Annotated in this window: 50 protein-coding genes (1 of these 50 running past the window's edge); 23 read left to right on the top strand and 27 right to left on the bottom strand. The window is 65.0% G+C overall.

Annotation, left to right across the window (positions count from 1 at the left end):
• Positions 1-288: the 5' portion of a hypothetical protein gene (locus PMM47T1_RS16480; RefSeq protein WP_008370904.1), read on the bottom strand. 195 nt of this gene lie to the left of the window's left edge; 288 of the gene's 483 nt are visible here — the first part of the coding sequence; the start codon lies at positions 286-288; the stop codon falls past the left edge of the window.
• 206 nt (positions 289-494) lie between these two features.
• Here PMM47T1_RS16480 and tssB point away from each other — a divergent pair, with 206 nt between their 5' ends.
• The 8 genes from tssB (at position 495) to PMM47T1_RS29880 (ending at position 9,542) form a co-directional block, all read left to right on the top strand.
• Positions 495-1,070, top strand: a complete 576-nt coding sequence (tssB, locus tag PMM47T1_RS16475) for a type VI secretion system contractile sheath small subunit (RefSeq protein ID WP_008370903.1) — start codon at positions 495-497, stop codon at positions 1,068-1,070.
• A 28-nt stretch (positions 1,071-1,098) separates the two neighbouring features.
• Positions 1,099-2,592, top strand: coding sequence for a type VI secretion system contractile sheath large subunit (gene tssC / locus PMM47T1_RS16470; RefSeq protein WP_008370902.1), 1,494 nt, complete (start codon positions 1,099-1,101; stop codon positions 2,590-2,592).
• A gap of 67 nt (positions 2,593-2,659) precedes the next feature.
• On the top strand, positions 2,660-3,160 hold the full coding sequence (locus PMM47T1_RS16465) for an Hcp family type VI secretion system effector (protein WP_008370901.1): 501 nt from the start codon (positions 2,660-2,662) through the stop codon (positions 3,158-3,160).
• 4 nt (positions 3,161-3,164) lie between these two features.
• A complete protein-coding gene (gene tssE, locus PMM47T1_RS16460) occupies positions 3,165-3,626 on the top strand; it encodes a type VI secretion system baseplate subunit TssE (protein WP_008370900.1) in 462 nt (153 codons plus the stop codon).
• Positions 3,619-5,412, top strand: coding sequence for a type VI secretion system baseplate subunit TssF (gene tssF / locus PMM47T1_RS16455; RefSeq protein ID WP_008370899.1), 1,794 nt, complete (start codon positions 3,619-3,621; stop codon positions 5,410-5,412). The genes tssE and tssF overlap by 8 nt, the downstream gene beginning before the upstream one ends.
• Positions 5,376-6,389: a type VI secretion system baseplate subunit TssG gene (gene tssG, locus PMM47T1_RS16450; protein WP_008370898.1), complete on the top strand. Its 1,014-nt coding sequence runs from the start codon at positions 5,376-5,378 to the stop codon at positions 6,387-6,389. Before tssF ends, tssG begins: the two co-directional genes overlap by 37 nt.
• Positions 6,380-8,896, top strand: coding sequence for a type VI secretion system ATPase TssH (tssH, locus tag PMM47T1_RS16445; protein ID WP_008370896.1), 2,517 nt, complete (start codon positions 6,380-6,382; stop codon positions 8,894-8,896). Before tssG ends, tssH begins: the two co-directional genes overlap by 10 nt.
• 55 nt (positions 8,897-8,951) lie before the next feature.
• The gene (locus tag PMM47T1_RS29880) at positions 8,952-9,542 is read left to right on the top strand and encodes a hypothetical protein (protein ID WP_157213030.1); all 591 of its coding nucleotides are present in this window, start codon (positions 8,952-8,954) and stop codon (positions 9,540-9,542) included.
• 141 nt (positions 9,543-9,683) lie between these two features.
• Here the strand turns inward: PMM47T1_RS29880 and PMM47T1_RS29875 are convergent, their stop codons facing one another.
• A complete protein-coding gene (locus PMM47T1_RS29875; RefSeq protein ID WP_157213029.1) occupies positions 9,684-10,166 on the bottom strand; it encodes a hypothetical protein in 483 nt (160 codons plus the stop codon).
• Between the two features lie 32 nt (positions 10,167-10,198).
• Between PMM47T1_RS29875 and tssI the strand changes: the two genes are divergently transcribed.
• Both tssI and PMM47T1_RS16425 read left to right on the top strand, forming a co-directional pair.
• On the top strand, positions 10,199-12,208 hold the full coding sequence (gene tssI / locus PMM47T1_RS16430) for a type VI secretion system Vgr family protein (RefSeq protein ID WP_008370894.1): 2,010 nt from the start codon (positions 10,199-10,201) through the stop codon (positions 12,206-12,208).
• 8 nt (positions 12,209-12,216) lie between these two features.
• On the top strand, positions 12,217-12,765 hold the full coding sequence (locus PMM47T1_RS16425; RefSeq protein ID WP_008370892.1) for a toxin-antitoxin system YwqK family antitoxin: 549 nt from the start codon (positions 12,217-12,219) through the stop codon (positions 12,763-12,765).
• Positions 12,766-12,769: 4 nt separating this feature from the next.
• Here PMM47T1_RS16425 and PMM47T1_RS16420 read toward each other — a convergent pair whose 3' ends face one another.
• From PMM47T1_RS16420 to PMM47T1_RS16410, 3 genes are all read right to left on the bottom strand, one after another.
• Positions 12,770-13,165, bottom strand: coding sequence for a DUF4280 domain-containing protein (locus PMM47T1_RS16420; protein WP_008370891.1), 396 nt, complete (start codon positions 13,163-13,165; stop codon positions 12,770-12,772).
• 124 nt (positions 13,166-13,289) lie between these two features.
• Complete coding sequence (locus PMM47T1_RS16415) at positions 13,290-14,165, bottom strand: NAD(P)-dependent oxidoreductase (RefSeq protein ID WP_008370889.1); 876 nt, start codon at positions 14,163-14,165, stop codon at positions 13,290-13,292.
• Positions 14,162-15,463, bottom strand: coding sequence for a C4-dicarboxylate transporter DctA (locus PMM47T1_RS16410; protein WP_008370886.1), 1,302 nt, complete (start codon positions 15,461-15,463; stop codon positions 14,162-14,164). The genes PMM47T1_RS16415 and PMM47T1_RS16410 overlap by 4 nt, the downstream gene beginning before the upstream one ends.
• Before the next feature lie 172 nt (positions 15,464-15,635).
• On the opposite strand from PMM47T1_RS16410, the gene PMM47T1_RS16405 reads away from it, so the two are divergent.
• Together PMM47T1_RS16405 and PMM47T1_RS16400 are read left to right on the top strand one after the other, a co-directional pair.
• Positions 15,636-16,748: an HlyD family secretion protein gene (locus PMM47T1_RS16405; RefSeq protein WP_008370884.1), complete on the top strand. Its 1,113-nt coding sequence runs from the start codon at positions 15,636-15,638 to the stop codon at positions 16,746-16,748.
• Positions 16,745-18,313, top strand: coding sequence for a DHA2 family efflux MFS transporter permease subunit (locus tag PMM47T1_RS16400; protein WP_008370882.1), 1,569 nt, complete (start codon positions 16,745-16,747; stop codon positions 18,311-18,313). Before PMM47T1_RS16405 ends, PMM47T1_RS16400 begins: the two co-directional genes overlap by 4 nt.
• Before the next feature lie 39 nt (positions 18,314-18,352).
• Here the strand turns inward: PMM47T1_RS16400 and PMM47T1_RS16395 are convergent, their stop codons facing one another.
• Positions 18,353-19,291 (bottom strand): site-specific integrase, encoded by a 939-nt coding sequence (locus tag PMM47T1_RS16395; RefSeq protein WP_008370880.1) that lies wholly within the window; start codon positions 19,289-19,291, stop codon positions 18,353-18,355.
• Between the two features lie 167 nt (positions 19,292-19,458).
• Here PMM47T1_RS16395 and PMM47T1_RS16390 point away from each other — a divergent pair, with 167 nt between their 5' ends.
• Entirely contained in the window at positions 19,459-21,081 is a 1,623-nt protein-coding gene (locus PMM47T1_RS16390) for an NADP-dependent glyceraldehyde-3-phosphate dehydrogenase (RefSeq protein ID WP_008370877.1), read from the top strand.
• A gap of 139 nt (positions 21,082-21,220) precedes the next feature.
• Complete coding sequence (locus PMM47T1_RS16385) at positions 21,221-22,285, top strand: MFS transporter (protein WP_443216101.1); 1,065 nt, start codon at positions 21,221-21,223, stop codon at positions 22,283-22,285.
• 51 nt (positions 22,286-22,336) lie between these two features.
• Here the strand turns inward: PMM47T1_RS16385 and PMM47T1_RS16380 are convergent, their stop codons facing one another.
• From PMM47T1_RS16380 to PMM47T1_RS16365, 4 genes are all read right to left on the bottom strand, one after another.
• A complete protein-coding gene (locus PMM47T1_RS16380) occupies positions 22,337-23,518 on the bottom strand; it encodes an acetyl-CoA C-acetyltransferase (RefSeq protein ID WP_008370874.1) in 1,182 nt (393 codons plus the stop codon).
• 87 nt (positions 23,519-23,605) lie between these two features.
• A complete protein-coding gene (locus PMM47T1_RS16375) occupies positions 23,606-25,204 on the bottom strand; it encodes a GMC family oxidoreductase (RefSeq protein ID WP_008370872.1) in 1,599 nt (532 codons plus the stop codon).
• 3 nt (positions 25,205-25,207) lie between these two features.
• A complete protein-coding gene (locus tag PMM47T1_RS16370) occupies positions 25,208-25,693 on the bottom strand; it encodes a sugar dehydrogenase complex small subunit (RefSeq protein ID WP_008370870.1) in 486 nt (161 codons plus the stop codon).
• Positions 25,694-25,821: 128 nt separating this feature from the next.
• Entirely contained in the window at positions 25,822-28,146 is a 2,325-nt protein-coding gene (locus PMM47T1_RS16365) for an FdhF/YdeP family oxidoreductase (protein ID WP_008370868.1), read from the bottom strand.
• Between the two features lie 238 nt (positions 28,147-28,384).
• On the opposite strand from PMM47T1_RS16365, the gene moaA reads away from it, so the two are divergent.
• The 6 genes from moaA (at position 28,385) to PMM47T1_RS16335 (ending at position 35,614) form a co-directional block, all read left to right on the top strand.
• Positions 28,385-29,383, top strand: a complete 999-nt coding sequence (gene moaA / locus PMM47T1_RS16360; RefSeq protein WP_008370866.1) for a GTP 3',8-cyclase MoaA — start codon at positions 28,385-28,387, stop codon at positions 29,381-29,383.
• Between the two features lie 88 nt (positions 29,384-29,471).
• Positions 29,472-30,359: a LysR family transcriptional regulator gene (locus PMM47T1_RS16355; protein WP_008370864.1), complete on the top strand. Its 888-nt coding sequence runs from the start codon at positions 29,472-29,474 to the stop codon at positions 30,357-30,359.
• 354 nt (positions 30,360-30,713) lie between these two features.
• A complete protein-coding gene (locus PMM47T1_RS16350) occupies positions 30,714-31,733 on the top strand; it encodes a FecCD family ABC transporter permease (protein WP_008370862.1) in 1,020 nt (339 codons plus the stop codon).
• Positions 31,730-32,500 (top strand): ABC transporter ATP-binding protein, encoded by a 771-nt coding sequence (locus tag PMM47T1_RS16345; RefSeq protein WP_008370860.1) that lies wholly within the window; start codon positions 31,730-31,732, stop codon positions 32,498-32,500. The genes PMM47T1_RS16350 and PMM47T1_RS16345 overlap by 4 nt, the downstream gene beginning before the upstream one ends.
• Positions 32,501-32,510: 10 nt before the next feature.
• On the top strand, positions 32,511-34,631 hold the full coding sequence (locus tag PMM47T1_RS16340) for a TonB-dependent receptor (protein ID WP_043301172.1): 2,121 nt from the start codon (positions 32,511-32,513) through the stop codon (positions 34,629-34,631).
• Positions 34,631-35,614, top strand: coding sequence for an ABC transporter substrate-binding protein (locus tag PMM47T1_RS16335; protein WP_008370856.1), 984 nt, complete (start codon positions 34,631-34,633; stop codon positions 35,612-35,614). Before PMM47T1_RS16340 ends, PMM47T1_RS16335 begins: the two co-directional genes overlap by 1 nt.
• Before the next feature lie 13 nt (positions 35,615-35,627).
• Here PMM47T1_RS16335 and PMM47T1_RS16330 read toward each other — a convergent pair whose 3' ends face one another.
• Genes PMM47T1_RS16330 through lexA form a run of 4 tightly spaced genes read right to left on the bottom strand, consistent with a single transcriptional unit; the run spans position 35,628 to position 41,368 of the window.
• Positions 35,628-38,738 carry an error-prone DNA polymerase gene (locus PMM47T1_RS16330; RefSeq protein WP_202947826.1) on the bottom strand — a complete coding sequence of 1,037 codons (3,111 nt, stop codon included), beginning with the start codon at positions 38,736-38,738 and terminating at the stop codon, positions 35,628-35,630.
• On the bottom strand, positions 38,714-40,129 hold the full coding sequence (locus PMM47T1_RS16325; protein WP_008370852.1) for a Y-family DNA polymerase: 1,416 nt from the start codon (positions 40,127-40,129) through the stop codon (positions 38,714-38,716). The genes PMM47T1_RS16330 and PMM47T1_RS16325 overlap by 25 nt, the downstream gene beginning before the upstream one ends.
• A 7-nt stretch (positions 40,130-40,136) precedes the next feature.
• On the bottom strand, positions 40,137-40,754 hold the full coding sequence (imuA, locus tag PMM47T1_RS16320; RefSeq protein WP_008370850.1) for a translesion DNA synthesis-associated protein ImuA: 618 nt from the start codon (positions 40,752-40,754) through the stop codon (positions 40,137-40,139).
• Positions 40,754-41,368, bottom strand: coding sequence for a transcriptional repressor LexA (gene lexA, locus PMM47T1_RS16315; protein ID WP_043301171.1), 615 nt, complete (start codon positions 41,366-41,368; stop codon positions 40,754-40,756). Before lexA ends, imuA begins: the two co-directional genes overlap by 1 nt.
• 302 nt (positions 41,369-41,670) lie before the next feature.
• On the opposite strand from lexA, the gene PMM47T1_RS16310 reads away from it, so the two are divergent.
• Positions 41,671-44,931, top strand: coding sequence for a carboxyl transferase domain-containing protein (locus PMM47T1_RS16310; protein WP_043301192.1), 3,261 nt, complete (start codon positions 41,671-41,673; stop codon positions 44,929-44,931).
• A 22-nt stretch (positions 44,932-44,953) separates the two neighbouring features.
• On the opposite strand, the gene PMM47T1_RS16305 is transcribed toward PMM47T1_RS16310, so the two are convergent.
• A complete protein-coding gene (locus PMM47T1_RS16305) occupies positions 44,954-46,129 on the bottom strand; it encodes a GGDEF domain-containing protein (protein ID WP_008370845.1) in 1,176 nt (391 codons plus the stop codon).
• 183 nt (positions 46,130-46,312) lie between these two features.
• On the opposite strand from PMM47T1_RS16305, the gene PMM47T1_RS30600 reads away from it, so the two are divergent.
• The gene (locus PMM47T1_RS30600; protein ID WP_274379861.1) at positions 46,313-46,444 is read left to right on the top strand and encodes a hypothetical protein; all 132 of its coding nucleotides are present in this window, start codon (positions 46,313-46,315) and stop codon (positions 46,442-46,444) included.
• A gap of 52 nt (positions 46,445-46,496) precedes the next feature.
• Here PMM47T1_RS30600 and PMM47T1_RS16300 read toward each other — a convergent pair whose 3' ends face one another.
• The 6 genes from PMM47T1_RS16300 to PMM47T1_RS16275 all read right to left on the bottom strand — a co-directional run bounded on the left by PMM47T1_RS16300 (position 46,497) and on the right by PMM47T1_RS16275 (position 52,031).
• Positions 46,497-46,757 carry a hypothetical protein gene (locus tag PMM47T1_RS16300; protein WP_008370842.1) on the bottom strand — a complete coding sequence of 87 codons (261 nt, stop codon included), beginning with the start codon at positions 46,755-46,757 and terminating at the stop codon, positions 46,497-46,499.
• Between the two features lie 121 nt (positions 46,758-46,878).
• Positions 46,879-47,829 carry a GlxA family transcriptional regulator gene (locus PMM47T1_RS16295; protein WP_008370840.1) on the bottom strand — a complete coding sequence of 317 codons (951 nt, stop codon included), beginning with the start codon at positions 47,827-47,829 and terminating at the stop codon, positions 46,879-46,881.
• 180 nt (positions 47,830-48,009) lie between these two features.
• Positions 48,010-48,642, bottom strand: a complete 633-nt coding sequence (ycaC, locus tag PMM47T1_RS16290; RefSeq protein WP_008370838.1) for an isochorismate family cysteine hydrolase YcaC — start codon at positions 48,640-48,642, stop codon at positions 48,010-48,012.
• Between the two features lie 31 nt (positions 48,643-48,673).
• Positions 48,674-50,512 (bottom strand): amidohydrolase, encoded by a 1,839-nt coding sequence (locus tag PMM47T1_RS16285; protein ID WP_008370837.1) that lies wholly within the window; start codon positions 50,510-50,512, stop codon positions 48,674-48,676.
• Positions 50,513-50,536: 24 nt separating this feature from the next.
• Positions 50,537-50,947 carry a DoxX family protein gene (locus PMM47T1_RS16280; RefSeq protein ID WP_008370834.1) on the bottom strand — a complete coding sequence of 137 codons (411 nt, stop codon included), beginning with the start codon at positions 50,945-50,947 and terminating at the stop codon, positions 50,537-50,539.
• Between the two features lie 169 nt (positions 50,948-51,116).
• Entirely contained in the window at positions 51,117-52,031 is a 915-nt protein-coding gene (locus PMM47T1_RS16275; RefSeq protein WP_008370833.1) for a LysR family transcriptional regulator, read from the bottom strand.
• Positions 52,032-52,236: 205 nt separating this feature from the next.
• On the opposite strand from PMM47T1_RS16275, the gene PMM47T1_RS16270 reads away from it, so the two are divergent.
• Positions 52,237-53,115 (top strand): NAD(P)-dependent oxidoreductase, encoded by an 879-nt coding sequence (locus PMM47T1_RS16270; protein ID WP_008370831.1) that lies wholly within the window; start codon positions 52,237-52,239, stop codon positions 53,113-53,115.
• Positions 53,116-53,263: 148 nt separating this feature from the next.
• Here the strand turns inward: PMM47T1_RS16270 and PMM47T1_RS16265 are convergent, their stop codons facing one another.
• The 6 genes from PMM47T1_RS16265 to PMM47T1_RS16240 form a co-directional block, all read right to left on the bottom strand.
• On the bottom strand, positions 53,264-53,998 hold the full coding sequence (locus PMM47T1_RS16265; protein WP_008370829.1) for a glutathione S-transferase family protein: 735 nt from the start codon (positions 53,996-53,998) through the stop codon (positions 53,264-53,266).
• A gap of 9 nt (positions 53,999-54,007) precedes the next feature.
• Positions 54,008-54,790, bottom strand: coding sequence for a cyclase family protein (locus PMM47T1_RS16260; protein ID WP_008370827.1), 783 nt, complete (start codon positions 54,788-54,790; stop codon positions 54,008-54,010).
• The gene (locus tag PMM47T1_RS16255) at positions 54,780-55,769 is read right to left on the bottom strand and encodes an NAD-dependent epimerase/dehydratase family protein (protein ID WP_043301190.1); all 990 of its coding nucleotides are present in this window, start codon (positions 55,767-55,769) and stop codon (positions 54,780-54,782) included. Before PMM47T1_RS16255 ends, PMM47T1_RS16260 begins: the two co-directional genes overlap by 11 nt.
• A gap of 10 nt (positions 55,770-55,779) precedes the next feature.
• Positions 55,780-56,763 (bottom strand): fumarylacetoacetate hydrolase family protein, encoded by a 984-nt coding sequence (locus tag PMM47T1_RS16250; protein ID WP_008370822.1) that lies wholly within the window; start codon positions 56,761-56,763, stop codon positions 55,780-55,782.
• Entirely contained in the window at positions 56,760-57,323 is a 564-nt protein-coding gene (locus PMM47T1_RS16245; RefSeq protein ID WP_008370819.1) for a cupin domain-containing protein, read from the bottom strand. The genes PMM47T1_RS16250 and PMM47T1_RS16245 overlap by 4 nt, the downstream gene beginning before the upstream one ends.
• Before the next feature lie 14 nt (positions 57,324-57,337).
• On the bottom strand, positions 57,338-57,671 hold a 334-nt coding region (locus PMM47T1_RS16240; RefSeq protein ID WP_008370816.1), incomplete at its 5' end, for an SDR family NAD(P)-dependent oxidoreductase.

Here is a 57,671-nt window from a genome sequence, read left to right as displayed (position 1 = left end):
CCACACCACCAACTGCTCGCGGTAGTCGCGCTGCAACTGTTCGCGCTGCTCGAACCACTGGCGCGCGCTCATGCCGCTCAGTTGCTTGAGCAGGCCGAGGTCTTTGACGGCCACGAAGTCCACGGCAATGGGAGCGTCGTTGTTAGCCTTGGGGGCTACGTCCAGGGTGATGCGGTCAACGCCCACCCGCGGGCCGAACCAGGAACAGCCGGCCAACCACACAGGCAGGCAGGCGAGCAGCAGCAAACTGACGATTTTCTTCCTGAAAATGAAATCTTTGCGCTTCATGGCGGTCCAAAATAAGTTTGCCCTTGCGTTTTTATAGACCTGTTCTAGCGTAATTGGTAGTTCGTCAAGCATTCGAATGGAAATATCGTTTCTAGACATGACCGCCCTGCGTGTACGAGCTGTCATGCCTGTTTTTCAGCAAAGGATTGCGATGAACGGGCCCCCTCCGGTGCATTGCGTCCGCCTACCCGCCGGAGACCTACAGCATGGCCCAAAGTACCCAGCACAAACTCGACCGGGTGCGACCGCCCCGCGTCCAGATTACCTACGATGTTGAAATCGGCAACGCCATCGAGAAAAAGGAACTGCCCCTTGTGGTCGGCATCCTCGCCGACCTGGCAGGCAAATCCCTGAAAGACCAAGGCAAGCTGGGTGAGCGCCGCTTCGTCGAGATCGACCGCGACAACTTCAACGACGTCATGGCCTCCATCGCCCCGCGCGCCACGTTGCTGGTCAAGAACACCCTGGCCAAGCAGCCCGATGACAAGGAACAGATCAACGTCGCCCTCGATTTCAAGCACATCGACAGCTTTTCGCCGCTGGAAATCGTCAAGCAAGTGGCCCCGCTCAACCGCCTGCTGGTAGCGCGCCAACGCCTGCGCGACCTGCTGACCAAGCTGGACGGCAACGACACCCTCGACTCGCTGTTGCACGACATCGTGGCCAACACCGAAGAGCTGCAACAGCTCAAGGCGGCCCACGCTGGCAACGACTCGCAGATCGCCCTGGACGCGCCGGCCAGCGAGCCGGGCGCTGCTCCCGATGCCGAGCCCACCGCCTGATTCCTGACCCTTTCAAGGAGGATTTGCCGTGCCCAACTCATCAACTGCCACTGCCACTCAGGTTACCGAGAATCCCGCCACCGAGGTACTGTCCTTGCTGGACAAGATCGTTGCCGACGGGCGCATGGCCCATGACGCCAGCCAACAGGTCTATGCCCGCGACATGCTCGCCGAGTTCGCCACCCAGGTGCTGGACGAGGAGCTCAAGGTCGACAAAGGCACCGTGGCCATGATCAACGACCGCATCGCCCAGATCGACGCATTGATCAGCGAACAGCTCGACGAGATCCTGCACCACCCCGACCTGCAGAAACTCGAAGCGTCCTGGCGCGGCCTGCACCTGCTGGTGCAGAACACCGAAACCAGTTCGCGGCTCAAGTTGCGCCTGCTCAACGTTACCCAGACAGAACTGAAGAACGACCTGGAGAAAGCGGTCGAATTCGATCAGAGCGCATTGTTCAAGAAGGTCTACGAGGAAGAATACGGCACCTTCGGCGGCCACCCATTCAGCGTGCTGGTAGGCGACTACAGCTTTGGCCGCAACCCGGAAGACATTGGCCTGCTGGAAAAACTGTCCAACGTCGCCGCCGCGGCCCATGCGCCCTTCATCGCCGCCGCCGACCCGCGCCTGTTCGACATGAGCAGCTTCACCGACCTTGCCGTGCCACGGGACCTGTCCAAGGTGTTCGAAAGCGCCGAACTGATCAAATGGCGCTCGTTCCGTGAAAGCGAAGACTCGCGCTATGTGTCGCTGGTGCTGCCGCACTTCCTCCTGCGCCTGCCCTACGGCCCCGACACCTCGCCAGTGGACGGCATGGATTACCGCGAAGACGTCAACGGCAGCGACCACGGCAAATACCTGTGGGGCAACGCTGCCTGGGCACTGAGCCAGCGCATCACCGAGGCGTTTGCCCAGTATGGCTGGTGCGCGGCCATTCGTGGCGCCGAAGGCGGTGGCGCGGTGGAAGGCCTGCCCACCCATACCTTCCGCACCAGCTCGGGCGACATCTCGCTCAAGTGCCCCACCGAAGTGGCCATTACCGACCGCCGCGAGAAAGAGCTCAACGACCTGGGCTTCATCGCCCTGTGCCACAAGAAGAACACCGACCTGGCGGTGTTCTTCGGCGGCCAGACCACCAACAAGGCCAAGGTCTACAACACCAACGAGGCCAACGCCAACGCCCGCGTGTCGGCGATGCTGCCGTATGTGCTGGCCGCCTCGCGCTTTGCCCACTACCTGAAGGTGATCATGCGCGACAAAGTGGGCAGCTTCATGACCCGCGACAACGTGCAGACTTACCTCAACAACTGGATCGCCGACTACGTGCTGATCAACGACAACGCGCCCCAGGAAATCAAGGCCCAGTACCCGCTGCGCGAAGCCCGCGTGGACGTCACCGAGGTGGCGGGCAAGCCGGGCGCCTACCGTGCCACGGTGTTCCTGCGCCCGCACTTCCAGCTGGAAGAACTGACTGCATCGATCCGCCTGGTGGCTACCCTGCCGCCACCGGTCGCCGCCTGACCCACGCCTGCCCCGCCGACCCCGTCGGCGGGTTTCTTCTGCCTGATACTTTTCGGAGCCACACGCAATGGATGCAATCATTCTCGACCTGGGCGGCGACATCAAGGGCGACAGCCTGCTGGAAGGCTACACGGACAAGATCGAAATCATGTCCTACAGCCACAACGTGGCCATGCAGGTCACCAACGACGTCAGCAACTCGGAACGCACCTCGGGCAAACCCCATGTGGGTGAGTTCACCCTGACCAAGTTCGTTGACTCCTCTACCCCTTCGCTCAATGAATACTGCTGCGCCGGCAAGCCGCTGCCCGAAGCCAAGATCACCATCGGCCGCAACGCCGCCGAAGGCGACGGCAAGCTGCTGCCGTTCATCATCTACACCCTCAACAACGTGGTGCTGTCCAACGTCAGCGTCAGCGGCGGTACCGGCGGCAAACCGGTGGAGACGATTTCGTTGAATTTCACCAAGATCAAATGGGAACTCACCGCACAGAAAGACGACGGCACCAAGGAAGGCACGGCCGCGTCCACCTGGGACATGGCCGCCAACAAACTGATCAAGGCCTGACGCCGTGCCAGCCCTGCCCGGCCAAACCTTCGAGGCGCTGCGCGCGCCGCTGTTCGAACGCCTGGCCTCAAGCCCGGAAGAACGCCTGGGCGCCCTGCGCCCGGCGTTCGACCACGCGGCCCTGGTGGACTCGATTTGCCAGGAGCTATCCAACCTGCTAAACACGCGCCGCAGTGAGCGCGGCAGCATTTCGCTCAGCGTGGTGGACTACGGCATTCTTGACTGGGCCCACTTGCAGGCCCAGCGCAGCACCGACCGCAACCAACTGTCGCGGGAAATACGCCGCGCCATCCAGCATTTCGAACCGCGGCTGCAGGTAGCCGAGGTGGAACTGGTACCCCATACCGAGCACCCGCAGCAACTGGCCGTGCGCTTGCGTGGCTGCTTGCGCAGTGGCCAGCAGCACTGGCCGCTGGTGTTGGTGATCGAACAGACCGGCCATGGCCTGGAGGTGCGCCATGAGTGACTCCATCGACAGCCAGTTGCTGGAATACTACCAGCGGGAACTGACCTGGTTGCGCCATGCCGGTGCCAACTTTGCCGCCCAGTACCCCAAGGTGGCGCGGCGCCTGGAACTGTCCCCCGGTGAATGCCCCGACCCGCACGTGGAGCGCCTGCTGGAAGGCTTCGCGCTGCTGGCGGCACGGTTGCAACGGCGCCTGGACGACGACTACGCAGAATTCAGCGACGCCCTGCTCGAACAGCTATACCCCTTGGCCCTGCGGCCCCTGCCCTCATGCGCCATTGCCCAGTTCGAGCCCGACCCCGGCAAGGGCGACCTCACCGCTGGCTACCGCCTGCCCCGAGACACACCGCTGTTCGTGACCACCGATAAGGGCGACAGCCTTCACTGGCGCACCACCGCCGAGGTGCAACTGTGGCCCGTGCGCATCGACCAGTTGCTGATGCTCGACGCCGATGAGACGCGTCGTCTGACGGGCATCGCCCAGGCACGCTCGGCCTTGCGCGTCAGCCTGCGCTGCCTGGGCGAGGTGCGCTGGGCCGACCTGTCGCTGCAGCAGTTGCGCCTGCACCTGTGCGCCTCACCGGTGATCACCGCTCAACTGTACGACCTGCTCGCCGCCCATTCGGTGCAGGTGTTCAGCGCCGCGCCCGATGGGCCGTTGCACGCCCATGCCGGCCTACCCGGTATTGTCGGTTTTGCCGATGACCAGGCACTGCTGCCCGAAGAAGACGGCGTGCACCCCGCGTTGCGCCTGCTGGCGGAGTACTTCAGTTTTCCCGACAAATTTCATTTCTTTGACCTGCCCATGCAGGCCGTGAGCGAAGACACCCAGCACCTGGACCTGTACATCGTCTTCGACCAGGCCCCACCCAGCCGCCTGCGCTTGCAGGCCAGCGACCTGCAATTGGGCTGCGCGCCGGTGATCAACCTGTTCCCGCGCACCTCGGAGCCAGTGCGAATCGACGGCACCCGCAGCGAGTACCGCCTGGTTGCCGACAGCCACCGCGAGAACAGCGTGGAAATCCATAGCATCCGCGCCCTGCGAGCCAGCGGTGCGCAGCGCGCCGAGTTGATCGCGCCCTACTACGGCAGCCAGCACAGCCAACAGCCCGGCAAACGCTATTGGCATGCGCGGCGGGTCAGCGGCGTCACCCCGCTGCGGCTGGGCAGCGACCTGCTGGTCAGCCTGGTGGACGCCGGCTTCAAACCTCTGGCCGAAAGCGGCGAATACAGCGTCACCGGCGAGCTGTGGTGTACCAATCGCCACCTGGCCCAGCAACTGGCCGCCGGCACCGTGCTGGGCTTCGAGCGCCCGGGGCCGGTGGCCTGGGCACGCCTGCGCAACCCGCCCACGCCGCAAAGTCAACCGGCCCTGGGTGGTGCGTCGCGCTGGCGGCTGGTGTCGCAATTGACGCTCAATCACCTGTCCCTGGTGGAGGGCCCCGACGCGCTGCAGGCCTTGCAGGAAATGCTCACCCTGCACGACCTGCGCGGCGAAGCCAGCGCCCGGCGGCAGATCGATGGCATCGTGCGCATGGTCTGCGAGCGGGTGCTGGCGCAAGTGGGCGTGGACGCCTGGCGTGGCTGGCGCAATGGCCTGCAAGTGAACCTGACCCTGGACCCGCAGCACTTTGTCGGCAGCAGCGCGGTGTTGTTCTCTGCGGTGCTGGCGCAGTTCTTTTCCCTTTATGCCAGTGCCAACCGCTTCGTGCGCACGGTGCTGGTCACGTCTGACAAGGAGATCAAGGCATGGCAACCGGAAGCCGGGAGGCCGCTGACGCTGTAAGCCTGCGTTTGCGCCAGACACCGCAGGCCTTCGAGTTTCTCCAGGCGCTGCTGATACTCGAACAGGAACGGCCCAACGCCGAGGCCCTGGGCACCGGCACCGCGCCCCATGCCGAGGCATTGCGCCTGCGCGGGCCGCTGACGCCGGTGTTTGCGCCCAGTGAAGTTCAGCGCCTGGAGCAGACAGACGACCAGCCGCCCGTAATGACGTCGCCGATCTTCGGCCTGGGGGGGCCGGACGGCCCCCTGCCCTATGCCTATCAGGAATGGCTGCAACAACGTGCGCGCCTCAAGGACGACGCCCCGGCGGCGTTTCTGGACCTGTTTCAGCACCGGTTGCTCAGCCTGTTGTACCGGGTGATGCGCAAGCACCGCGTGGCCATTGGTTTCACCCCGCCCGATGCCAGCCCCGTGCAACGACAACTGCGCGCCCTGACCGGGCTGTTGCCGCACACCCTGCAAGAACGCCAGGCGCTGCCCGATGCCGCCGTACTGGCGCGCAGTGCGCTGTTTGCCGGCGGGCGGCGGTCGCTGGCCGGTTTCGCCGCCATCGTCCGCCAGCACTTCGGCCTTTGCGCCGCCGCCCATGCCTACGAAGGCGCCTGGCGGCAGGTCCCGGTCGCCAGCCGCAGCGTACTCAAGGTGGGCGCGCGCAACCTGACCCTGGGCCGCACCGCCGTGGCCGGCACCTGGGTCTGGGACGAGCATGCCGGCGTCCGCCTGGAACTGGGGCCGCTGAGCCGCGAGCAGTCGCGGCGTTTCCTGCCCGGCGCGCCGTCGCACCTGGAGTTGGCCGACCTGCACGCCCTGTATTTCGGCCCGGACCTGGACTGCACCCTGGTGCTGCGAGTGCGGGGCCGCGTGCCTCTGATTCTCGGCCTGGCGCACCTGCGCTGGGGCGGCGGGCTGCTGCGCGAAGCCGACGGCGAAGAAGAACAACTGACCCTGACCCTGCACGGAACGCCCACATGGAACTGAGTGGCCTGATCGGCCGCCTCAACCCCGCCTGCCGCGCCGCCCTGGAGCGCGCCGCCCAACGCTGCCTGCTGCGCACCCACCACTTCGTGGAAATCGAACACCTGCTGCTGGAAATGCTCGAGATCGAAGGCGGCGACCTGGCCTGCTTGCTGCCGCGCTTGGGCCTGGAGCGCGATGCCGTGGCCAGCGAAATCAACCGGTCGCTGGAGATGTTCAAGGCCGGCAGCACCCGCACGCCGGCCTTGTCACCCCACACCATCGGCCTGCTGGAAGACGCCGTGGTGCAGGCCAGCGTGCTCAATCTGCCGGCCATTCGCTCCGGCCTGCTGTTGCTGGCCCTGTTCGAACGCGACGAGCGCCGGGCGTTGCTGCTCAACAGCGCCTCGTCGCTGCTGCGTATACCACGCGAAACCCTGCGCAATCAGTGGCTGGAATGGACCGAGGTGTCCCGCGAGTCCACCGGTAGGAAAAACATTGTTGCTGCCGTGGTCTCGCAACTGGACCAATACACCCAGGACCTCACCGCCGACGCGCGCAACGGCCGCATCGACCCCATCGTCGGGCGCGACGGCGAGATTCGCCAGTGCATCGACATCCTCCTGCGCCGCCGCCAAAACAACCCCATCCTGGTGGGCGCGCCCGGTGTGGGCAAGACCGCGGTGGTCGAAGGCCTGGCCCTGCGCATCGCCGCCGGTGACGTACCGCCGTCCTTGCAGCAAGTGACCTTGCGGGTACTGGACTTGGGCCTGTTGCAGGCCGGCGCCGGGGTCAAGGGCGAGTTCGAACAGCGCCTCAAGGGCGTGATCGACGCGGTGGCCAGCGCCGAGAAGCCGATCATCCTGTTCATCGACGAGGCCCACACCCTAATCGGTGCCGGCGGTGCCGAGGGCGGCAGCGACGCGGCCAACCTCCTCAAACCGGCCCTGGCCCGTGGCGAACTGCGCACCCTGGCCGCCACCACCTGGCTGGAATACAAGAAGTACTTCGAGAAAGACCCGGCCCTGGCTCGCCGTTTTCAATGGGTGCACGTGGAAGAGCCCGACGAAATCACCGCCGTGGAAATGCTCCGTGGCGTGGCCACCAAACTGGAGCAGCACCATGGTGTGCAGGTGATGGACGCGGCCATCCATGAAGCGGTGAAATTGTCCCACCGCTACATCTCCGGCCGGCAACTGCCAGACAAGGCCATCAGCGTGCTCGACACCGCCTGCGCCCGGGTGGCTCTGGCCCAGCACGATGTGCCACCGGCGCTGGAAAGCCTGCGCCACCGCGAGCAAAGCCTGGGCGAAGAAGTCGAGCGCTTGCGTCGAGAGCAGGCCACCGGGCTGGATCACCGCGAGCGCATTACCCTGCTGGAAAGTGAATCGCTGCACAACCAGCGCGCCATGCGCGAACTGGAAAGCCGCTGGGGTGAAGAGCGCGAAGCCGTGCGCCTGCTGCTGGCTGCTCGCCGCGAACTGCTGGCCCTGACCGAACAGGCCGACGGCACGCCGGACACCGACGACCGCCTCGACGACCTGGCGGCCGAACTGCTGCGCCTTGAAGCCGGACTGGACGCCATTCGCCAGGACGACCCGCTGGTGCCCGAACAGGTCGACGCCAAGACCGTGGCCGCCGTCATCGCCGGCTGGACCGGCATCCCCGTGGGCAAGATGCTCGCCGACGAAGCTCACGCCGTGCGCACCGTGGGCCAGCGCATGGGGCAACGGGTGATGGGCCAGACCACCGCGCTCAATACCATCGCCCAGCGCTTGCAGGCCTACCGCGCCGGGCTCACCGACCCGCAGAAACCGGTGGGTGTGTTCCTGCTGGTGGGGCCCACCGGCGTGGGCAAGACCGAGACCGCCTATGCCCTGGCCGATGCCCTGTATGGCGGCGAACGCAACCTGATCAGCATCAACCTTTCCGAATACCAGGAGGCGCATACCGTCAGCCAGCTCAAAGGCGCACCACCCGGCTATGTGGGCTATGGCAGTGGTGGCGTGTTGACTGAAGCCGTAAGACGCAAACCCTACTCGGTGGTACTGCTGGACGAAATCGAAAAGGCCCACCCGGACGTACTGGAAGCCTTCTACAACGTGTTCGACAAAGGCGTGATGGAAGATGGCACCGGGCTGGTGGTGGACTTCAAGAATACCGTGATGCTGGCCACCAGCAATGTCGGGGCCGAGTTGCTGCTGGATACGCCCGCCGCTCAACTGGGCTCTGATGGGTTCAACGAAACCCTTCGCCATGTCCTGCTTAAAGCCTTTCGCCCGGCGTTTCTGGCACGCATGACGGTGGTGGCCTATCGGCCGCTGGACCAAGGCACGCTGGAAGGGATTGTGCTGGCCAAGCTTGAAAAGCTGCGCGCGCGGTATAGAGCGGCGACGGGCAAGCAGTTTGAGTTTGATGACCGGATAGTGAAAGCGGTGCTCGCCAAGTGCAGTGGCGCTGGGGCCAGGGATATTGAGAATGTGTTGATGACGCAGGTGACGGGGAAGTTGGCGGAGTGGGTGTTGGAGTAATGAAAATACTTTTAAGGATATCTATATGTGCATAATCCCAGGATCACGGTTATTTTTGAGAGCAGACCACGACCCATTTATAAAAGGAAAATTACCCGATATCAAAACACCACCCTCCGGCCACATGAATTATGACGGAAATCTTAATTATGATCAATCAGGGTATTTGAGCCTGTTCGAATACAAGCGCGACCAAGTCACTTTCCCCGATGGGCAAAATAGCCGGCAGAGCGCATGGTACGCGATAACGCAGCTATACAAGACATACGTGCATCTTGTGTTTATTCCACCAGACGTTCCAGAGGTACGACTCAGTGAGGACAACGTAAAAGTAATCCCCGACAGCGGGCGAGCGCCTTGCCTGTACAACACTGATAATTGTTCTCCGCCGGGAAAAATCAATGAGTATGGCGATGTCATTTCCCACGCGAATCGTTACATCAATGAATTTCTCTACAGTGGGCAATGGGCACAAGGCATGCGAGTCATTACCGTAAAACAGGATTCTGCTATTTTTGGCCTCCTCCAGGAAAGAATCCCGCTCAATGAGTTTATAAAAACAATTGACGCTCATTGGCCGTGCAACAATCGAGATGATTCCAACCCCGACGCTGGCGGACCGGGCTCTGCAATGGCAGTTAAATAGGACAGTTACCCGGTCACCAAGCAGGTCGAATCCTCCAAACTAAAGCCAGACAGGGAGATCACCCAATATGCCTCTTGACTCTACCACCAGGGCATTACTTAAACCCAAGTACGGGAAATTTCCGGGACCTAACTCGGCAACCTATGACAAGGGCGTAAAAACGTCAAATCTACTCACGTTGAACGGCGTGAACACCCCCGGCGCCATCGCTATCGGACTCTCGACATCAGGATGGCTGTACATCGGATTTTCCCCGTCACTCCAAAAAAAATTGCTCGATAAAAAAACAAAATCAACTTTATCCCGTGGCTGGCGCAGGCATCGAAAGCCGGACTGAAAGCCAAAAAAGTTTGGATCTGCACCGACGTAGAAAAGCAAATCGCTAAATCGTCTGTAAACCCGGGCTGCGCTGAAAAAAAAGTAATCACCTCCATTCGGAAATTTGGGGATTCGCTTGCTGACATTTCCATCGTCCAACATCCCGTGGATGGGGATAACCAGATTCTGTCCGCGTATGAGGCGGTAGGCGATCGATTCGGCATGTACATTGTTCCTTGCGACTGCTGTTTGAAAATAGCAACAACCTACCTTTAAATTTAAGGAGCGAGGAACCACGTATTGCACGTGCAACGACTCTCAGCCTCCGAGGCCCATCGATGCCCCGCACCACCGACACAAGTACATCTTTGTCCCTCACCGCCTCCTCCCTCTCAGCCCTCTACCCCGAGGCGCTGTCCGGCGAGGAGGCGTTGAACGCGTTCGGCACCCACATACTTTACGGCCTCAACGACGGCACCGCCCTGACCTTGCCCGACGCCATCGCCACCCACGTCACCGCCACCTTCCACAACGACGCCCTCACCCGCCCCTTCGACGCCCTGGTGGCTGAGATCCGTCAGCTTCCGGCCGACGCCACCGCCGAGCGCTACCAATTGCTGCTGCGCCCCTGGCTGTGGTGGCTGACGCTTGCCAGCAATAACCGAGTGTTCCAGAACTTGAGCACTTCAGACATTGTCACCACGATTTTCAAGGCCCACGGCTTCACCGATTTCAAGCTGTCCCTGACCGGCAGCTACACACCCCGCGAGTACTGCGTGCAATACGGCGAGACCGACTTCGCCTTTGTTTCGCGGTTGCTGGAAGATGAAGGCATTTTCTGGTTTTTCACCCACCAGGCCGGCACACACACCCTGGTGCTGGGCGACAGCAATGACGCCTTCGTGCCGATGCCCAACGGGCCGACAGTGAACTACGTGGGCCAGCAGGTTGGTGTACGCGAGATGCACGGCATTCGGTCCGGGCAGGTGTGCGTGCAAGCGGTGGCTGGGGTGTGCCGGGCCACGGACTATGAGTTCACCACGCCGACCACCTCGCTGTATGGCCAGGCCGAGGCCGTGGCCGGCCCGCGCTCGATTTACGAGCACCCCGGCGGCTACAGCGTCAAGGCCCGCGGCGATGCGCTGACCAAGCAGCGGGTGGACGCCCTGCGCAGCCAGCAAAAACGCTTTGTGGGTGACAGCGATTGCCGCTGGCTGATACCCGGCCACTGGTTCACCCTGGCCGGCCATGAAGACGCGGCGCTGAACATTGATTGGGTGGTGACCTCGGTCAACCACGAGGTGGATCACGAGCAGTACCGCAACCGCTTCGAGGCCATCCCCAAGGCCACAGCGTACCGCCCTGCCCGTGTTACACCTAAGCCGCGCATGCACACGCAGACCGCGCTGGTGGTGGGCAAGGCCGGTGAGGAAATATGGACCGACCAGTATGGCCGCATCAAGATTCAGTTTCCCTGGGACCGCGACGGCAAGAACGATGAGGCGTCGTCGTGCTGGGTGCGCGTGGTGCTGCCCTGGAGCGGCAAGGGCTTTGGCATGCAGTTCGTGCCGCGCATTGGCCAGGAGGTGATCGTCACCTTTATCGATGGCGATCCTGACCGGCCGCTGGTGACCGGCTGCGTGTACAACGGTGACAACACCCTGCCCTATGCGCTGCCGGCCAACCAGACGCAATCGGGCATCAAGACCCAGTCGTCCAAGGGCGGCGGCGGGTTCAACGAGTTGCGCTTCGAAGACAAGAAAGACGCCGAAGAACTGTTTTTGCAAGCGCAGAAAGACCTGAAGATCAACGTGCTCAACGACACCACCGCCACTGTCGGCCACGACGAGACCCTGACGGTGCAGAACGCGCGGACCCGCACGGTGAAGGACGGCGACGAGACCGTGACCCTGGAGAAAGGCAAGCGCAGCGTGACTATCCAGGCCGGCAGCGACACGCTGGACGTGAAGGACACCCGTACCGTTAAGGTGGGCAGCAACCAGGTGCACAGCACCGGCGGCAACTACGAACACAAGGTGGCGGGCAATTACAGCCTGACCGTGGATGGCAACCTGAGCATCAAGGTTACCGGCACCCTCACCCTGCAGAGCGACGGCAGCCTGCTGATCAAGACCAGCGACAGCCTCACCGCCCAGGCGGCCATGGATCTGACCCACAAGTCCGGCACGGCCTTGACCAACCAGGCCGGCACGGCGTTATTGAACAAGGCCGCCACTACGCTGACCAATGATGCCGGCATCAGCCTGGTCAACAAGGGCGGCGCCGAACAGACGGTGGACGGCGGCGGCATGTTGACCATCAAGGGCGGTATCGTCAAAGTCAATTGAGGCGCCACATGGCAACCCGAACGCACGTCGATATACAGCGCGGTGACAGCACCCTGGCAGGCCAGCAGGTGGATGGGCAATTGCAGGGCCCGGCGCAGGTCGACGAAGCCAGCCGGCCGCTGGCGCGCCTGAGCTACGACCAGGGCGAACTGAACGGCCCGGTGACGATGTATCACCCCAACGGCAAACCCAGTGCGCAGATGCCCTTTGCCCACGGCAAGGTGCATGGGCTGGCGACGTTTTATTCGCCCGAAGGCGCCTTGCAGCGCAAGGCCCGGTACCAGCGCGGACTGCTGCATGGCGAGGCCTGCACTTATTTCCCCCACGGCCAGTTGGCTGAGCGCGAGGTGTATCGCGAGGGCGTACGCGATGGGCTATGCGAACGATTTCACGGCAACGGCCGGCTGGCCTTCAGCGCCCATTACCGCCATGGCCAATGCGTGGGCGAAGCGCAGCCGTACGGCGAAGATGGCCGGCCATTGGACGCACAAGGCAAGCCCATGCCGTGGTGGCGCTGGTGGTGGGTGAAGCATGCGCAAGACCGGTGTAGCGGCTAGCCGATCAGGGGATCAACATCTGCACTTGCCCCGGCACCACTACCTTGATGGCTCCCGCCCAGTTGCACATCAACGTGCTGTTGGCGTCGATGGCCGGCATGTTGCCGATCAGCAGGGTCGGTGCGCCGCCGGGGATCCATGGCGCGGCGGTGGCCGGGATGCACGGCATGGGCGTCAACACCCCAAGGGCTGCGGCGGTAGCAGCGGCAACCATGGGGTTGGCCAGGCTCTGGCACACACCGAAGGTGGGAATGTTGACCAGGGGGATGTGGTCCATGATGGTGGCCGCCGGCATGCCGCTGGTGAGCGTGCGGTTGACCGGCAATACGTTCAGCGCACAGGGCGCTGCGCCGAACGAGCATTGCAGGGTGGCACCGGAGCAGACTTGCGGGCAGGACATGGGGTTAACCTCCGTGTTTGCCCATAGCGTAGCAGCGGCTTTGCACCATGACGCGATAAGCGCATTCACCCCGTCTACGGTCTGGCGGCAGCGCCTACAGAGAACTGGGGGCGGGGTGACTGTGTCAATCGCCCAGGGTATCGACCAAGGTCGTCCAGTTGAACGGCAGGGTATCGGCATAGGTCATGCCCTGCTGCGCCATGCGCTCCACCAGGCCGCGCTGGGTGGCAACGATGGCGTGACTCATGTGCGGGGTGACGCCCACGTCGGCGGCGGTCTTGGCCACTTCTTCCATTTCCTCGGCGCGCCGACGGCCATGCTCGGCCACGCGGCTGATCAGGTAGTGCGGCAGGTCGGCGTCCCAGCCCATGCTGGGGAAGCTTTTGTGCAGTGAGGCCAACACCGCGTCTTCGGCGCCATACTGGCGGGCCGTGGACAGGCATTCGGTGGTCAGCGCCTCCAAGCCCTTGATCATCACGCTGCGGCACATCTTGATGGCCGAGGCCACGCCGATGTCATCAGCCACCACACGCACATTGAAGCCCAGCGGCGTCAACCAGGCCGCGACCTGCCCGGCACGCTCGCCGCCCAGCAGAATCGGGGTTTTCAGGCGTTGCGGCGGCACCGGGGCCATGACGGCTGCGTCCACGTAGCGGGCGCCCGCGGCATTCACCGCCGCGCAGGCGGCCCGCTTGGTGTTGGGCGCCACCGAGTTAATGTCCATGAACACTTGCGCCGGGGTCATCAGGTCGGCCGCCTGCCGCGCCACGTCCAGGGCAGAACCGGCGGTGACAGCGCTAATGATCAGGTCGGCACCGGCCACCGCTTCGGCGGCGCTGGCACACAGCACCACCCCGGCGGCGTCGGCACGGGCGCGCAGCGACTCGCCGAGACGGTCGTAAGTGCTGACGTACAGGCCCTGGGCAGCCAGGTCCTGGCCAAGAATACCCCCGGCTTCACCGAAACCGATCAGGGCAATACGAAGACTGTGGTCTGTCATTTGGAGTTCTCTGGCAAGGTGGAAAGAGGCGCCGCCGGGGCGCGATCAGGGAAAGCGAGGTAGGCGTCGAACTGCTGGCGATCGAACAGCTTTTCCCAACGGCAGATCACAAACACCGCCACGCTGTTGCCGATGACGTTGGTGGTGGACGTGGCGATGGCCAGCACCCGGTCGATACCGAACAGCAGCCCCACCGCGCCCATGGGCAGCACACGTACGGTTTGCAAGGTGGCCGCCAGCTTGATCACCGCACCGCCGGCCGAACCGGCGCCGCCCTTGGACGTCAGCAGCATCACCGCCAACAGGCTCAATTGCTGCCCCAAGGACAGCGCGGTGTCAGTGGCCTGGGCCAGGAAACCCAGGCCGCAGGCCATGTACAAGCACGCGCCATCAATGTTGAAGCTGTAGCCGGCTGGCAGCACGAAGCCCACCACCGCCTCGTCGCAGCCAGCCTGCTTGAGCTTGTCGACCAGGCGCGGGAACGCTGCCTCGCTGGAGGCCGTGCCCATGGCGATGATCGCCTCTTCCTTGATCACCCGCAGTATCTTCAGCAGCGAAAACCCGGCCAGCGCTGCCACGCTGCCCAGAATCAGGAAAATGAAGATCAGCACGCTGGCGTAGTAGGTGAAGATGTAGCGCAGCAGGTACAACAGGGTCGAATGCCCATAACTGCCCACGGCCGCCGCCATGGCCCCGAACGCCCCCAGCGGTGACAGGCGCATGATGTAGCCCAGTAGCTTGAAAATGACCGTCTGCCCTTCATTGAGCAAACGCAGGCCCACCCAGTCAGGCTTGGCGCACTGTGCCAGGGACACGCCTACCAGCACCGAGACGAACAGCACGGGCAAAATCTCGCCATCGACAAACGCCGCACCCAGGGTGCGCGGAATGATCGACAGCAGGAAATGGCTCAGGCTGAAACTGTCCGCCGCCAGCGCCGCGCTCTGCCCCGCTGCTTCGCCAGTGAGGGTGTCGGCCATGTGCAGGTGCAGGCCGTCGCCGGGGCGCACCAGGGATACCACCACGAAGCCGGTAAGCATGGCCAGGGTGCTGACCACCTCGAAATACACCAGGGTCTTGATGCCGATGCGGCCCAGGCGGCGGAAGTCACCGATGTGGGCGATGCCGTGGACCACGGTGAAAAAGATGATCGGCCCCAACAGCATCTTCAACAGCGCGATGAACGCCGTGCCCAGCGGTTTCATCTGCACTGCGACGTCGGGAGCCAGAAGCCCCAGGGCGATGGCCAGGGCCATGGCGATCAACACCTGGATGTACAGTTTGCCAAGCCATTTCATGGCGTACCTCATTGTTGTTTTTATGTGCCTTGAGGCTCGCATGGATGGCTGCGGCGGAAAAATGCATTCGTTTGTGAGGGGTATGCGTTTTGTTTATGGAAAACAATACTGGACGGCTTGATATTACGGTCATAATATTATGACCATCAGCCCATCCCGATGGACCCTCGCCATGACCAGCCTCACCGCCGCCGACGCCCCTGTCACCACCGCACCCAGCAAGACCCGCAAACGCCTGCTGCTGACCCTGGGCGCCCTGCTCGCCCTGATTCTGCTGGCCATGTATGGACTGCACTGGTGGACCACGGGGCGTTTCATGCAGAGCACCGACGACGCCTACATCGGAGCCGACGTGACCGTGGTGGGCCCCAAGGTGTCCGGCTACATTGCCCAGGTGCTGGTCACCGACAACCAACGGGTCAAGGCCGGCGACCTGCTGGTCAAGATTGACGACCGCGATTACCGCGCGGCCCTTGCCAAGGCACAAGGCGCGGTAGCGGCGCAACAGGCCCTGCTGGCTAATCTGGACGCCACCGAGCGCCTGCAACAGGCGGTGATCGACCAGGCCAACGCCGGCATCACCGTGGCCAGCGCCGAGCAGGTACGTTCGCGCAATGACAACCTGCGTTACCAGACCCTGCAGAAGACCTCGGCCGTCTCCCTGCAGGACGCCCAGCAGGTGGACGCCACCTTCAAGACCGCCCAGGCCAACAGCGCCCGCGCCCAGGCGCAGCTGCTGGCAGCCCAGCGCCAGATACAGGTGATAGACACGCAGAAACTGCAGGCCCGCGCCGCCCTGCAGCAGGCGGACGCCGACCTGGACATGGCCAACCTCAACCTGGGCTACACCGAACTGCGTGCGCCGGTGGACGGTGTGATCGGCAACCGCCGCGCGCGGGTGGGCGCCTATGCCGCCGCCGGCACTCAGCTGCTGTCCGTGGTACCGGCCAGTGGCCTGTGGGTGGACGCCAACTTCAAGGAAGACCAACTGGCCGCCATGCAGGCCGGCCAGCGCGTGGAGGTGAGCGCCGACGTACTGCCCGGCAAGGTCTTCCATGGCCGCCTGGACAGCCTGGCGCCGGCCACAGGCGCGCAGTTCAGCGTGCTGCCGCCGGAAAACGCCACCGGCAACTTCACCAAGATCGTCCAGCGCGTGCCGGTGCGCGTGCTGCTGGACCCGGTGGATGGCCAGCTCGGTCAACTGCGCCCCGGGCTGTCGGTGACCGCCGAAGTAGATACCCGTGGCGAACTGGACGCCCATCAAGCCCAGTCCAGCGCACCATGAGCGGCGCGGTGCCGTTCGACGCCGCGTCCATGCCCACCGCGCAAAAGGTGTTCGCCTTCGCCGCCATGTGCGTGGGCATGTTCATTGCGCTGCTGGACATTCAGATCGTCTCCGCTTCCCTGCGCGACATTGGTGGCGGGCTGTCGGCCGGCGCCGATGAAACCGCCTGGGTGCAGACCAGCTACTTGATCGCCGAAATTGTCGTCATTCCCCTGTCGGGCTGGTTGTCCCGGGTGTTCTCCACGCGCTGGCTGTTCTGCGCCTCGGCGGTCGGCTTTACCCTGGCCAGCCTACTGTGCGGCGCGGCCTGGAACATTCAGAGCATGATTGCCTTCCGTGCCCTGCAAGGGTTTCTGGGCGGCTCGATGATTCCGTTGGTGTTCACCACGGCGTTCTTCTTTTTCACTGGCAAACAGAAGGTCATCGCCGCGGCCACCATTGGCGCCATTGCGTCCCTGGCGCCGACCCTGGGGCCGACCATCGGTGGCTGGATCACCGACCATTATTCCTGGCACTGGCTGTTCTACATCAACCTGGTGCCCGGTATATTCGTGGCCGTGGCGGTGCCGATGCTGGTGCGCATCAATGAACCGGACCTGAGCCTGCTCAAGGGCGCCGATTACCTGAGCATGGTGTTCATGGCGCTGTTCCTCGGTTGCCTGGAATACACCCTGGAAGAAGGCCCGCGCTGGAACTGGTTCAGCGACAGCACCATCCTCACCACGGCGTGGGTCTCGGGGCTGGCGGCTTTGGCCTTTATCGGCCGTACCCTGTCGGTGAGCAACCCGGTGGTGGACCTGCGCGCCCTGGGCGAGCGCAATTTTGCCCTGGGCTGTTTCTTTTCGTTCGTGACCGGCATCGGCCTGTTTGCCACGATCTACTTGACACCGCTGTTCCTGGGGCGCATTCGCGGCTACAGCGCACTGGACATTGGCCTGGCGGTATTTTCCACGGGGGTGTTCCAGATACTGTCGATTCCGCTGTATGCCTTCCTGGCCAACCGCGTGGATCTGCGCTGGATCATGATGGCCGGCCTGGGCCTGTTCGCCTTGTCCATGTGGGACTTCTCGCCCATCACCCATGACTGGGGTGCCAAGGAGCTGCTATTGCCCCAGGCGCTGCGCGGCATGGCCCAGCAACTGGCGGTGCCGCCCACGGTGACCCTGACCCTGGGCGCCTTGGCGCAGTCACGGCTCAAGCAGGCCTCGGGGCTGTTCAACCTGATGCGCAACCTGGGCGGCGCCATCGGCATTGCCGCCTGCGCGACCCTTCTCAACGACCGCACCAACCTGCATTTCACCCGGCTGGCCGAGCACCTGAACAGCACCAACGAAAACCTCAACCACTGGCTTGGGGACGTGGCGGCCAACCTTGGCCAGATGGGCCTGGACGGCAACGCTGCGGCGTTGCGGCAACTGTGGAACCTGACCTACCGCGAGGCGCAGACGCAAACCTATTCGGACGCGTTCCTGGCGATCATGGTGTGCTTCGTGATTGCCACGGCCATGGTGCCGCTGATGCGCAAAGTGGTGCCGCCGGCCACGCCGTCTGCCGATGCGCACTGACACAGCGTTTGGCGGCCTTACGCTGCTAAAGGAGGGGCATTACAGGTCGTAGCGGTCCACTGCGCGGCGGCGTTCGTTGTCGTCGCGCACGTCGTAGTTGGCGGTGGTCTGGATGTTGGTGTGGTGTGCCAGCTTCTGCGCAATCGACAGGTCGTGTTCCTCGATCACCCGGGTAATGAACGAACGACGGAAGTCGTGCGGCATGATTTTCACCCCCACCTGGGCACCGCGCTGGCGGGCGATATAATAGATGGCGTGCTTGGTGATGCGCTCGCGGGTGATGTGGCTGCCACGGCGGATACGGTTGAACAGGAAAGTGTCGTCCTGCTCGCCCTCACCCAGGTGCTCGCGGCGGTAGTCCAGCCAGGCATTGAGCTTGTCGAAGGCCCAGGCCGGGGCGTACTTGACCAGTTGCTTGTTGCCCTTGCCCGTCACCTGCAGGCTGCGCTCGTGGAAATCGATCTGCGTCAGCTCCAGGTTCACCGACTCGGATTTACGCATGCCCGAGCCATACAGAATCGCGATCACCGCCGCATCGCGCAGGCCTTGCGGGCGTGGGTCGGCGGCGCAGACGTCCATCAACTCGCGAATCAGCGTGCGCTTGAGGTTACGCCCCTGGCTCAGGCGCGTGCCGGCGGCGGGCTTGACCGAGCGCATTTTCAGCAGGTGGTCCTGGTCGATCAGGCTCAACCGCCAGGCCTCGTTCATCACCCCGCGAATGGCGTTGACGTACAGCGACGAGGTATTGGGCGCATAACCGTCTTCGCGCAACGCCGCCACCAGGCCGGTGATGTGCCCCGGTTGCAGCACGTGCCACGGCACGTCACGAATGTCAGTGTCGGCAAACCCCAGGCGATCGGCAGCATCCTGCAGCACGTACTTCATGGTCAACTGGCTGGACGGTACCAGGCGGGCCAGGTACTGCACCAAAGGGTTCTGCACATCGGGCAGCGGTTCGAAAGCGGGAGTATCAGGCAAAACGCGGGGTTCCTCGTGGGGTTCAGAGCGCGGTTATCTTAACAGCCCTCGCCCTGCTGAAGTGCACACGCAAAAAACCCGACCTATTTTAGGGCTGACACGTTTCAGCCGATCGGCAATAGCGCTATGCTGAAATCTTTGTCCCGGTCATCCATGGAGGTAGCGTCATGAGCCAAGATCCACTGAGCAGTCTGTACCCCACAGCAGCGGATATCCCTGAGCAGTACCGTCTGAGCGGGCAGGTAGAGCAACGCGACTATCTGGTCGACGGCGAACTGCGTCGCTGGGACGGCCCCTTGGCCACCGTGCGCAGCCCGATTTTCCTGAACACCCCGGAAGGTGATCAGCAGGTCATCCTGGGCAGCACGCCGCTGCTCGATGCCGACACCGCCCTCACCGCCCTGGACGCCGCCGTGCGCGCCTACGACAAGGGCCGCGGCGCCTGGCCGAACCTGCGCGTGGCCGAGCGTATTCGCCACGTGGAAGGTTTCCTGGCGCGCATGCGCGAGCAGCGCGACGCCGTGGTCAACCTGCTGATGTGGGAAATCGGCAAGAACCTCAAGGACTCGCAGAAAGAGTTCGACCGCACCTGCGACTACATCGTCGACACCATCAACGCCCTCAAGGACGTTGACCGCAAGTCCAGCCGCTTCGAACTGGAACAGGACACCCTGGGCCAGATCCGCCGCGTGCCACTGGGCGTGGCCCTGTGCATGGGCCCCTACAACTACCCGCTGAACGAGACCTTCACCACCCTGATACCGGCGCTGATCATGGGCAACACCGTGGTGTTCAAACCGGCCAAGTTTGGCGTGCTGTTGATTCGCCCGCTGCTGGAGGCTTTCCGCGACAGCTTCCCGGCTGGCGTCATCAACGTCATCTACGGCAGTGGCCGCGAGACCGTCAGCGCCCTGATGGCCAGCGGCAAGATAGACATCTTCGCCTTCATCGGCACCCACAAGGCCGCCAGCGACCTGAAGAAGCTGCACCCCAAGCCGCACCGCCTGCGCTCGGCCCTGGGCCTGGACGCCAAGAACCCGGGCATCATCCTGCCGGAAGTGGACCTGGACAACGCCGTCAACGAAGCCATCACCGGCTCGCTGTCGTTCAACGGCCAGCGCTGCACCGCGCTGAAGATTCTGTTCGTGCACGAGAACGTGGTGGGCAGCTTCATCGAAAAATTCAACCAGAAGCTGGCGGCGCTGAAATCCGGCATGCCGTGGGATGCGGGCGTGTCACTGACGCCACTGCCTGAGTCGGGCAAGACCGAGTACCTGTCGGGCCTGGTCAGCGATGCCGAGTCCAAGGGCGCCAAGGTAGTGAACCCCGGTGGCGGTGCCATTCGCGGCAACTTCTTCTACCCGGCCGTGCTGTTCCCGGTGACCCCGCAGATGCGTGTGTACGAGGAAGAGCAGTTTGGCCCGGTGGTGCCAATCGTGCCGTTCCGTGACCTGGAAACCGTGATCGACTACGTGCTGGAGTCGGACTTCGGCCAACAGGCGAGTATCTTCGGCACCGACGCCACCCAGGTGGGCAAGCTGGTGGATATTTTCGCCAACCAGGTAGGCCGCATCAACATCAACGCCCAGTGCCAGCGCGGCCCGGACACCTACCCGTTCAACGGCCGCAAGAACTCGGCCGAAGGCACCCTGTCGGTGTTCGACGCCCTGCGCACGTTCTCGATCCGTACCTTGGTGGCCACCAAGTTCCAGGACGCGAACAAGACGTTGATCAGCGACATCATCCACGACCGCAAGTCGAACTTCCTGACCACTGACTACATCTTTTGATGCAGTGCCGGGCAAGCCGTCAAGGCTTGCCCGGATCCACTTTCTCACGGCATGATGCTCCCCCGTTCCCTGGGTGGAGAGTGCAGTGCCCAGCGTTTCGCAAACCGCCGATCGACAATCCCGCTACGCCGCTCTGGTCATGGCCCTGTGCCTGCCAAGCGACGTCCTGCTGTACTTGCTGCTGCCCATGCAGCCCCAGGCCTTCGGCATCACCCTCGCCCAGGCCGGTGTGCTGCTGGCGGCGAATCGGCTGGTGCGCATCGTGGGTTACAGCCAGGTCGTGCGGTTCTACGCCCGCAACGGCGACCGCCTGACCAGCATGATCGCGGCGGCTGCGGCGGCCGTGTGCGCGCTGGGCAATGCCACGTTTTCGGGGTTCGCCTGGTTGCTGGGGCTGCGGCTGGTGTGGGGCCTGTGCTTTGCCGCCTTCAACCTGTCCACCCAGGTGATGGCCACCCATGAACCCGGCGGCGCCGCGCGGCGCTCTGGACGGGCACGGGCGCTGGCGGCCATCGGGCCGATGCTGGCGCTGCCGGCGGGTGCCGCGTTGAGCCTGTGGCTGGGCCCGCGGGCGATCTTTTTCATTCTGGCCGGCACTTGCACCCTGGGCTTCTTCGTGGCCCGGCGGTTGCCCGCCCTGCCCCACGCCATGAACAGCGGCGGCAAGCGCTTCAAGGCGCCGGACAGCGTGGCAGTGTGGTCCTTCATCGAAGGCGTGGCGCTGGACGGGCTGTTCATCTTCGGCCTGTCGTTGCAGGCGCAAAAGGTGCTGGGCGGCGACGCGATGATGATCGCCGGCGTGCTGATGGGGCTGCGCTATTTCTCCGAACTGGTCCTCAGCCCCCTGGGCGGCTGGGCCGCGCAACGCTTTGGTGCCACCGCCATGCTGCTGGTGTTCTCCATCAGCAGTGCGCTGGCACTGACGGTGTTCGGCAACCACTGGGTGATTGTCGGTGGCGCCGCAGTACTGGTGCTGCGCGCCCTGCAACTGCCGCTGGTGGCCACCCTGGTGGCCGAGCGCAACCCCGGCCCCGGCCGCGTGCAGGCACTGGCCTCCAACGCCGTGTGGCGCGACGTGGGCGCCGGCCTCGGGCCGCTGTTGGCGGGCATCCTGCTGCCGGTAGCCTCCGCCCCCTGGGTATTCGGCCTGGCCGGCCTGGCGATTGCACTCAGCGCCCTGGCGTGCCAGCGTCGGCGCGTGTAAAGCCTCCAGGGCCGCGGCGCCCGGTTCGCGGCCACGGGCCGCCACAGGGGATCAAACGCGTTCGAGCGCCAACGCCACACCCTGCCCACCACCAATGCACAACGTCGCCAAGCCCTTGTGCACGTCACGCTTGATCATTTCATGCAGCAAGGTCACCAGCACGCGGCAACCCGATGCACCAATAGGGTGGCCCAGGGCAATGGCGCCGCCGTTGACGTTGACCTTGGCGCTGTCCCAACCCAGTTCCTTGCCCACCGACAGCGCCTGGGCGGCGAAGGCTTCGTTGGCTTCGATCAGGTCCAGTTGCTCCAGGGTCCAGCCGGCCTTGTCCAGGCAGCGGCGCGTGGCGCTGACCGGGCCGATGCCCATGATGGCTGGGTCGACGCCGGCATTGGCGTAGGCGGCGATGCGCGCCAACACCGGCAGGCGCAGTTGCTGGGCCTTGGCGGCGCTCATCAGCATCACGGCGGCAGCGCCGTCGTTCAGCGACGAGGCATTGCCGGCGGTGACGCTACCGTCTTTCTTGAAGGCCGGCTTGAGCTTGGCCAGGCTGTCGGCGGTGGTGCCGGCACGCGGTTGTTCGTCGGTAGCGAAAGCGAGGGGGTCGCCCTTGCGCTGGGGAATCAGGATGGGGGTGATTTCCTCGACGAAGCGCCCGCCCTCGATGGCAGCGGCGGCCTTGGCTTGCGAGGCCGCGGCGAAGGCATCCTGGGCTTCACGGCTGATGCCGTATTTTTCCACCAGATTCTCGGCGGTAATGCCCATGTGGTAGTCATTGAAGGCATCCCACAGGCCATCGCTGATCATGCTGTCGATCATGTTGGCGTGGCCCATGCGCAGGCCGGTGCGGGCACCGGGCAGCACGTAGTTGGCCAGGCTCATGTTTTCCTGGCCACCGGCGATGATCACCTCGGCGTCGCCGCAGCGAATGGCCTGGGCGCCCAGGTGCAAGGCCTTGAGGCCCGAGCCGCAGACCTTGTTCAAGGTCATGGCAGGCACGGCCACCGGCAGCCCGGCCTTGATGGCCGCCTGGCGGGCGGGATTCTGGCCACAGCCGGCGGTCAGCACTTGGCCGAGGATGACTTCGTCCACGTGGCTGCCGTCCAGACCGGTCTGGGCCAGCAACTGGCGGATGACCGCGGCGCCCAGGTCAACGGCGGGGATAGCGGCCAGCGAGCCCTGGAAGCTGCCGACCGCAGTACGGGTGGCGGCGACGATGACGACGTCTTGCATGGTGGAAACCTCATTGTTATTGGACGTATGGAACCCATTGTCGAGGATGCAGATTATTTTGATAAGTTTGTTTTTTAAAGCAGTTATTCAGCTTTGCTTATCAATGATGGCCCCGGCACTGCGCAAGGCCAATGCCACCGCCGTCAACGTCGAGTTGACGGTGGCCGAGGTGGGCATCACCCCGGTGCCGCACAAGAATAGATTGTCATGCTGATGGCAGCGGCCCTCACCATCGCACACTGACGTGGCCGGTTCATTGCCCATGCCCAGCGTGCCGGTGATGTGCTGGTTGTTGGAAAACGCTCCCGGCTTGCTATGCCGCAGGTTGGTGCCGCCCATCAACTGCGCAATACGCAGGAAATCCTGACGCGAGGCCTCGGCGCCGCGCCGGGTGTAGTCGTCGATAGCGTAATGCAGCCGCGGCGTGGGCAAGCCCAGCGTGTCGCGACGGTCACTCAGGGTTACTCGGTTGTCGGGGTGTGGCAACAATTCCAGCACGTCCTTGACACTCATTTCAAAGGCGGCGCGGTGGCGCAATTGGGTCTTGAATTCGGCACCGTAGACGCCAGCCTTGAGCAGTGCTTGGGTGGCGGTGTCCACCCGCGACACGTTGGTGAAATCCAGGCGGTAGGCGGCGCGGTGGCGGCGAAAGTCGCCGTCGCGCAGGGTGTTGATGGAGCTTGGGCTCTGCGGGCCGCGGCCCAGCCACAATGCTTCGTCGGCATCGAAGCTGAGCGAGGTACTGGGGTGGTCCATGAGGTTGCGGCCCACCTGGCCCGAACCGTTCGCCAGGCCATGGGGGAAACGGTCGCTGGCCGACATCAGCAGCAGCTTGGGGCTTTCGATACCGTTGGCGGCGAGGATGAAGGTCTGGCCGGTGACCCGGTACGCCTGCTTGTCCGGGTCATAATAGTGGGCGGCGACGATACGCCCTGACGCGTCGTGCTCCAGCCGATAGACCACCGCTCGGGTTTGCAGGCGCACGCCCGCGGCCAGCGCCTGCTGGATGGCAATGCCGCCGTGGTACTGGGCATTGATCGGGCAAATGGGCTGGCAGCTGTTGCTGGCGCAACACGGCGGGCGGCCGTCGTAGACTTGGCTGTTGCGCGCCGCCGTGTTGCCCACCACGGCGTAGGCCGGCGCCAGGCGCTCGCGGATGCGGGCCATGGCGTACGGCTCGGCCACTGGCGCCATGGGCAGCGGCTGGCTGCGCGGCGAGCCGGTGTTGTCGGCGCCAGACACGCCCATCAGCCTTTCGGCGTCCTGGTAGAACGGCTCAAGGTCGGCGTAGCTGATGGGCCAGTCCCGGCCCACGTCGTACAGGCTTTTCATCTGGAAATCGTTGGGCAGCAGGCGCCAGGCCTGCGCGGCCCAGTGCCAGCTGGTACCGCCCACGCCACGGATGTACTGGGTTTCGTAGGGGTACGGCCCGGCCTGGTCCAGGTAGCCGTTGGGCTCGGGCTGGTAGAGGGGGTGCGGTGCCCAGTCATGGTAGGGGTACGGCGCCAGCCAGTCGTGCTTGCGCGGTGAGGCGCGAAAGGCTGCCACCACCTGAGCGTGTTCGATCTGCCCGCCCGCCTCCAGAATCAGCACCGACGCGCCCTGCTGCGCCAGGCGTCGCGCGGCGGTGGCACCGACGATGCCGCTGCCAATCACCACCACGTCCGCGCTCAGGGTATCCGTCATGGCCTATGTCCCCAGCGGTTTCGAAGCCCAGACGCCGTAGCCACCCAGGGCGTAACTGGGCGGTTGCAGCACGTCGCTGACCATCTGCGCGTTGAGGGCGTTTTCATAGGCGACGCAGCGAGCTTGGACGCCGCTGCCGACAATGCCCATGAACCAGCCACGGGCCATGGCTCGGGGGACATGAGCCAAGGGCGATTGCTCGGCGTCGAGGCTGGGTTGCAGTGTGGCGGCGTCGAGGTGGCGGGCTTCGATCAGGGCCAGCACCTGGGTGACCTGGTCGCTGAAACCGGGATGCAGTTCGCTCAAGGCCTGTTGCAGCGCATCAGCCAAGGCCCGGTCGAGGGCTTGCTGGCCGGCGATCAACGCGGACAGGGCAAGGAAATCGCCCTGGTCGGCGGTGTCGATCGGCGCGGCCAAGGCAAAGGGAATTTGCGCGGCCGTCCAGGCGCCCAGCAGGGCCTTGAGCAGGGTTCGGCGGGGGTGATCCATGGCGTCCATTCTCCGGGGCATCGCTGTTGGAACACGGCGAGGCGGAGAAATTCACGGTAAGGCAAAGATCATGCAAAACCCCGTAGCCTCTGCCGCGGGCAGCGGCTACGGGTGGATGTGCAGCCTTGTCAGGCCACAGCGGCGGAAATCAAGCCGCTATCGCTGGCCTTTTCCACTTTGATGGCGATGAACTTCGACGTTGGCGTGAAGGTACGGTCACCGTAGCTTTCCAGCGGCACCAACGGGTTGGTTTCCGGGTAGTAGGCGGCGGCCTGGCCTTGTGGAATGTCGTAGGCAATCAGGGTGAAACCCTTGACCCGACGCTCACGGTTGTCGTCCCACAGGGCCACAAGGTCCACTTTCTGCCCCGGTTCCATGCCCATCTTGCGGATGTCGGCCTCGTTGACGAACACCACGTCGCGCATGCCGTACACACCGCGATAGCGGTCATCCAGGCCATACAGGGTGGTGTTGTACTGGTCGTGGGAACGCATGGTCTGCAGGATCAGGTCCGGGGTGACGTTCATCTTGCGCACACCGGCGTCAACCAGGTCATCGGGTAGCAGGCTGGCGGTGAACTGGGCCTTGCCGCTGGCGGTTTTCCACACGCGCTGCGCGGCGGTGTTGCCCAGGTGGAAGCCGCCCGGGTGTTGCAGGCGCTCGTTGAAATTGTCGAAACCAGGCAGCGTGTCGGCGATCAGGTCACGAATGCGGCTGTAGTCGCCCACCAGCCAGTGCCAGTCCACCGGGTGGTTGCCCAGGGTGGCGGCGGCGATGCCGGCAATGATCGCCGGTTCCGACTTCAAGGCGGGCGAGCGTGGTTTAAGCTGGCCGTGGGAGATGTGCACCATGCTGAAGGTATCCTCCACGGTGATGCCCTGCGGGCCGTTGACCTGCACGTCGATTTCGGTGCGGCCCAGGCACGGCAGGATCAACGCGTCGCGACCGGTGACCAGGTGGCTACGGTTGAGTTTGGTGGCGATATGCACCGTGAGGTCGCATTTGCGCAGCGCGGCATGGGTGCGCGGTGTGTCGGGCGTGGCCTGGGCAAAGTTGCCGCCCAGGGCGATGAACACCTTGGCTTCACCGCGCTCCATGGCGCCGATGGCCTGCACCGCGTTGTGGCCCACTTCGCGGGGCACGGTGAAGTTGAAGCGTTTCTCGATGGCGTCCAGCAGGGCTTTCGACGGTTTCTCGTCGATGCCCATAGTGCGGTCGCCCTGCACGTTACTGTGGCCACGCACCGGCGACAGGCCGGCGCCCGGGCGGCCGACGTTGCCGCGCAGCAGCTGCACGTTGATCACTTCCTGAATGGTTGGCACCGAATGCTTGTGCTGGGTAAGCCCCATGGCCCAGCACATGATCACGCGTTCGGCCTTGCGGTACATGCTGGCGGCCAGTTCGATGTCAGCCAGGCTCAGGCCCGACTGCTCAATAATGTGCGGCCACGGCGTGGCGTCGACTTCAGCCAGGTAGGCGTCCATGCCGGTGGTGTGCTCGGCGATGAAGGCGTGGTCGAATACCGCTGGCTCGCCCTTGGCCTGGGCCTCGCGCTCCCATTGCAGCAGGAACTTGGCCATGCCGCGGAACACGGCCATGTCGCCCCCCAGGGCCGGCCGAAAATACGCAGAGCTGGTGGGCTTGGAGCCGTTGCCCAGCATCTCCAGAGGGTGCTGCGGGTGCTGGAAGCGTTCCAGGCCACGCTCCTTGAGCGGGTTGATGCAGATCACCTGGGCGCCGCGTTCCACCGCTTCGCGCAGCGGTTCGAGCATGCGCGGGTGGTTGGTGCCAGGGTTCTGGCCAATCACGAAGATGGCGTCAGCGTGTTCCAGGTCATGGAACATCACAGTGCCCTTGCCCACGCCCAGGGTCTCTTTCATGCTCACGCCACTGGCTTCGTGGCACATGTTCGAGCAATCGGGGAAGTTGTTGGTGCCATAGGCTCGCACGAACAGCTGATACAGGAAGGCCGCCTCGTTGCTGGCCCGGCCCGAGGTGTAGAACTCGGCCTGGTCCGGCGACGCCAGCGCATTGAGGTGTTTGCCGATCAGCGCGTAGGCATCCTCCCAGCTGGTTTCCACGTACTTGTCGCTGGCGGCGTCGTAGCGCATGGGGTGGGTCAGGCGGCCCTGGTATTCGAGCCAGTAATCGGTTTGCGAGGCCAGCGCCGCCACTGTGTACTTGCTGAAGAACGCCGGGTTCACCAAGCGCCCGGTGGCTTCCCAGTTCACCGCCTTGGCGCCGTTCTCGCAGAACTTGACCATGCCGTTTTCCGGCGACTCGCCCCAGGCGCAGCCCGGGCAGTCGAAGCCGCCGTTCTGGTTGGTCTTGAGCATGGCGCGGATGTTGGTCAGGGCCTTCTTGCTACCCAGCCAACTGCGCGTCACCGCTACCAGAGCGCCCCAACCGGCTGCGGCACCTTTATAGGGTTTATAGCGTTCGACCTGGGACATGGGCACTCCGTGTTCGTGCAGTGAATTCAGAATGTCAGGCTATTCCCGGGCCTGGTAGCTGTCCAATTGCTATTAATGAACGCATGATCGACCCCATCTATGATGGCGAGATGCAAACTGGTAGCTTGCAGCTCCCCATCATAGATGGGGTCGATCATGTATTCAGGAGAAGTAATTAGACCTGTGCCCACCTCCCCCTTATTCTGGCCCCACGAATGACCTGTTCAATGAGGTATGCATGTCTGATCGGACCTTGGTAGACGGCTTCGCCCGGCGCGTGGACTACGTGCGCCTGTCGGTGACCGACCGCTGCGATTTTCGCTGCGTATACTGCATGGCCGAAGACATGACCTTCCTGCCGCGCCAGCGTATTCTAGGCCTGGAGGAGATTGCCGAGTTGGCCGAGCGCTTCGTGGCGCTGGGCACCCGCAAAATCCGCCTCACCGGCGGCGAGCCACTGGTGCGCAAGGGCATTGTCGAGCTGTGCCAGCGCATCGCCGCCCTGCCCGGCCTGCGCGAACTGTGCCTGACCACCAACGGCTCGCAGTTGGCCAAACTGGCCCAGCCGCTCAAGGACGCCGGCGTCAAACGCCTCAATATCAGCCTCGACAGCCTGGAGCCGGCACGCTTCAAGGAGCTGACCCGCACGGGCAACCTGGCCACCGTGATAGACGGCATCGATGCTGCCAACGCCGCAGGGTTCACTCACACCAAGCTCAACTGCGTGGTGATGAAGGGCCGCAACGATCACGAGATCAACGACCTGGTGGCCTTCGCCATCGACCGTGGCCTGGATATTTCCTTTATTGAAGAAATGCCGCTGGGGGTGATCAGCGAGCACAGCCGCGCCGAAGCGTTCTTCTCCAGCGCCCAGGTGCGCGAGGTCATGAGCCAGCGCTACACCCTGCTCGACTCCGCCGAATCCACCCAGGGCCCATCGCGCTACTGGCGCTTGGCCGAAGCGCCGCATATCCGCATTGGCTTTATCTCGCCCCACAGCCACAACTTCTGCGCCACCTGCAACCGCGTGCGCGTCACAGTGGAAGGCCGGTTGCTGCTGTGCCTGGGCAACGAGCACGGCGTGGACCTCAAAGCGGTGCTGCGCGCGCATCCTGGCCAACCGCACAAGGTGGAGCAGGCCATTGTCGACGCCATGAAAATCAAGCCGTGGCGCCACGACTTTCAGCACAACGACGATGTGCAGGTGGTGCGGTTCATGAACATGACCGGTGGCTGAACGGCCGTCTCGACCGTTGAATACGCTTGTCTGCACCCGCGTAATGACCCACCCTACTGCTTTGCCCAACTGCTGAGCCGGTGTTGCCTTGGATATCAAACAACTCAAATTCCTCATTGCCCTGGACCAGACGCGCCATTTCGGCCAGGCTGCCGCGCGCTGCAACATCACCCAGCCCACCCTGTCCATGCGCCTGCGCAACCTGGAAGACGAGTTGAATATCGTGCTGGTCAACCGTGGCCAGCGTTTCGAGGGTTTCACCCCGGCCGGTGAGCGCGTATTGGCCTGGGCGCGCACGCTGATCGCTGCCCACGACGGCCTGTACGCCGAAGCCGCCGCCTGCCGCGGGCAGTTGATCGGCGACCTGCGCCTGGGCGTGGTACCCCTGAGCAGCTTCAACACCACCCAGTTCATTCAGGCCCTGGCCAAGGAGTTTCCGGAGTTGGGCTTCAGTGTGTCGACCATGACCAGCGATGACATCTTCGCCGCCCTGGCCAACAACCAGGTCGATTTGGGCATCTGCTACCTGGACCAGGTCAACGCCAACCATTTCGAGTTTTTCGAGCTGTCCTCGACCCGGGTCGGCGTGCTGTACGACAAGCGCTATTTCACCTTTCACAGCGACCACATCAGTTGGGAAGACGCTGCGCAGCTGCCGTTGGGGATGATCCTCAACGGCATGCACTTTCGCAAATCGGTGGACCTGAGTTTCCGCAGCCGCGGCCTGAACCCGCGACCGGTGCTGGAAAGCGACTCCACCTTCCAGTTGATCCAGGCCCTGCAGGCCGGCTTTTGCTGCGCGGTGATGCCCTTGGACGGCGGTTTCGAAGCCTTGAGTGAGCACGTGGGCGTGCTGGAGTTGCCCGACGCCGAGGTGCTGGCACCCCTTGGTTTGATCATGCGCCGCACCGAGCCGCGCTCGGCCATTGCCGAGAAGTGCTTCGCCCAAGCGCGCACGCTGCTGACACCGCCTTAACGCCCCGCCCCCAGCGCATTGTTACCTGAAAAGGAAAACACCCTTTCCTTTTGATAGGTAGCTAACAAACAGACCCACTGATACATTGCCGGTCGTCGAGATTACCAACTGCTTGACGCCCCTTGTTGAGCCGTTATCCCCGCTCCCCCCGGTGGTAATGGCTCTTTTTTTGGGCTCGGTTTTGCGGGTCCTGCCTTGATAGCCTCACTGCCATTTGAGGCCGTCCGCTTGTGTTTCGGCGTTTGATTTGAAAAGGCCCCCCAACATAAATCTTTTTTCATAATGTACGTTCTGGTTCATTTACTTCAGGCGCTATATACTTTTTGTTACAACGCCTGAAATCGAACCCCGCTGATGTCACGTGCCGCACCGCTCTACCCTGCAGCTCTCAGCCTCGCGGCCGTGACGCTTGCCAGCCTGGTGGCCCTGACCATCGGGCGCTATCCGCTGCCCCTTTCCCAATTGCTCCAGTTCCTGGGTGCCTGGGCCGGCTGGGCGCACTTGCCGGCCGATCAATACGCCCTGCTGCATAGCCTGGTGTTCGACAGCCGCCTGCCACGGGTTATCGCCGGGGTGCTGGTGGGTGCCGGACTGTCGGTGTCCGGGGCAGCTTACCAGGCGGTGTTTCGCAACCCGCTGGTGTCGCCGGGGCTGCTGGGGGTGCTCAGCGGTTGTGCGTTTGGCGCGGCGGTGGGCATTGTCGCCAATCTGCATGGAGTGTGGATTCCCCTGCTGGCCTGCCTCACCGGCCTGGCGGCGGTGGCGCTGGGGGTGACCATCGCCAATCTGGTTGGCATGACCTCCATCCTGATGCTGGTGCTCGGCGGTATCGTCGCCAACGCACTGTTCACCTCATTGCTGTCCATCACCCAGTACGTGGCCGATCCGCTGAACCAGTTGCCTACCATCGTCTACTGGCTGTTGGGCAGCCTGAGCGCCGTGGATCAACAGTCCTTGAAGCTGACCGCACCGCTGTTGCTGCTGGCCATTGGCGTGCTGTGCCTGCTGGGCCGCGCCATTGATGCGTTGTCGCTCAGCGACGATGAAGCGCTGAGCCTGGGCGTGCCGGTGCGACGGATTCGGTATGGGGTGATCGTGCTTGCCACGCTGATCAGCGCGCTGACCGTGAGCATCGCCGGCATGGTGGGCTGGGTCGGTTTGCTGGTGCCGCACCTGGCGCGGCTGCTGGTGGGCCCGGCCAATGCCCGGCTGCTGCCCGTCAGCGCAGGCCTGGGCGCCTGCTTTCTGTTGGCCGCCGACGCCGTGGCGCGCAGCCTGGGCGCAGGCGAAGTGCCGCTGGGCATTGTCACCGAATTGCTGGGTGCCGTGGCTTTCGTGCTGGTGCTGCACCGAGTGCGCCGGGGGTGGCTATGAGCACGCCGCTGTTGCAAGCCGAGGCCATCGGCTACCGCCTGGGCACACGCAGCCTGTTTGCCGACATCAACCTCAACGTGGCAGCGGGTGACTGCATCGCCTTGCTGGGCGCCAACGGCGCGGGCAAGAGTACATTGTTGAAGATTCTGCTGGGGCTGCTCAAGCCGGCCAGCGGCCAGGTGCGCCTGAACGGTCAGCCGCTGGCTTCGCTGGACCGCCGCCGCATCGCCCGGCAACTGGCCTACGTGCCGCAAAGCCACGTGCCGAGCTTTCCCTACAACGTGCAGCAAATTGTCAGCCAGGGCCGCCTGCCCATCACTGGCCTGGGCCGCGCCCCGAATGCCGGCGACCTGGACGCTGTGAGCCGCGCGCTGCACGACCTGGGCATCGAGCACCTGGCGCGGCGCACCTACACCGAACTGTCCGGGGGCGAGCGCCAGTTGGTACTGATTGCCCGGGCGTTGGTGCAGCAGGCGCGGATGATTGTGCTGGATGAGCCCGTGACCGGCCTGGATTTCGGCCACCAGTTGCGCCTGCTCGACCGCTTGCAGCAACTGGCCGCCAGCGGCCTGGCCATTCTCACCACCAGCCATCGCCCCGAGCAGGCACTGGCCGGCGCCAACCGCGTGTGGGTGTTGCACGAACAGCGATTGATCGCCGACGGCACGCCCCACCAGGTGATCGACGCAGCCCTGATGCAGCGCCTGTACGGCGTGCCCGTGCGCCAGATCGACAGTGACCACCACCGTTTTTTCGCCCCCTTGTGAGAGTGTTTGCATGAAGCGTCTCCCTTATGCCCCGCTGATGCTGGCCGCAGCCGTCAACCTTGCCCACGCTGCCGACACCGTGCCGATCCAACTGGGCGCAATCACCGTCAATGGCGTCAAGGAAACCGCGGACGAGCACGATGCCGAGGTGGCCCGCGACAAGAGCGCGAACCTGGGCCCGCTGGGCAATCGGCGGTTGCTGGACACGCCCTATTCGATCAACGTGGTGCCCCACGATCTGATCCAGAACCAGCAACTCAAGAGCGTCAAGGATATCCTGCGCTACCTGCCGTCGGTGCAAGGTGACGGCGCACGCCCGCAAAGCCGCGGCATGCAGGGCAGCGTGGTGCAGAACACCCGACTGGACGGTCTAAACGTGGTGTCGACCACGGATTACCCCGCCGAGCAGTTCGACGACGTGCAGGTGCTCAACGGCCTGGCCGGCTCGCTGTACGGCCCGGCCAACCCGGCCGGTACGTTCAACTTCATTTCCAAACGCCCCACCGACGAGCGCCTAAACCGCGTGACCGTGGGCGTGGGCACGGGCCTGAGCTGGCTGAAGGCGGCCGACCTGAGCGGCCCGTTCGACCCCGAAGGCAAGATCAAGTACCGGCTCAACCTGATGGACGAGCAAGGCCACAGCTACAGCCCCGGCAGCACCCTGCGCCGCCAACTGGTGAGCCTGGCGCTGGACTTCCAGGTGAGCGACGACAGCGTCATCGAGACTAACTTCAGCCACTACAACTACCTGGCCAAAGGCTTGCCGGGCAAGTTCGCCCTGGCAACCAATGCCAGCTTCCCCCATGCCCTGGACCCAACCCGGAACAACCTGGGGCAGAACTACGCCGGTGACAATGACACCACCGACACGGCCAGCGTGCACTTCAAGCATGATTTCGACGGCACCTGGAAGCTGGATGTGGGGTTGTTGCGGCAGATCGCGGATCGAGAATCCACGGGGGTGACCAATACGCTCACCGGCGTGGGTGGCCGATACAACACCACCGTGTCCACCGCCACGGCCAGCCGTTTCACCATCAACAGCTACCTGGCCAACCTCAACGGGACCGAGTGGACCGGGTCGGTGCGTCATGACCTGACCCTGGGCTTCAGCGGTTTCGACTGGAAGAACTTCAACCCGGTCGATGGCTCCACCCAGACCCTGGGCAGCGCAAGCCTGAGCGACCCCGCCCAGTTCGCCGAGCCGGATTACCCCGATTTCACCGACCGCTATCATTCGGCGACCAGCACCCAGCGCTCGTTCATTTTTGGCGACACACTGACCTTTACTCCGCAGTGGAGCTTCATGGTCACAGGCAGCCAGAGCCTGATGTCGGTGCGCAACTACAGCCTGGCCGGGGCGAAGACCAGCGGCTCGAATGACCACGGCCTGAGCGGCGCCGGCAGCCTGATGTACAAGCCAGTCGACGACCTGACGCTGTACGTGACCTATGCCGACAGCCTGCAGCAAGGCGACACCATCCCCACCGGCGACCCGGGTGCCGGAAACATCCTGGCGCCCTACCGCAGCCGCCAGTGGGAAGTCGGTAGCAAGCTGGCGCTGGGTGGCGTCAACCTGTCGTTGGCCGCGTTCCAGATCAAACGGCCTTATGCCTACCTGCATGATGACGTCTATGGCGTGGCCGGCGAGCAACGCAACCGTGGCATCGAGTTCATGGCCGACGGCAAGGTGAGCAGCAACGTCCGCATGTTTGGCGGCCTGACTTGGCTGGACCCCAAGCTCCTGGACACCGGCACGGCCAGTACCGATGACACCCGCATCGTCGGCCTGTCACGTTACACCGCCAGCCTGTTGACCGAATACCAAGTTCCGCAAATCAATGGGTTGGCACTGAATGTTAATGCTCGTTATGTGGGTGCCCGCCCTACGGACGACACTGATAGCCATTGGGTCAGCAGCTACGAAACCTTCGACATGGGCGCCAGCTTCACCACCCGCCTGATGCAGCGCAACACCGTGTACCGTCTGGAGGTCACCAACCTGACCAACGAACGCTACTGGGCCAACATCGTGCCCGGCGGCCTGAACGGCTACAGCGGTGTGGGCAACGCCAGCGCGCAACTGGGCGCCCCGCGCATGTTGCAGGCCTCTATTCAGGTGGACCTGTGATGCGCTTAGCCGTCCTGGCCCTGGCGCTGTGCAGCAGCGTCGCGCTGGCGGTGCCGGTCACCGATGACAGTGGCCAGTGGGTAGACCCCCCAGCCCACCCCCAGCGCATCGCCGATGGCTGGTTCGCCCATCACGCGTTGATGATGACCCTGGGTGCCGGTGGCAACATCGTCGCCACCGTCAACCACGCCGACCGCCAGCCGTGGATGTTCAAGGTGCAGCCGTCGCTCAACCAGGCGCAGACAGTGAACGGCACGGCGTTCAATGTCGAAACCTTGCTGGCCGATAAGGTCGACCTGGTGTTCACCAGCACGGGTGATCGCCAGGCGCTGGCCTACCAGCAGGCCGGCATTGCCGTGGTGCGCATGGGCTTCAACGACCTGCCAGGGCTTGAGCACAGCCTGACGGTCACCGCCCTGGCCCTGAACACCGATATCGCGCGCCAGCGCGCCCATGACTACAACGCCTGGCTCGACAGCCAGGTGACGGACCTGCACCGGCGCACCGCCGACCTTGCGGACGCCCAGCGCCCGCGCGTGTTGCACATTGCCTCGCTGAACCCGCTGAGAGTCGACGGCGCCGACACCCTGATCAACACCTGGATCAACCTGGCCGGCGGCCGCAACGCCGCCACTGGCCTCAAGGGCAACCTGCAAGCCGTGGATGCCGAGCAGGTGCTGGCCTGGCACCCGGACGTGGTCATCCTGGCGGCCGATGCCGGTGACCTCAAGCAGGTGCCGTTGCTCTGGCAACTGCAGGGCGTGAAGGTGCTGCGCAACCCGGCCGGTGTGTTCCCGTGGGATCGTTATGGCACCGAGGTGGGGTTGCAGTTGCTGTGGGCGGGGCAACAGCTGCACCCGCAGCGGTTCAAGGACGTGGACATGGTGCAGCAGACCATGGGGTTTTACCGGCGGTTCTTTGATTACCCGTTGAGCGTGCAGCAGGCTGGGCAGATTCTGGCCGGCCAGCACCCGGACGCCTGACACCCGCCACAGGTCATTGGAAATCCCGGCTCCGGGTATCCAGCCCGCCCAGCAATGGGGTCAGGTCCGTCAGCTTACCCGCAATCACATGCCGCACCCCGCTCTCCGACTCCAGGCGCCCATGCACTTGCAGCAATTGCGAACCGATCAGCGCCTTGCGCTGACGTTCGGCCAGGTCGTGCCACACCACCACGTTGACCATGCCGAACTCGTCTTCCAGGGTCACGAAGATCACCCCGCTGGCGGTCTGCGGGCGCTGGCGGCCGGTGACCAGGCCAGCGACGCTGATGTGACGGCCGTGCTCGATGCTGGCCAGGTCCCGGGAGCTGCGGCAACGCAGGCGCTGCAATTCAGGCCGCAGCAGGGTCAGCGGGTGTGGCCCCAGGGTGGTGCCGACGGTGGCGTAGTCGGCCACCAGGTTCTCGCCCACGCTGGGCACCGGCAGGGCCACGGGGGTGTCCTGGCGGCTGGGCAGGCCGGCGAACAGCGGCAGTTGCGCCTCCACGCTGGCCACTTCCCAGCGCGCGCGGAAGCGGTCGCCCGCCAGGCCCTGCAAGGCATCGGCGTCGGCCAGCAAGGCGCGGGCGCGGTTGTCCAGGCCCGCGCGCTGGCACAGGTCACCGACATCCGCAAAAGGCCGCGTAGCCCGTGCCTGCTCGATACGCACGGCGTCCTCCTGGCGCAAGCCACGAATCATCCGCAGCCCCAGGCGAATGGCCGGCTGCCCTGCCCCGCACGGCTCCAGGGTGCAGTCCCAGTCGCTGTGGCGCACGTCCACGGCGCGGGTTTGCAACTGATGGCGGCGGGCATCCTGCAGCAGCTGGTCGGGGCTGTAGAAGCCCATGGGCCAGCTGTTGATCAGCGCACAGGTGAAAGCCGCCGGCTCATGGCATTTGAGCCAGCAGCTGGCGTAGGTCAGCAGGGCGAAACTGGCCGCGTGGGACTCCGGGAAGCCGTAACTGCCAAAGCCTTTGATCTGCTCGAAGATGCGCTGGGCGAATTCCTCGCTGTAGCCGTTGCGCAGCATGCCTTCGGTGAGGCGGATCTGATGCGGTTCCAGGCCGCCGTGGCGCTTCCAGGCGGCCATGGAGCGGCGCAACTGGTCGGCCTCGCCGGGGCTGTAGTCGGCGGCAACGATGGCCAGTTCCATGACCTGTTCCTGGAACAGCGGCACGCCCAGGGTACGCTGGAAGACCTTTTTCAATGCCTCGGACGGGTAGACCACCGGCTCCTCGCCATTACGCCGGCGCAGGTACGGGTGAACCATGTCGCCCTGGATAGGCCCCGGGCGCACGATGGCCACCTGGATGACCAGGTCGTAGAACACCTTGGGCCGCAGCCGCGGCAGCATGGCCATCTGCGCCCGCGATTCGATCTGGAACACGCCCACGGTGTCGGCACGGCTGATCATGCTGTAGGTGCGCGCGCACTCCGCCGGAATGGTCGCCAGGGTCAGGTCGCGCCCACGATAGCGGCGTAGCAGGTCGAAGCTGCGGCGCAGGGCGCTGAGCATGCCCAGGGCCAGCACGTCGACCTTGAGCAGGCCCACCGCGTCCAGGTCGTCCTTGTCCCATTGGATGATGGTGCGCTCGGCCATGGCCGCGTTCTCCACCGGCACCAGGGTATCCAGGGGGTGCTCGCTGATGACGAAGCCACCGGGGTGCTGGGACAGGTGCCGGGGGAAGCCCATCAGCTCACCGGTGAGCGCCAGCACTCGGCGCAACACCGGGCTGTCGGGGTCGAAACCGGCCTCGCACAGGCGCTCCACCGGCGGTACCCGGTCACTGTAGCGGCCCACGCAGTCGGCCAGGGCGTTCACCTGGTCGGGCGGCAGGCCCAGGGCCTTGGCCACGTCACGTACCGCGCCGGCACCCCGGTAGCTGCTGGCCACCGCCGTCAGGGCGGCACGGCGCCGGCCGTAGCGGTTGAACACGTACTGCAGGACTTCTTCGCGACGGTCGTGCTCGAAGTCGACGTCGATGTCCGGCGGTTCGTTGCGCTCCTTGGAAATGAACCGCTCGAACAGCATGTTCATGCGCCCGGGGTCCAGTTCGGTGATGCCCAGGGCGAAGCACACCGCCGAGTTGGCCGCCGAGCCGCGCCCCTGGCAGAGGATCTGGCGTTCGCGGGCAAAGCGCACAATGTCGTGCACGGTGAGGAAATAGCTTTCGTAGCCCAGCTCGCTGATCAGCGCCAGTTCCTTGTCGATCTGCTCGCGGGCGGCCGGCAGCGGCCCCTGCGGCCAGCGCCAGCGGATACCTTGTTCGGTCAGCTCGCGCAGCCATTGGCTGGCCGTATGGCCGTCGGGCACCAACTCGCGGGGGTACTGATAGCGCAGCTGCCCCAGGTGAAACGTACAGCGCCGGGCAACATCGACCGATTCGTCCAATAAGTCCCGGGGGTACAGTTCGGCCAGGGCCGACAGCGGCCGCAAATGCCGCTCACCGTTGGCAAACAGCCGGTGGCCGGCCTCGGCCACGGTGGTGTGGTGGCGGATGGCGCTCATGGTGTCCTGCAGCGCCCGACGGCCACGGGCGTGCATGTGCACGTCGCCGCTGGCTACCGCGCGCAAGCCCAGTTGCGCCGCCAGGGCCCGCAACTGCGCCAGGCGCGTGGCATCGTCGGCGCCACGGTGCAGTTGCACGCCCAGCCACAGCCGCTCGCTACCGAACACCCCGCGCAACCAGTGGCCGGGGGCCAGGTCACTGGTGTTGTCCGGCAGCCACAGGGCCAGCAGGCCATCGAGCGGCACCTGGGCGAAGTCCTCGCGCAACACCTGATATTCGCCCTTGGCCGCGCGTCGCCGGGCCAAGGTGATCAACTGGCACAGGCTTTGGTAACCCGCCAGGTTTTCCACTAGCAGAACGACCTTGGGGCCGTTGTCGATGCGCATCTCGCTGCCCACGATCAACGGCAGCCCGCAGGCCTTGGCGGCCTGCCAGGCGCGCACGATACCGGCCAGGGTGCACTCGTCGGTGATCGCCAGCGCCTGGTAGCCATGGCGCTTGGCGCGCTCGCAGAGCTCCTGGGCGCTGGAGGCACCCCGCTGGAAGCTGAAATTGGACAGGCAGTGCAACTCGGCGTAGGCCACATCGGCGCTCATGCAAACCAGCCCTGGAGCCACAGGCGCCCTTCGTCACCCACCGTCTGGTAAGCCCAGGCCTGCTGGCCGCTGGCGGTTTCCAGCAGAAAGTAGTCACGGCGGATGTCGCCACCGTCCCACCAGCCCGACTCGATGCGCTCGGGCCCGGCCAGCACTCGCACGTCACAGTCGGCCCAGGCCTGGGGCTCGGCCAGCAGCCAGCCAGGGCGTGGAGCCGCGCTGGGCGCCAGCAACGCCTTGGGCACAGTGTCGGCCAGCCAGGCACGCTCCGGGCGGTGATCGGCACGGGCGGCAATACCGCTGATGGCGTCGTCGCCCAGCCGCGCGCGCAACCGCTCCCGCAACTGCTCCCAGGGCTGGGACTGCTGCGGGCGCTGGTCGAACAGCGTCTGGTGGGTGGGCACGAAGCGCGGCAGGTCGCGGGCCACCAGGCGCACATTGCGGACCGGGCGCTTGACCTGCACCGGCTCCAGGCGGCCGCGAGCCAGCTCGAACAGCATGCTGGCATCGCGCTCGGCGCCCAGCAGGCCCACCGGCACCAGCGTGTCCTCGCCCTCGGCGTGTTCCAGGTGCAGGGTGAAGCGCTGCACGCCGCTGTCACGCCCACCCAGGTAGGCCGCCAGGTCGTTGATCAACCGGCGCAGGGGAAACAGCAGGGCCTGATGGGATTCGACGTCGAAATTGAGCTCGATGCGCTGCTCGAAAAAGTCCGCCGGGGTATAGAACGACAGCGCCAGCGGCCGCAGCCCGCCCAGGGTGTCCAGGTGCATCAGCACCGCGGCGTCGAAACGCCGGGCCACGGTGTCCCGGGGCAAGGCCTGGACCTGGCCGAAATGGCGCAGGCCCATGCGTGCAAACGCCGTGGCGGTGTCACGGGCCAACCCCAGCCGCTCGATGGACAAGGGTGCCAGGGCCGCCGGCAATTGCACAGGCTCAAGTACCGCCAGGCCGTCATGGCCGTTGGCGAGCATGCGCGCGGCCACCGGATTGGGCGCCAGGGTGATGCGGTGACTGAAGCCCAAGGCCTGCAATTCTGCACGCAAGCGTGCCTCGAACTGCGGCCAGGGCCCGAACAGGCCCATGCTCGATTGCACTTCCAGCAACAGCGCTCGGGGGTAATGCAGGCTGACCTGGGAGCTGAAGCGGTAGGCCCAGGCAGCGAGAAACTGCTGGCACTGCTCGATATCGGCCGGGTCGTGTTCCTGGGTGGCAAAATCGCGGCTCAGGGCGTGGGCGGCCGTCAGCGTCTGCCCCGGGTGCAGTCCCAAGGCGCGGGCGGCCGGGTTCACGGCTTGCAGCACCCGGCGCTGGGCCGGGCCACTGATCAATGCCAGCGGCGCGTCAGGGTCTTCGCGACGGCGACGGGCGCTGTCCAGCGCCAGCTGTGGAAACAGGATGCACGCCCAGAGCATGGCAACCTCAGGCGCTCGCGCTGAAGGCCAGCGGCGCGGCCGGTACCAGCCCGCCCCGGCACTTGAGCACGCGCAGTTGTGCCGGGCGCAGGTCGATGGCTATGCGCAGCGCCGCCGGCGACGGGTTATTGGCCGCCTGCCGGGGCCGACAGGCGAACGCCAGGGTCTGGCCGGTTTCGGCCGCTACCTGCAAGCGACGCAGGGCGCGGTCATCGGCGGTCTGCGGCCAGCACAGCACGGCAGCGCAACTGCCCGAACGCAGGCATTGCTCGGCGGCCCACAGGGCTTCGTTGCCCTGGGCCTGGATGACGGCCAACTGGCGCAGGTCGATGCCTGCGGCTTCCCAGGCGGCCGGATAGGGAATGAACGGCGGTGCCACCAGCACGATGCGCTCGCCCGCCTGGCTCAAGCGCGCCAGGGTGGGCCACAACAGGCGCAGTTCACCGCTGCCGGCACAGGGAATGAGAATTTCACTGAGGGCCGCCGGTGGCCAGCCGCCGGTGGGCAAGGCGCGGTCCAGTACCCCATGGCCGGTAGGCTGGGCGGCAACGGGCTGGGCCTGGGCCCGCCCCTTCCACACCCGGCGCTCATCGAGCAGGCCATCCAGGCTGACCACCGCGCCCATCAGCGACGCACCAGGCCGCAGAAGATGCCTTCGATCACCAGTTCCTGCTCGGCGTCAACCACGATGGGTTCATAATCGGGGTTGCGCGGCATCAGGCGAACGCCGTCGCGGTTCAGTTCCAACCGTTTGATGGTCACCTCGCCGTCCAGGCGGGCCACTACGATCTGGCCGTTGCGGGCATAGTGCTGGCGCTTCACGCCCACCAGGTCGCCGTCGAGAATGCCGTCGCCGATCATCGAGTCACCGGCCACCTGCAGCAGGAAGTCTGGCGTGCGCGCGAACATCCGCGCGTCGAACACCATCTGGTCGTGCACACCCACGTCCGGGTCGATCGGCCGCCCCGCCGCCACCCGGCCCAGCACCGGAATTTCCAACAGCTCGGGGCGCCGCTGGCTGCGCGCCAGGCGAATGCCGCGTGCCTGGTTGGGCGTGACTTCGATGAAACCGGCCTCGGTCAAGGCCACGATATGCTTGCGCGCCACGCTGCGCGAGGCAAAGCCGAAGGCTTGGCTGATTTCTGCCAGGCTCGGCGGCTGCCCGTGATCGGCAATGCGATCACGGATGAACGTAAGGATGGCGGCGCGTTTGGGAGATAGGATAGTCATGGAGCACATTTGTACTCCAAGCGGCTTCAGGCTGCAAGCGCCATGCGGCCAGCGGCATGACAAAGGGCCCCGATCACTGCGCATTCACGCCATTGATGACACCCCGCTGCCTGGGCGGGCCTGACTAAGATATCGGCAGCACCTTGCATGCCGGGAAACCATGCCGGGGCGCACCCCCCATTTACTGCGTGCCATTGCAGTCGCATCCCCACCGTGCGCCCTGAATGTTCGGTGTGAGATTGAGGCCGCCCCCGGTTAAGCCCCCACACCGGCAACGTAAAAAAACAAGCATTGGAAGCCCTACCGTGACCCTGACCATCACCACCCTGCTGATCGCCAACCGCGGCGAAATCGCCATCCGCATCGCCCGCGCCGCCGCCGAACTGGGCATCACCAGTGTGGCGGTGTTCAGCGAAGACGACAGCGAGGCCCTGCACCGCCACACCGCCGATCGCCAGGTGGCCTTGCGCGGCCGCGGCGCCCAGGCCTACCTGGACCAGGCCCAGTTGCTGGAGGTTGCACGCGCCCAGGGCTGCGAGGCCATTCATCCCGGCTACGGTTTTCTCAGTGAAAACGCCGACTTCGCCCGGGGCTGCGCCGACGCCGGGCTGATCTTCGTCGGGCCATCGCCCCAGGCGCTGACCCTGCTGGGCGACAAGGCGCGCGCCCGGGCCCTGGCGCAGCAGTGCCAGGTGCCGATTGCGGCGGGCAGCGACGGCGCCATCGGCGTCGACCAGGCCCGGGATTTGCTGCGTCATGGCCCTATCATGCTCAAGGCTTTAGCGGGCGGCGGTGGCCGTGGCATGCGCGCGGTGCGCGACGCCGCCGAACTGGAGAGCGCATTTGCCCTGTGCCAGGCCGAAGCCCAGTCCGCCTTCGGCCAGAATGCCCTGTACGCCGAACGCCTGATTGAGCAGGCCCGGCATATTGAGGTGCAGGTCATCGGCGATGGCCAGGCGGTCAGCCACCTGTGGGAACGCGATTGCAGCCTGCAACGCCAGCACCAGAAGCTGCTGGAAATAGCCCCTGCGCCCTTTCTCGACCCTGCCGTGCGCGATGCCCTGCTGGACGCCGCCCTGACCCTGGCGCGGGCGTGCGAATACCGCAGCATCGGCACCTTCGAATTCCTGCTCGACGACGCCCGTGGCGAGTTTGTGTTCATGGAGGCCAACCCGCGCCTGCAAGTGGAACACACCATCACCGAAGCCATCACCTGCGTGGACCTGGTGCAGACCCAGTTGCGCCTGGCCCAGGGCCACAGCCTGGCCGACCTGGGCCTGCTTGAACCGCCCGCACCGCGCGGTTTCGCCGTGCAGGCACGGATCAACCTGGAGCGCATGCAGGCCGATGGCAGCGCGCGCGCCAGTGGCGGGCTGATCCATGCCTACCAGCCGCCCAGCGGCGCCGGCATCCGCGTCGACGGCTGTGGCTACGCGGGGCTGCACAGCAACCTGGGGTTCGATTCACTACTGGCCAAGCTGGTGGTGCAGGCCCCCGATCTGCCCAGCGCCCTGCGGCGCACCTACCGGGCCTTGTGCGAGTTCCACCTGGACGGGGTGGGCAGCAACATCGATTTCCTGCAAAACCTGCTGCAACGGCAGGAACTGGCACGCCAGGCCAGCACCACGGCGTTCATCGGCACGCACCTGGCCAGCCTGCTGGCCGAGCCGAGTATGGCGCACCCCAGCCGCTTTGCCCCGGCGCCCTCCACCACCGCTCACGGGCCCGCCCCGATGTTGCAGGCGCCACCGGGCTACCTGGCCGCCGTGGCCCCCAGCCAGGGCATGCTGGTGGGCTACGAAGTGAGCGTGGGTGATGAACTGCGCCCAGGCCAGGCCCTGGCGGTGCTGGAAGCGATGAAAATGCAGTTTGTGCTCAAGGCCGAGCACAGCGGCATCGTCCACAGCCTCGCGGCCGCGCCGGGTGACAGCATCAGCGAAGGCCAAGCCTTGCTGTTCCTGCAACCGGCCGAGCTGGAGGCGCTGGCGAGCCACAGCGAGCAGGCACTGGACCTGGATGACCTGCGCGCCGACCTGGCCGAAGCCCTGGACCGCCACGCTGTCACCCTCGATGAGCGACGCCCCGACGCTGTGACCAAGCGCCGTGCCAAGGGCCAGCGCACCACCCGGGAAAACCTGGCCGACCTGCTGGACCCTGGTAGCTTCAGCGAATACGGCAACCTGGCCCTGGCTGCCCAACGCCGGCGCCGCACCCTGGACGAACTGATTGCGCAAAGCCCGGCCGACGGCCTGATCGCCGGCACCGGGACCGTCAATGCAGAGCTGTTCGACGCCCAAGCGGCCCGCTGCCTGGTGCTGGCCTACGACTACAGCGTGTTTGCCGGCACCCAGGGCATGATGAACCACAAAAAAACCGATCGCCTGCTGGGCCTGGCCCGCGACTGGCAACTGCCGGTGGTGCTGTTTGCCGAAGGCGGGGGTGGCCGCCCCGGCGACACTGACTTTGTCGGCGTGGCCGGCCTTGACTGCCACACCTTCGTGGCCATGGCCGGGCTGTCGGCCCAAGTGCCGTTGGTGGGCGTGGTGTCCGGCCGCTGCTTTGCCGGCAACGCCGCGCTGCTGGGCTGTTGCCACGTGATCATCGCCACCCGCAACGCCAGCATCGGCATGGCCGGGCCGGCCATGATCGAAGGCGGCGGTCTGGGCCGTTTCAGCGCCGAGGAAGTCGGCCCCAGCGGCGTGCAAAGCGCCAACGGCGTGATCGATGTGCTGGTGGAGGACGAGGCCCAGGCCGTGCAGGTGGCCAAGCGTTACCTGAGCTATTTCCAGGGGCCGCTGAAGGGCTGGCAATGCGCTGACCAGCGCCTGCTGCGCCAGGCCATTCCGGAAAACCGCCTGCGTGGCTATGACGTTCGTGCACTGATCGACACCCTGGTGGACCAGGGCTCCTGCCTGGAACTGCGCCGCGCCTTTGCCCCCGGGCTGATCACCGCGCTGGTGCGCATCGAAGGTCGCCCGTTCGGCCTGCTGGCCAACAACCCCTTGCACCTGGGGGGTGCGATCGATGCCGTGGCGGGCGACAAGGCCGCGCGCTTCATGCAACTGTGCGAACGCTTCGGCCTGCCGTTGATGTCATTGTGCGATACCCCCGGCTTCATGGTGGGCCCGGCCTCCGAACAACAGGCCACGGTGCGCCACGTGTCACGGATGTTCGTCACCGCCGCCAGCCTGAGCGTGCCGTTCTTCACGGTGGTGCTGCGCAAGGGCTACGGCCTGGGTGCCCAGGCCATGGCCGCCGGCAGCTTCCACAGCCCGGTGTTCACTATCGCCTGGCCCAGCGCCGAGTTTGGTGCCATGGGCCTGGAAGGCGCAGTGCAACTGGGCTTCGCCAAGGAGCTGGCGGCCCAGCCCGGCCCTCAGGAGCGCCAGGCGCTGTTCGATAAACTGGTGGCCAAGGCCTACCAGAACGGCAAGGCCATCAACATGGCCAGCTTCCTGGAGATCGACGCGGTCATCGACCCCCAGGACACCCGCGCCTGGCTGATCCGCGGCCTCAACGCCGTGCCGCCGCGCAAGCAGGGATTCGCCACGGGGTTCGTCGACACCTGGTAACCCGCCGTTGTAGCGGCGGCTGTCAGGCGGTGCACACGCGGTTGCGGCCCTGTTGCTTGGCCTGGTAGAGCAACCGGTCGCAGCACCCGAACAGGTCATGGGGCTGCTGGGCGCCAGGGTTGTCACACAGGGCCGCGCCAATGCTGACGGTCAGCAGGCCCAGGCCGTCGGGCCGGTGGTGATGGACAATTTCCAGTTGCTGCACTTCGCGCACCAGCCGTTCGGCCTGGGCGCTCAACGCGGCCTTTGCGCCCAGCGGCACCAGAATGGCAAACTCCTCGCCGCCATAGCGAAACAACTGCCCCTGCCCCACGCACTCGGCCATCACCCGCGCCACGTCGGCCAGGCAGCGATCACCGGCCTGGTGGCCGTAGTGGTCATTGAAGGGCTTGAAGTAGTCGATATCCACCAGCAGCAGGCCAAACGGCTGGCCCACCTGCTCCATCAGCATCCAGCGCTCGCTCAAATGCTGGTCAAAGGCACGACGGTTGCCCACGCGGGTCAAGGCGTCGGTAATGGCCAGGGCTTGCAGACGCTGATTGAGGTCGTAGAGCTGCGCCTGCTGCCAGCGCGCCTCCTGGTCGGCCAGGAACGCGCGGCGCACGCTGACAATATTTGTCCAGGCAATGAACAGGCTGAAAAACAGCACCGGCAGGTACACCAGCACAAACACCAGCAGCGCCTTGGGGTCGCCGGGGTGCAGCAAGGCCACGTTGCCGATGATCACCGTGGAAATGATCGCCGACACCCACAGCGCGCCCTTGAACGACACCCGCACACCCAGGTTGCACAGCAGCACGAAAATCACCGAGGCGTACAGAAAAGTCGGCACGTCGGCGGAGTGGCTGCGCTTGAGCAACTCGAACCAGGCCACCGCGCAGAGCACGTCGTGCACCGGCATCAGCAGGTCGAGCAGCAACAGGTTTCGGCTATAGCGAAACACCACCAGGATATTCACCAGCCCCACGGCCACCAGGGTGGTGCGCACCACCAGCGAGGCCATGGCCATGTCGGGAATCAGGATGGCATCGGCGAACACGTAGCAATAGAACGCCGCCGCGGCAATCAGATTGATGGCCAACAGGAAACCGCGATAGTGCTCCAGCACATAAGCCTGGAACGCAGGTTGCTGCGCCTCGGGGATGCTCAGCGCAAGATCGCGCAGGCGCCGACGTGCGGGCTGTTCGGGCAAGGTCATGGCTGGGCGCCTGTGGCGACGAAGGGAACTGGCCGCAGTGTAAGAGCGGCGTACCGCGTGCGTCCAGCGACACCGTCGCGCGCGCCCCCGGCCCAAGGCCCTGAAACATTATGTAACCGAGTTCTGTTTGGTTTTGCCCGCATTCATCGGTTCAATGGCGCTTTTTCCCAGGGAGCTTTTTCCATGCCAGCCAGTCAACTCATCCTGCTCGCCATTGTTGGCATCGCCGTCATGGTCTGGGGAGCACGCCTTGACCTGAAAAACCACCGCAAGGAAAAAGCCGAGCGCCAGGCCCGCGATCAGCGCGAGGCCTGACCCCTGCCTGAAGCCGTGAATACCATCGAATCAGCCACTGGCATAACGCCCTTCAGCGGCCAGCCGGGGCAAGGCGCTCCAGCAGCAGTGCCAGTTCCTGCCAGGGCGACTGATCGCGTCGGGCGCAGCAGCCCGGCCGGTGGCTAAAGGCCTGGGCCGGCTGGTTGACCGGCTGCGAAGCCTGGCACTGGCTGCACGTGAGCCGGCCATCTTGCACCGCCCAGCGAAAACTCCAGCTGGCCAGCCGATCACCCGGGCTCATGCTGTTACGCAGTGCCTGTGCGATTTCGTCCATCACTCCCATGTCACCCATGCCCGCCTCCCGCCTGCCTTCGGTTTCGACCTGCAGGTATCTTGGCAGGCATCGGTGGCCAAGGTGCGCCCGCCAGGGGCGCACGGCAGCCATTCAGGTGCCCAATCCGGCCATCACGCGGTTACAGGAATTGCTCGCGGTACTGGGCCGGGGTGCGGCCCAGGCGCTCGCTGAACAGCAGGCGCATGTGCCGTACGCTGCCAAAACCGCTTTTGAAGGCCACCGTCTTGAACGGCAGCTCGGTGCTTTCCAGCAGGTGGCGGGCACGGTCGATGCGGGCGTTCTGGATAAACGCCATGGGAGTCATCTGCACGTCGCGGGCGAACACCCGGCTCAGGTGCCGTGGGCTCATGGCCGCCACTTCGGCCAGGGCTTGGAGGGTCAATGGCTGGTCGAGGTGATCGAGGATGTAGTGTTGCACACGAGTGACCGGCGAATCCTGGGCCGCTACCTCGGCCACCAGCGGGCTGAACTGGGCCTGGTCACCCTGGCGCCGCATGATCACCAATAGCACCTTGGCCACGTCCAGCGCCACCTTGCGGCCATGGTCCTGGGCCACGATCGACAGCGCCAGGTCGATACCGGCCGTGACGCCGCCGGACGACAGCAGTTTGCGGTCATGGATGTAGATGTCTTCGGTGCCCACCACGGCCTTGGGAAAGGCCTTGATCAGCCGCTCGGTGTAATGCCAGTGCGTGGTCACCCGGTGCTCGTCCAGCAGGCCGGCATGGCCAAGGATAAACGCGCCGGTGCAGATCGAACCGTAGCACGGCAGGTGCCGGGCGGTGGCCGCCAGCCAGTTCACCAGTTCGGGATGACGGGCGTTGTAGGCCCCTGGGCCGCCTGGCACCAGCAACAGATCGATGCCTGCGGTGGCGTCGGTGATCAGGTGGTCGGTGTGCACGGTGATGCCGTTCGAGGCGCGCACACTGTGCTGGGCAGTGGCGTAGGTGGCGATTTCGTAGCGATGGCAGTCAGCCAGGTAGCGGTTGGCGATGGAAAACACCTCCACCGGACCTGCCATGTCCAGAAGAAGAAAATCGGGGTACAGCACGATTGCAATGCGTTTCATGTCCAGGGGCCGCTGCCGATGTCCGTGGACGCGACAGTACCTTGTCCGGCAAGAATGGCAAGCGTTTACCCTGGGGTTGTCACGGACAGCGCTGTGGGAGCTGGCTTGCCAGCGAGCTTGGGGGCCCCAGAAGCTCGCGGCAAAGCCAGCTCCCACAGGTGCAGGTTGCGCAATGCAGCCTTACTTCTTGGCAGTCAGCGCCACGTAGCTGTTCATCAGGTTGCGGTAGTTGGGCAGGCGCTGGGACAGCAGGTTGCCCAGGCCTTCGATGTCATTGCGCCAGTCGCGGTGCAGTTCGCAGGCCACGGCGAACCAGTTCATCAGCTGTGCGCCGGCCGCACTCATGCGTGCCCAGGACGCCTGTTGCACGGTTTCGTTGAAGGTGCCCGAGGCGTCGGTCACCACGAACACGTCAAAGCCTTCGGCCAGCGCCGACAGGGTCGGGAACGCCACGCAGACGTCGGTGACCACGCCGGCGATGATCAGTTGCTTGCGGCCGGTGGCCTTGATGGCCTGCACGAAGTCGGCATTGTCCCAGGCGTTGATCTGGCCAGGACGCGGGATGTACGGCGCGTCCGGGAACATTTCCTTGAGCTCCGGCACCAACGGGCCGTTGGGGCCGTTTTCGAAGCTGGTGGTGAGGATGGTGGGCAGGCCGAAGAACTTGGCGCAGTCAGCCAGGGCCAGCACGTTGTTCTTGAATTCGTTGGGCGAGAAATCCTGGACCAGCGAGATCAGGCCGGTCTGGTGGTCGACCAGCAATACCACGGCATCGTCTTTGTTCAGGCGGTTGTACACAGGCGAGTTACTCATGACGGACTCCTAACGGGTGGGATGAACGGATTCAGAACGAGAAACAGGAACAGCCCAGCGCACCCCAGAAACCCTGGAAGTCGCTGATGGGCGCGTTGGACTGCCGCGCCCGGTCGTGACCATGGGCGTGCACGGCGCACGGGCCGCTGCAGTGGTGAACCTGCTGCGCCATGGGCGCCTGGGGCCGCCAGTGGCCGGGTACATTGACCACCGGCGACCAATCGGGCATCACCGGCACCCGTGGCGGCGCCAGGTCGGAAAACTCGGCGTCGGCATGTACCACGTTGCCGCCAACCACGGTCAGCACCGATTCCAGCCACTTGATGGCCTCTTCCTCGACACTGAAATAGTCCGCCGACAAGGCCACCACGTCGGCCAGTTGGCCGATCTTGATCTGGCCCTTGTTACCCTGTTCCGAGGAGAACCAGGCGCTGCCATGGGTGAACAGTTCCAACGCGGTGGCACGGGGCAAGCCTTCGGGCTGCAAGGCCAGGCCGCCGACGGTGCGGCCGCTGACCATCCAGTACAACGAGGTCCAGGGATTGTAGCTGGACACCCGGGTGGCATCGGTGCCGGCGCCCACCGGTACGCCTTCGGCCAGCATGCGCTTGATCGGCGGCGTGGCTTCGGCGGCCTGCTGGCCATAACGATCGACGAAATACTCGCCCTGGAAGGCCATGCGGTCTTGAATGGCGATGCCGCCGTTAAGGGCGCGCACGCGTTCGATGTTGCGCGGTGAGATGGTTTCGGCGTGGTCGAAAAACCACGGCAGGTTGTTGAACGGGATGTCGCGATTGACCTTCTCGAACACGTCCAGCATGCGCGAGATAGACTCGTCATAGGTGGCGTGCAGGCGGAACGGCCACCGCTGTTCCACCAGGTGGCGCACCACTGGCTCCAGCTCTTCTTCCATGGTGTGCGGCAGGTCTGGGCGCGGCTCCAGGAAGTCCTCGAAGTCGGCGGCCGAGAACACCAACATTTCGCCTGCGCCGTTGTGGCGCAGGTAGTCGTCGCCCTGGTGCAGCTTGACGCTGGAAGTCCAATTCTTGAAGTCGGTGAGCTCTTGCTTGGGCTTCTGGGTGAACAGGTTATAGGCAATGCGCACGGTCAACTGGTCATCCTTGGCCAGTTGCTCGATCACCTTGTAGTCATCCGGGTAGTTCTGGAAGCCGCCGCCGGCGTCGATCACGCTGGTCAGGCCCAGGCGGTTGAGCTCACGCATGAACTGGCGGGTGGAGTTGACCTGGTATTCCAGCGGCAACTTCGGCCCCTTGGCCAGGGTGGCGTAGAGGATCATGGCGTTGGGGCGGGCGATCAGCATGCCGGTAGGGTCGCCATTGGCGTCGCGCTGAATCTCGCCACCTGGCGGGTTCGGCGTGTCGCGGGTGTAGCCTACTACGCGCAGGGCTGCACGGTTGAGCAAGGCGCGGTCATACAGGTGCAGCACAAACACCGGGGTGTCGGGGGCGGCCTGGTTGAGTTCCTGCAGGCTGGGCATGCGCTTTTCGGCGAACTGGAATTCGTTCCAGCCGCCCACCACGCGCACCCACTGCGGGGTGGGCGTGCGGTCGGCCTGTTGCTTGAGCATGCGCAGGGCATCGGCCACCGACGGCACACCTTCCCAGCGCAGCTCCAGGTTGTAGTTGAGGCCGCCGCGTATCAGGTGCAGGTGCGAGTCGTTGAGACCCGGAATAAGGGTGCGGCCCTTGAGGTCGATGACCTGCGTGGCCGTGCCCCGAAAGGCCATGGCCTGGGCGTCGCTGCCCACGGCCACAAAGCGTCCTTCACTGATGGCCACGGCGCTGGCGCTAGGGTTGTGCCGGTCCACGGTGTGAAACTTGCCATTGAACAGAATCAGCTCGGCGTTCATTGCAACTCCTTCAAGCGTGAAGATTCAGGCGTAGCGCAGCCGCCCGGGCAGGCGTATGCCCAGGGCCAATCGGCCGGGGCCGCCTATCAGGATGGTGGTGAACAAAATCAGCAGCAGCCAGGCGAACTGGCCCTCCAGGAGGGTCCATTCGGGGTGCACGAACACCAGCGCCACCAGCAGCACGGCCAGCACCGGCAAGCACGCCAGCCGGGTGAGCACGCCGGTGATAATCAGCAGCGGGCACAGCACCTCGGCAAAAATGGCCAGGCACAGGGTGGGCACCGCGCCCAGGTGGAACGGGTCTTCGATGAGGGCCAACTGGGCGTGAAAGTCGAGCAACTTGGGCAGGCCGTGCACCGTCAACAGGAACACCGCGGCGCACACCCGCAACCAGAGCAGGGCGGCGTCAGCAGTTGCGGCGCGGGGCAGGTTCATCGACGGTCCTTGCGGGGTGATCAGGAGCGCCTATCATGGCTGCCCTGCCCCGGGACCGATTGCACGGGTGTGCTGTGTTTTGAACCGGTGTGCGCCCGTGCATCGCACCGCCTTGCCGCTCGTGCAGCCGCTGCCGCCACGCTGCGGCTTCACAAGCAGGCCGCAGTTGTTACCCGGCCAGCGGTGCGGCCATCACTCGGGTGATATGGGCGCGCAGCCAGCGCTCGGCCGGGTCGTTGTCGTGCACCCCGCTCCACACCATGGACAACTGCGCCGGCACGATCGGGAACGGCGGCTCGTCGGCGCGCAGCGCGCCGTCTTCCACCAGCGCGCAGGCCGCGTAGTCCGGCACGGTGGCAACCAGGTCGCTGCCCTTGAGCAATGCCCGCAGGCCATGGAATTGGGGCACGCCCAGCACCACGCGACGGGTGCGGCCGACCTTGGCCAGGTCCAGGTCGATGTTGCCGCTCAAATCGCCGGAAAACGACACCATGGCGTGGGGCCGCTCGCAGTATTCATCCAGGGTCAGCGGCCCCGCCTGGCTGTCGCCGCGCAGCACCTTGCAACCGATGTCGCGCAGCTTGCGGCGCTTGGCGTTGGCCGGCAGGTCGGTGGTGTAGCTCACCCCCACGGAGATCTCGCCGCTGGCCAGCAAGGCCGGCATCAACAGGTAGTTGGCCCGGCGCACCACAATAATGATGCCCGGTGCTTCTTCGCGCAGTTGCGCCAGCAAGGGCGGGAACAGACCGAACTCGGCGTCGTCGGACAGGCCGATGCGGAAGGTGGCGCAACTGCTGGTCGGGTCAAAATCCTTGGCCCGGCTGACCGCCCCGGAAATGGTGTCCAGCGCAGGCCGCAGCTCATCGAGAATGGCCAGCGCGCGCAGGGTGGGCTCCATGCTTCGGCCGTTGCGGATCAGCAGCGGGTCATCGAACAGATCGCGCAACCGGCCCAGGGCGGCGCTGACCGCCGGCTGGCCTATGAAATGCTTTTCCGCCACCCGGGTCAGGTTGCGTTCAAACATCAGGGCCTCGAACAGCACCAGCAGGTTCATGTCGACGTGGCGCAGGTCGTTGCGGTTCATGGCGGGCTCCATGGCGGACGGGGAATGGGCGACCTCACAGTGAAGCATAACCGCTGGGATTTTTTTTGAATGGATGTGCTTAAACTTGCGCCTCGCGGCCGTCACGCCATTGTGTAGCCGCAGCCTGGCGGCAGCCGCTGCAGCGGTGGCGTGCATCCCCGTTGCCTGCATGCGATGCTTGGGGTTTTGATACGGAGTACACGCCATGCAAATCGCCTTCCTGGGCCTGGGTACCATGGGCCTGCCCATGGCTGCCAACCTGTTGAAAGCCGGTTACCCGGTGCGCGCCTGGAACCGCTCGCCCGATCCGGTTGCCCGGCTGGCCGTGCTGGGCGCCGAGCCTGCCGCCACCGCCCGTGACGCCGTGGAAGGCGCCGACGTACTGATCTCGATGCTGGCCGACGACGCCGCCACCTTGGCCACCTTGGTAGACGGTCAGGCCCTGGACGCGCTCAAGCCCGGCGCCATCCACATCAACATGGCGACCATTTCCGTGGCCCTGGCCAATCAGCTGCTGGCCCTGCACCAGGCCCGGGGCGTGGCCTATGTGGCCGCGCCGGTACTGGGCCGGGTCAACGTAGCCGAGGCCGGGCAGCTGCAGATTTTGACCGGCGGTGACAGCGCGGCGCTGGCCACGGTGCAACCGCTGTTCGATGTACTGGGGCAAAAGACCTGGCCCTTCGGCGAGCGGCCCGAGCAGGCCAACGCGGTGAAGCTGTCGGTGAATTTCATGATTGCCAGCGCCATTGGCGCCATGAGCGAAGCCAGCGCGCTGGTGGAGGGTTATGACGTGGCCAAGGCCGGCCTGCTGGAGCTGGTGACCTCTACCCTGTTCAACGCCCCGGTGTACAAAGGCTACGGCGCGGCCATCGCCGAGCAGCGCTTCGAACCGGCAGGCTTCAAGCTGGCACTGGGCCTGAAGGACGTGCGCTTGGCCATGGACGCTGCGCAACAGGTCAACGTGCCGATGGCGCTGGCCAGCACCCTGCGCGACAGCCACATCGAAAGCCTGGCCCACGGCGAAGGCCACCTGGACTGGGCGGCGCTGTCGCGCACGGCAGCACGCCGTGCCGGGCAAGCCTGATATCGCAGGTGCGTAACCCGTAGCTGCCGAAAGGCTGCGAAAAGGTCCGTAATCCCTTCGGCGGTGTGGTGGCGATCGCGAGCCTTCGCCGCCTGGCGGCAGCTGCGTTATTGTCGGCGTCTCAGGCGGTGCGCGGCATATGCAGGGGTCAGTTGGCGTGGGCGCCCAGGCGCGAGCCGGGGCCGTAGGCGGCGGCGAAGGCCGGCCGGTCCTGCAGGCGGGTGTACCAGTTGGCCACATTCGGGCGCTGGTCCCACAGGGACGTCAGGCCCAGGTCTTCCAGGCGCACGATGCTCGGCATCATGGCGATGTCGGCCAGGGTCAGTTCTTGATGGGCGATCCAGGGCTTGTCGGCCAAGGCCAATTCCATGCGGTCCAGGGACTGTTCGATGCGTTCCATGGCGCCTTCAAGCTTCTCTGGGGCAAAGCCTTGCGGCCCCACTTCCAGGGCGAAATGCTTGCGCAGCGGCAGACGGTTGGCAAAGCCTTGGCGCTGCTCGTCGCTCATGTTGCGCAGGCCACCGCCGAAAAACTGCTGGAACGAGGGGTAACGGATGGCCGGGGTCATCACCTCATCCAGGTACGCCACCCAGGCCCTCATATGAGCCCGTTGCACCGGCAGGGCCGGCACCAGCCGGGTCTCGGGAAATACTTCGTCCAGGTATTCGTTGATCACGCTGGAGTCGACGATGACCTGCCCATCGTGAGTCAGGCTGGGCACCAGGCCGTTGGGGTTGATGGCCAGGTATTCCGGGGCCAAGTGCTGGCCCTGGTCCAGGCGCAGACGTTGGTCGGTATAGGCCAGGCGCTTGTGCGCCAACACGAAGCGCACGCGCTGGCTGCAGGTGGAAATACCGGCGTTGAACAGTACGAGTTCAGTCATTTCAAGCTCTCACTCAGTGATGATGGCCACGGCGCGGACGAAGCCCGCCGAGGCGTGTTTGATCTTGTAGGGGAAGCACGACACCGTGAAGCCGCTGGCGGGCAGCTGTTCCAGGTTGGCGAGCTTTTCCATCTGGCCATAGCCAATGTCGCGCCCCGCCTTGTGCCCTTCCCAGATGATGGCGGCGTCGCCGCTGGCGGCGAAGCGTTCGCGGGTGTACTTGAAGGGCGCGTCCCAGCTCCAGGCATCGGTGCCTACCACCCGCACGCCACGGTCCAGCAGGTACAGCGTGGCCTCGCGGCCCATGCCGACACCCGCGTCCAGGTAGCCGGGCTGGCCGAACAGGCTGCCGGCCCGGGTGTTTACCAGCACAATGTCCAACGGTTGCAGCACATGGCCGATGCGCGCCAACTCGGCCTCGACCTCGGCGGCGCTGATCACGTGGCCGTCGTCGAAGTGGCGAAAGTCCAGCTTCACCCCCGCTTGCAGGCACCACTCCAGCGGCAGTTCGTCGATGCCCCACGCCGGCTTGCCGCCGTCGGTGGTCGAGGCGTAGTGCCAGGGCGCGTCCATGTGCGTGCCGCTGTGGGTGGTGATGAACAGGCGCTCGGCGGCCCAGGACTCATTGCCCGGCAACTGGTCAAGGGACAGCCCGGGAAACATCGCGGCCATCTCCGGCCATCCCTGCTGGTGGTCCATGTACTCGATGCGTGGCAGCAAGGGCGGCGGGTCGGTGTAGGGATTGTTGTCCAAAGTCACGGACAGGTCGATCAGGCGGCGTTCAGGCTTCATGGCAGGGGTTTCCTTGTGCAATACGGCGCGTGGCGGGCGCCAGGTCCAGGGCATTGCGCACCAGCGCGGCAGCGCTGCCGTCATGGCGCAGGCCCAGGGCGCGGGCCTGTGGGGTCTTCAACGGTGGCTGACGGCCAAACTGCGCCTCCAGCTGGGGATCGGGGTGGTAGCTGACCAGGGCCCGGCAGGCATCACCGAAACGCTCGGCCAGCGCCTCCATCACCTGGGCGATGGACAGGTGCAGTACCGGCAGTTGCCACACCCGGGGCGCGTCCACGGCCAGCGGCAGTTCGGCGGCGCGCAACAGGTTGTCGACACAGCAGCGGGCCGACATCCACCAGGCCGTGGCCTGCGGCGATACCGGGCACTGGTAGGCCTGCCCGGCCGCCACATGGCGCATAAGCTCGCTCATGAACGCCGAGCGCAGCCCCTGGCCATCGCCGGGCCGCGCAACGATGCCGGGCAGGCGCAGGGCGCGGCCATCCACTTCGCCACGGCGCGCCAGGTCGCCGAGGGCGATTTCCACCATGCGCTTGTGCGCGCCATAAGACAGCTGCGGCGCCGGCGCGGCGCTTTCGTCGAGCCGCGCGGGCAGGTCGCCGCCGTACACCGCCACGCTGCTGGCAAACACCAGCACCGGCGGGCAGGCCTTGTTGCGCAGTTGTTGCAGCAGTTCCAGGCTGGCCGCCAGGTTTACCTCGTAACCCAGTTCGTACTGACGCTCGGCGGCGCCACCGGGGATGCTCACCAGGTGAAACACCAGGTCGATGCCGTCGGCCAGCACCCGGCGCATCAACGCAGTGTCGGTGACGCTGCCGGGGTGCAGACGCAGCCGCGGCTGGGGGGTGAAACTGTCGAGGTTCATGTCCAGCAGGCGCAAGGTGCCGATGGCCTGGCCGCGCAGGCTGGCCAGCCCCAGCAGGCGCTTGACCAGCAGTTGACCGAGAAAGCCGTTGGCGCCGGTGATGAGGATACGCAGGCCGTTGCTGTCAGCCATGGGCTGCCACCACTCGCTGGTCGATGGCACCGAACACCGATTGGCCGTCCAGGCCGATGACGTCCATGTGCACCCGCTCGCCGAATTGCAGGAAGCCGGTGCGCGGGCTGCCGTGTTCGATCATCTCGATGGCCCGGCGCTCGGCGATGCAGGCCGACCCGACCGATCGGTCTTTATTCGACACGGTGCCCGAGCCCACCAGCGTGCCCGCGCCCAGCCGACGTGTCAGCGCGGCATGGGCGATCAACTGGGCAAAGCTGAAATTCATCTCGCCGCCATGGGGGTGGCCGAACCATGCGCCGTTGCGTTGCACCTGCAAGGGCAGTTGCACGCGGGCGTCGGCCCAGGCAGTGCCCAGTTCGTCCGGGGTGACCGCCACCGGGGCGAAGCTGGACGACGGCTTGGCTTGCAGGAAGCCGAAGCCGGTGAGCATTTCCCGCGGCGCCAGGGCGCGCAGGCTGACGTCGTTTACCTGCAACAGCAGTTTGATGTGCGCGGCCGCCTGATCGGCCGGACAGCCCAGCGGCACGTCGTCCACCAGCACCACGAACTCGCCTTCAAAATCAATGCCCTGGGCCTCGCTGGGCAGCGCCAGGTCATCCCGAGCGCCATGAAAATCATCGCCCGCGCCCTGATACATCAACGCGATACGCTCGACACCTTCGATAGGGTCGAGGTTGAATGCTTTCTGCATCAAGGTGCCGTGGTTGAGAAAGGCTGAGCCGTCACACCACTGATAGGCGCGTGGCAAGGGCGCCATGGCCTGGCGTGCGTCGAAAGGTTGCACGCCAGGCGCGCGGCCCTCTTCCAGCAACCCGAACAGTGCCTGTAACTGCGGCGCGCTCGTGGCCCAGCTATCAATGGCTTGCTGCAAGGTGGCGGCAACGCCCCGGGCACATACGTAGCGTTGCAGGTCGCGGGACACCACCACCAACTGGCCGTCACGGCTGCCGTCTTTCATGGTCGCCAGTTTCATCCCTGCACCCCTTCGGCAAAACGCCCGTCCAGCAGGATGAAGACAATGCGTGCCATGTGTTCGGTGCGGTTGCTCCAGGCGTGATTAGTGCCGCGCTGCACCACCACGTCACCGCGGGTGAGGTGCACGTCCTGGTCATCGACCACCAGCCACACTTCGCCTTCGGTGACGATGCCGTAGTCGACCGTCTCGGTGCGGTGCATCAGCCGGTGGCGGGCGTTGGCCGTGCCGGTGCTGGCATGAGCCTGGCCGATTTCGGCGAAGGCCTGGGCGGCCGCGTCGGCGCTGATGCTGTTTTGCACGCTGTCAGGCGGGATATCCACCACCCGAATCACGCTGCCCAGGGCGCCTGGGCTCAATTGCAGGGGCTTGCACGTGGGGTCGTCGCCGTTGTCGATGGGCGCCGGGCTGGTGGCGGTGTTCCAGATCTCGTGAAACACCGTGCCAGGCACCGCTTGCAGTTCAACGACGTTGGGCGTGGGGCCACTGATGGCCACGGTGGCCTTGCCGTCGCTGTCGTGGCCGGTGACCACGCGTTTAAAGCCGGGAAGCGTGTGCATGCTCAATTCCTTGTTTAATTGCCGTCGCCGATGGTGGTGCCACCGTCGACTATCAGGTTCTGACCGGTGATGAAGGCGCCGCCCGGGGCTGCCAGCAGTAGCGCCACGGCGGCGATTTCCTCGGGGCGGCCAAACCGACGCAGGGGCGTCAGGGCCAGGCGCTTGCCCATCACGGCGGGGTTGTCGGTGAGTGGACGGGCGAATTCGGTTTCCACCACGCCGGGACTGATGGCGTTGACCCGCACATTGCTGGGCCCCCACTCCACCGCCAGGTTGCGCGCCAGTTGCGCCAGGGCCGCCTTGGACAGGCCATACAGGCCCAAGCCGCGATTACCACGAACGCCGGCG

It is taken from the genome of Pseudomonas sp. M47T1 (assembly GCF_000263855.1).
GTDB lineage: Bacteria > Pseudomonadota > Gammaproteobacteria > Pseudomonadales > Pseudomonadaceae > Aquipseudomonas.
Note: the sequence above shows the minus strand (reverse complement) of the source record. Positions and strands in the feature narration are given on the sequence as shown.

Bases quoted from the DNA above. Each gene is read 5' to 3' on its own strand.
- PMM47T1_RS16370 (WP_008370870.1), bottom strand. From the start codon at position 25,693: ATGGATCACCCCCGCCGAACCCTGCTCAAGGCCCTGCTGGGCGCCTGG.
- PMM47T1_RS16245 (WP_008370819.1), bottom strand. From the start codon at position 57,323: ATGCACACGCTTCCCGGCTTTAAACGCGTGGTCACCGGCCACGACAGC.
- PMM47T1_RS16380 (WP_008370874.1), bottom strand. From the start codon at position 23,518: ATGCAAGACGTCGTCATCGTCGCCGCCACCCGTACTGCGGTCGGCAGC.
- ycaC (WP_008370838.1), bottom strand. From the start codon at position 48,642: ATGAGTAACTCGCCTGTGTACAACCGCCTGAACAAAGACGATGCCGTG.
- PMM47T1_RS16365 (WP_008370868.1), bottom strand. From the start codon at position 28,146: ATGTCCCAGGTCGAACGCTATAAACCCTATAAAGGTGCCGCAGCCGGT.
- PMM47T1_RS16375 (WP_008370872.1), bottom strand. From the start codon at position 25,204: ATGACGGATACCCTGAGCGCGGACGTGGTGGTGATTGGCAGCGGCATC.
- PMM47T1_RS16420 (WP_008370891.1), bottom strand. From the start codon at position 13,165: ATGTCCTGCCCGCAAGTCTGCTCCGGTGCCACCCTGCAATGCTCGTTC.
- PMM47T1_RS16270 (WP_008370831.1), top strand. From the start codon at position 52,237: ATGCAAATCGCCTTCCTGGGCCTGGGTACCATGGGCCTGCCCATGGCT.
- PMM47T1_RS16260 (WP_008370827.1), bottom strand. From the start codon at position 54,790: ATGAAGCCTGAACGCCGCCTGATCGACCTGTCCGTGACTTTGGACAAC.
- PMM47T1_RS16425 (WP_008370892.1), top strand. From the start codon at position 12,217: ATGGCAACCCGAACGCACGTCGATATACAGCGCGGTGACAGCACCCTG.
- PMM47T1_RS16305 (WP_008370845.1), bottom strand. From the start codon at position 46,129: ATGACCTTGCCCGAACAGCCCGCACGTCGGCGCCTGCGCGATCTTGCG.
- PMM47T1_RS16300 (WP_008370842.1), bottom strand. From the start codon at position 46,757: ATGGGTGACATGGGAGTGATGGACGAAATCGCACAGGCACTGCGTAAC.
- tssB (WP_008370903.1), top strand. From the start codon at position 495: ATGGCCCAAAGTACCCAGCACAAACTCGACCGGGTGCGACCGCCCCGC.
- tssG (WP_008370898.1), top strand. From the start codon at position 5,376: ATGGCAACCGGAAGCCGGGAGGCCGCTGACGCTGTAAGCCTGCGTTTG.
- PMM47T1_RS16275 (WP_008370833.1), bottom strand. From the start codon at position 52,031: ATGAACCGCAACGACCTGCGCCACGTCGACATGAACCTGCTGGTGCTG.
- tssH (WP_008370896.1), top strand. From the start codon at position 6,380: ATGGAACTGAGTGGCCTGATCGGCCGCCTCAACCCCGCCTGCCGCGCC.
- PMM47T1_RS16465 (WP_008370901.1), top strand. From the start codon at position 2,660: ATGGATGCAATCATTCTCGACCTGGGCGGCGACATCAAGGGCGACAGC.
- PMM47T1_RS16385 (WP_443216101.1), top strand. From the start codon at position 21,221: ATGGCCCTGTGCCTGCCAAGCGACGTCCTGCTGTACTTGCTGCTGCCC.
- PMM47T1_RS16265 (WP_008370829.1), bottom strand. From the start codon at position 53,998: ATGACTGAACTCGTACTGTTCAACGCCGGTATTTCCACCTGCAGCCAG.
- PMM47T1_RS16390 (WP_008370877.1), top strand. From the start codon at position 19,459: ATGAGCCAAGATCCACTGAGCAGTCTGTACCCCACAGCAGCGGATATC.
- PMM47T1_RS16325 (WP_008370852.1), bottom strand. From the start codon at position 40,129: ATGCTCTGGGCGTGCATCCTGTTTCCACAGCTGGCGCTGGACAGCGCC.
- PMM47T1_RS16280 (WP_008370834.1), bottom strand. From the start codon at position 50,947: ATGAACCTGCCCCGCGCCGCAACTGCTGACGCCGCCCTGCTCTGGTTG.
- PMM47T1_RS16400 (WP_008370882.1), top strand. From the start codon at position 16,745: ATGAGCGGCGCGGTGCCGTTCGACGCCGCGTCCATGCCCACCGCGCAA.
- moaA (WP_008370866.1), top strand. From the start codon at position 28,385: ATGTCTGATCGGACCTTGGTAGACGGCTTCGCCCGGCGCGTGGACTAC.
- PMM47T1_RS16405 (WP_008370884.1), top strand. From the start codon at position 15,636: ATGACCAGCCTCACCGCCGCCGACGCCCCTGTCACCACCGCACCCAGC.
- PMM47T1_RS16335 (WP_008370856.1), top strand. From the start codon at position 34,631: ATGCGCTTAGCCGTCCTGGCCCTGGCGCTGTGCAGCAGCGTCGCGCTG.
- lexA (WP_043301171.1), bottom strand. From the start codon at position 41,368: ATGTGCTCCATGACTATCCTATCTCCCAAACGCGCCGCCATCCTTACG.
- PMM47T1_RS16285 (WP_008370837.1), bottom strand. From the start codon at position 50,512: ATGAACGCCGAGCTGATTCTGTTCAATGGCAAGTTTCACACCGTGGAC.
- PMM47T1_RS16410 (WP_008370886.1), bottom strand. From the start codon at position 15,463: ATGAAATGGCTTGGCAAACTGTACATCCAGGTGTTGATCGCCATGGCC.
- tssI (WP_008370894.1), top strand. From the start codon at position 10,199: ATGCCCCGCACCACCGACACAAGTACATCTTTGTCCCTCACCGCCTCC.
- PMM47T1_RS30600 (WP_274379861.1), top strand. From the start codon at position 46,313: ATGCCAGCCAGTCAACTCATCCTGCTCGCCATTGTTGGCATCGCCGTC.
- PMM47T1_RS16345 (WP_008370860.1), top strand. From the start codon at position 31,730: ATGAGCACGCCGCTGTTGCAAGCCGAGGCCATCGGCTACCGCCTGGGC.
- PMM47T1_RS16295 (WP_008370840.1), bottom strand. From the start codon at position 47,829: ATGAAACGCATTGCAATCGTGCTGTACCCCGATTTTCTTCTTCTGGAC.
- imuA (WP_008370850.1), bottom strand. From the start codon at position 40,754: ATGGGCGCGGTGGTCAGCCTGGATGGCCTGCTCGATGAGCGCCGGGTG.
- PMM47T1_RS16415 (WP_008370889.1), bottom strand. From the start codon at position 14,165: ATGACAGACCACAGTCTTCGTATTGCCCTGATCGGTTTCGGTGAAGCC.
- PMM47T1_RS16250 (WP_008370822.1), bottom strand. From the start codon at position 56,763: ATGAAACTGGCGACCATGAAAGACGGCAGCCGTGACGGCCAGTTGGTG.
- PMM47T1_RS16340 (WP_043301172.1), top strand. From the start codon at position 32,511: ATGAAGCGTCTCCCTTATGCCCCGCTGATGCTGGCCGCAGCCGTCAAC.
- tssF (WP_008370899.1), top strand. From the start codon at position 3,619: ATGAGTGACTCCATCGACAGCCAGTTGCTGGAATACTACCAGCGGGAA.
- PMM47T1_RS16350 (WP_008370862.1), top strand. From the start codon at position 30,714: ATGTCACGTGCCGCACCGCTCTACCCTGCAGCTCTCAGCCTCGCGGCC.